This is a genomic window from Streptomyces sp. ISL-43 (assembly GCF_018614195.1).
GTDB lineage: Bacteria > Actinomycetota > Actinomycetes > Streptomycetales > Streptomycetaceae > Streptomyces.
This window is the reverse complement of record NZ_JAGGOT010000101.1, coordinates 1-51765: the sequence shown is the minus strand read 5'-3', so window position 1 is coordinate 51765 and position 51765 is coordinate 1. Positions and strand designations below refer to the sequence as shown.

The 51765-nt window shown below is 71.5% G+C and carries 56 protein-coding genes and 1 riboswitch; of the genes, 34 read left to right on the top strand and 22 right to left on the bottom strand.

Translation table 11 applies throughout. The features are described from left to right. The first annotated feature begins 125 nt into the window (after positions 1-125). The 10 genes from J7F03_RS38875 (at position 126) to J7F03_RS38830 (ending at position 10534) form a co-directional block, all read left to right on the top strand. On the top strand, positions 126-716 hold the full coding sequence (locus J7F03_RS38875) for a CDP-alcohol phosphatidyltransferase family protein (RefSeq protein ID WP_214957928.1): 591 nt from the start codon (positions 126-128) through the stop codon (positions 714-716). 100 nt (positions 717-816) lie between these two features. Next, a complete protein-coding gene (locus tag J7F03_RS38870; protein ID WP_214957927.1) occupies positions 817-3312 on the top strand; it encodes a mannose-1-phosphate guanyltransferase in 2496 nt (831 codons plus the stop codon). A 114-nt stretch (positions 3313-3426) separates the two neighbouring features. After that, entirely contained in the window at positions 3427-4359 is a 933-nt protein-coding gene (locus J7F03_RS38865; RefSeq protein WP_214957926.1) for a DUF881 domain-containing protein, read from the top strand. Continuing rightward, the gene (locus J7F03_RS38860) at positions 4356-4688 is read left to right on the top strand and encodes a small basic family protein (protein WP_030010496.1); all 333 of its coding nucleotides are present in this window, start codon (positions 4356-4358) and stop codon (positions 4686-4688) included. Before J7F03_RS38865 ends, J7F03_RS38860 begins: the two co-directional genes overlap by 4 nt. Next, the gene (locus J7F03_RS38855; RefSeq protein WP_374104452.1) at positions 4685-5599 is read left to right on the top strand and encodes a DUF881 domain-containing protein; all 915 of its coding nucleotides are present in this window, start codon (positions 4685-4687) and stop codon (positions 5597-5599) included. The genes J7F03_RS38860 and J7F03_RS38855 overlap by 4 nt, the downstream gene beginning before the upstream one ends. A 483-nt stretch (positions 5600-6082) precedes the next feature. After that, positions 6083-6625, top strand: a complete 543-nt coding sequence (locus J7F03_RS42200; protein ID WP_285440554.1) for an FHA domain-containing protein — start codon at positions 6083-6085, stop codon at positions 6623-6625. A gap of 19 nt (positions 6626-6644) precedes the next feature. Further along, positions 6645-7418 carry a MerR family transcriptional regulator gene (locus J7F03_RS38845; protein ID WP_214957925.1) on the top strand — a complete coding sequence of 258 codons (774 nt, stop codon included), beginning with the start codon at positions 6645-6647 and terminating at the stop codon, positions 7416-7418. A gap of 85 nt (positions 7419-7503) precedes the next feature. After that, the gene (locus J7F03_RS38840) at positions 7504-7977 is read left to right on the top strand and encodes a bifunctional nuclease family protein (RefSeq protein WP_030009777.1); all 474 of its coding nucleotides are present in this window, start codon (positions 7504-7506) and stop codon (positions 7975-7977) included. Positions 7978-8157: 180 nt separating this feature from the next. After that, positions 8158-8829: a MerR family transcriptional regulator gene (locus J7F03_RS38835; protein ID WP_214957924.1), complete on the top strand. Its 672-nt coding sequence runs from the start codon at positions 8158-8160 to the stop codon at positions 8827-8829. A 160-nt stretch (positions 8830-8989) separates the two neighbouring features. Continuing rightward, positions 8990-10534, top strand: a complete 1545-nt coding sequence (locus tag J7F03_RS38830) for a DNA polymerase IV (RefSeq protein ID WP_214957923.1) — start codon at positions 8990-8992, stop codon at positions 10532-10534. Between the two features lie 16 nt (positions 10535-10550). Here the strand turns inward: J7F03_RS38830 and J7F03_RS38825 are convergent, their stop codons facing one another. Continuing rightward, complete coding sequence (locus tag J7F03_RS38825; protein WP_214957922.1) at positions 10551-10916, bottom strand: PRC-barrel domain-containing protein; 366 nt, start codon at positions 10914-10916, stop codon at positions 10551-10553. A 118-nt stretch (positions 10917-11034) separates the two neighbouring features. Then, a riboswitch (glycine riboswitch) is annotated at positions 11035-11133 on the top strand. Positions 11134-11331: 198 nt separating this feature from the next. Here J7F03_RS38825 and gcvP point away from each other — a divergent pair. Then, positions 11332-14217, top strand: a complete 2886-nt coding sequence (gene gcvP, locus J7F03_RS38820) for an aminomethyl-transferring glycine dehydrogenase (protein ID WP_214957921.1) — start codon at positions 11332-11334, stop codon at positions 14215-14217. 83 nt (positions 14218-14300) lie between these two features. Here gcvP and J7F03_RS38815 read toward each other — a convergent pair whose 3' ends face one another. After that, positions 14301-14507, bottom strand: a complete 207-nt coding sequence (locus J7F03_RS38815) for a DUF5999 family protein (RefSeq protein ID WP_285440552.1) — start codon at positions 14505-14507, stop codon at positions 14301-14303. Between the two features lie 270 nt (positions 14508-14777). Continuing rightward, a complete protein-coding gene (locus J7F03_RS38810; RefSeq protein ID WP_214957919.1) occupies positions 14778-15398 on the bottom strand; it encodes a hypothetical protein in 621 nt (206 codons plus the stop codon). A gap of 516 nt (positions 15399-15914) precedes the next feature. Between J7F03_RS38810 and J7F03_RS38805 the strand changes: the two genes are divergently transcribed. Further along, on the top strand, positions 15915-17450 hold the full coding sequence (locus J7F03_RS38805) for a glutamate-cysteine ligase family protein (RefSeq protein WP_214957918.1): 1536 nt from the start codon (positions 15915-15917) through the stop codon (positions 17448-17450). A 229-nt stretch (positions 17451-17679) separates the two neighbouring features. After that, positions 17680-18483, top strand: coding sequence for a CPBP family intramembrane glutamic endopeptidase (locus J7F03_RS38800; RefSeq protein WP_214957917.1), 804 nt, complete (start codon positions 17680-17682; stop codon positions 18481-18483). A gap of 37 nt (positions 18484-18520) precedes the next feature. Here J7F03_RS38800 and J7F03_RS38795 read toward each other — a convergent pair whose 3' ends face one another. Next, positions 18521-19339: a PhzF family phenazine biosynthesis protein gene (locus J7F03_RS38795; RefSeq protein WP_214957916.1), complete on the bottom strand. Its 819-nt coding sequence runs from the start codon at positions 19337-19339 to the stop codon at positions 18521-18523. Positions 19340-19546: 207 nt separating this feature from the next. On the opposite strand from J7F03_RS38795, the gene J7F03_RS38790 reads away from it, so the two are divergent. After that, positions 19547-19870, top strand: a complete 324-nt coding sequence (locus tag J7F03_RS38790) for a nuclear transport factor 2 family protein (RefSeq protein WP_214957915.1) — start codon at positions 19547-19549, stop codon at positions 19868-19870. Positions 19871-20028: 158 nt separating this feature from the next. Next, a complete protein-coding gene (locus J7F03_RS38785; RefSeq protein ID WP_214957914.1) occupies positions 20029-20649 on the top strand; it encodes a PadR family transcriptional regulator in 621 nt (206 codons plus the stop codon). Positions 20650-20739: 90 nt separating this feature from the next. Here J7F03_RS38785 and J7F03_RS38780 read toward each other — a convergent pair whose 3' ends face one another. Next, entirely contained in the window at positions 20740-21168 is a 429-nt protein-coding gene (locus J7F03_RS38780; protein ID WP_214957913.1) for an SRPBCC family protein, read from the bottom strand. A gap of 181 nt (positions 21169-21349) precedes the next feature. On the opposite strand from J7F03_RS38780, the gene J7F03_RS38775 reads away from it, so the two are divergent. Both J7F03_RS38775 and J7F03_RS38770 read left to right on the top strand, forming a co-directional pair. Further along, positions 21350-22309: a DMT family transporter gene (locus tag J7F03_RS38775; protein WP_214957912.1), complete on the top strand. Its 960-nt coding sequence runs from the start codon at positions 21350-21352 to the stop codon at positions 22307-22309. 163 nt (positions 22310-22472) lie between these two features. Continuing rightward, entirely contained in the window at positions 22473-23501 is a 1029-nt protein-coding gene (locus J7F03_RS38770) for a DMT family transporter (RefSeq protein ID WP_308380142.1), read from the top strand. Here the strand turns inward: J7F03_RS38770 and J7F03_RS38765 are convergent. Next, positions 23483-24202 carry a pyridoxamine 5'-phosphate oxidase family protein gene (locus J7F03_RS38765; protein WP_214957910.1) on the bottom strand — a complete coding sequence of 240 codons (720 nt, stop codon included), beginning with the start codon at positions 24200-24202 and terminating at the stop codon, positions 23483-23485. The two genes, J7F03_RS38770 and J7F03_RS38765, sit on opposite strands and share 19 nt — an antisense overlap. Positions 24203-24239: 37 nt before the next feature. Between J7F03_RS38765 and J7F03_RS38760 the strand changes: the two genes are divergently transcribed. Next, complete coding sequence (locus tag J7F03_RS38760; RefSeq protein ID WP_214957909.1) at positions 24240-25571, top strand: aminotransferase class I/II-fold pyridoxal phosphate-dependent enzyme; 1332 nt, start codon at positions 24240-24242, stop codon at positions 25569-25571. 31 nt (positions 25572-25602) lie between these two features. On the opposite strand, the gene J7F03_RS38755 is transcribed toward J7F03_RS38760, so the two are convergent. Continuing rightward, the gene (locus J7F03_RS38755) at positions 25603-26547 is read right to left on the bottom strand and encodes a DMT family transporter (protein WP_214957908.1); all 945 of its coding nucleotides are present in this window, start codon (positions 26545-26547) and stop codon (positions 25603-25605) included. A gap of 74 nt (positions 26548-26621) precedes the next feature. Here J7F03_RS38755 and J7F03_RS38750 point away from each other — a divergent pair, with 74 nt between their 5' ends. After that, positions 26622-27545, top strand: coding sequence for a LysR family transcriptional regulator (locus J7F03_RS38750; RefSeq protein WP_214957907.1), 924 nt, complete (start codon positions 26622-26624; stop codon positions 27543-27545). Here J7F03_RS38750 and J7F03_RS38745 read toward each other — a convergent pair. Beyond that, a complete protein-coding gene (locus J7F03_RS38745) occupies positions 27542-28000 on the bottom strand; it encodes a pyridoxamine 5'-phosphate oxidase family protein (RefSeq protein ID WP_214957933.1) in 459 nt (152 codons plus the stop codon). The two genes, J7F03_RS38750 and J7F03_RS38745, sit on opposite strands and share 4 nt — an antisense overlap. Positions 28001-28091: 91 nt before the next feature. On the opposite strand from J7F03_RS38745, the gene J7F03_RS38740 reads away from it, so the two are divergent. The 8 genes from J7F03_RS38740 to J7F03_RS38705 all read left to right on the top strand — a co-directional run bounded on the left by J7F03_RS38740 (position 28092) and on the right by J7F03_RS38705 (position 34806). Next, complete coding sequence (locus J7F03_RS38740) at positions 28092-28706, top strand: cysteine hydrolase (RefSeq protein ID WP_214957906.1); 615 nt, start codon at positions 28092-28094, stop codon at positions 28704-28706. 18 nt (positions 28707-28724) lie between these two features. Beyond that, positions 28725-29564, top strand: coding sequence for a HipA family kinase (locus tag J7F03_RS38735; RefSeq protein ID WP_214957905.1), 840 nt, complete (start codon positions 28725-28727; stop codon positions 29562-29564). Then, entirely contained in the window at positions 29561-29944 is a 384-nt protein-coding gene (locus J7F03_RS38730) for a DUF3037 domain-containing protein (protein WP_214957904.1), read from the top strand. The genes J7F03_RS38735 and J7F03_RS38730 overlap by 4 nt, the downstream gene beginning before the upstream one ends. Positions 29945-30096: 152 nt before the next feature. Beyond that, positions 30097-30858, top strand: a complete 762-nt coding sequence (gene fabG / locus J7F03_RS38725) for a 3-oxoacyl-ACP reductase FabG (protein WP_214957903.1) — start codon at positions 30097-30099, stop codon at positions 30856-30858. Positions 30859-30879: 21 nt separating this feature from the next. Beyond that, the gene (locus J7F03_RS38720) at positions 30880-31662 is read left to right on the top strand and encodes an SDR family oxidoreductase (protein WP_214957902.1); all 783 of its coding nucleotides are present in this window, start codon (positions 30880-30882) and stop codon (positions 31660-31662) included. A gap of 152 nt (positions 31663-31814) precedes the next feature. Beyond that, entirely contained in the window at positions 31815-33398 is a 1584-nt protein-coding gene (locus tag J7F03_RS38715) for an ABC transporter substrate-binding protein (RefSeq protein ID WP_214957901.1), read from the top strand. A gap of 155 nt (positions 33399-33553) precedes the next feature. Beyond that, a complete protein-coding gene (locus J7F03_RS38710) occupies positions 33554-34222 on the top strand; it encodes a uracil-DNA glycosylase (RefSeq protein WP_214957932.1) in 669 nt (222 codons plus the stop codon). Between the two features lie 95 nt (positions 34223-34317). Then, entirely contained in the window at positions 34318-34806 is a 489-nt protein-coding gene (locus J7F03_RS38705) for a hypothetical protein (RefSeq protein ID WP_214957900.1), read from the top strand. A gap of 99 nt (positions 34807-34905) precedes the next feature. Here the strand turns inward: J7F03_RS38705 and J7F03_RS38700 are convergent, their stop codons facing one another. Both J7F03_RS38700 and J7F03_RS38695 read right to left on the bottom strand, forming a co-directional pair. Next, entirely contained in the window at positions 34906-35481 is a 576-nt protein-coding gene (locus tag J7F03_RS38700; protein ID WP_308380141.1) for a hypothetical protein, read from the bottom strand. A 118-nt stretch (positions 35482-35599) separates the two neighbouring features. Then, positions 35600-36124: a DinB family protein gene (locus J7F03_RS38695; protein WP_214957898.1), complete on the bottom strand. Its 525-nt coding sequence runs from the start codon at positions 36122-36124 to the stop codon at positions 35600-35602. Between the two features lie 101 nt (positions 36125-36225). On the opposite strand from J7F03_RS38695, the gene J7F03_RS38690 reads away from it, so the two are divergent. Beyond that, a complete protein-coding gene (locus J7F03_RS38690; RefSeq protein ID WP_214957897.1) occupies positions 36226-37131 on the top strand; it encodes a Gfo/Idh/MocA family protein in 906 nt (301 codons plus the stop codon). On the opposite strand, the gene lnt is transcribed toward J7F03_RS38690, so the two are convergent. The 5 genes from lnt to J7F03_RS38665 all read right to left on the bottom strand — a co-directional run bounded on the left by lnt (position 37076) and on the right by J7F03_RS38665 (position 41182). After that, complete coding sequence (lnt, locus tag J7F03_RS38685) at positions 37076-38647, bottom strand: apolipoprotein N-acyltransferase (RefSeq protein WP_214957896.1); 1572 nt, start codon at positions 38645-38647, stop codon at positions 37076-37078. The two genes, J7F03_RS38690 and lnt, sit on opposite strands and share 56 nt — an antisense overlap. A 38-nt stretch (positions 38648-38685) precedes the next feature. After that, complete coding sequence (locus tag J7F03_RS38680; RefSeq protein WP_214957895.1) at positions 38686-39156, bottom strand: nuclear transport factor 2 family protein; 471 nt, start codon at positions 39154-39156, stop codon at positions 38686-38688. 69 nt (positions 39157-39225) lie between these two features. Next, positions 39226-39402, bottom strand: a complete 177-nt coding sequence (locus tag J7F03_RS38675; protein WP_214957894.1) for a hypothetical protein — start codon at positions 39400-39402, stop codon at positions 39226-39228. A gap of 124 nt (positions 39403-39526) precedes the next feature. Further along, entirely contained in the window at positions 39527-40405 is an 879-nt protein-coding gene (locus tag J7F03_RS38670; protein ID WP_214957893.1) for an undecaprenyl-diphosphate phosphatase, read from the bottom strand. 48 nt (positions 40406-40453) lie between these two features. Next, a complete protein-coding gene (locus J7F03_RS38665) occupies positions 40454-41182 on the bottom strand; it encodes a TVP38/TMEM64 family protein (RefSeq protein ID WP_214957892.1) in 729 nt (242 codons plus the stop codon). Positions 41183-41231: 49 nt separating this feature from the next. Here J7F03_RS38665 and J7F03_RS38660 point away from each other — a divergent pair, with 49 nt between their 5' ends. From J7F03_RS38660 to J7F03_RS38645, 4 genes are all read left to right on the top strand, one after another. Further along, positions 41232-41948 carry a DNA alkylation repair protein gene (locus tag J7F03_RS38660; RefSeq protein WP_251073131.1) on the top strand — a complete coding sequence of 239 codons (717 nt, stop codon included), beginning with the start codon at positions 41232-41234 and terminating at the stop codon, positions 41946-41948. 271 nt (positions 41949-42219) lie between these two features. Further along, the gene (gene tuf / locus J7F03_RS38655) at positions 42220-43398 is read left to right on the top strand and encodes an elongation factor Tu (RefSeq protein ID WP_214957890.1); all 1179 of its coding nucleotides are present in this window, start codon (positions 42220-42222) and stop codon (positions 43396-43398) included. An 82-nt stretch (positions 43399-43480) separates the two neighbouring features. After that, entirely contained in the window at positions 43481-44353 is an 873-nt protein-coding gene (locus tag J7F03_RS38650) for a patatin-like phospholipase family protein (RefSeq protein ID WP_214957889.1), read from the top strand. A 67-nt stretch (positions 44354-44420) separates the two neighbouring features. Then, positions 44421-45212 (top strand): spermidine synthase, encoded by a 792-nt coding sequence (locus J7F03_RS38645; RefSeq protein WP_214957931.1) that lies wholly within the window; start codon positions 44421-44423, stop codon positions 45210-45212. 99 nt (positions 45213-45311) lie between these two features. Here the strand turns inward: J7F03_RS38645 and J7F03_RS38640 are convergent, their stop codons facing one another. Together J7F03_RS38640 and J7F03_RS38635 are read right to left on the bottom strand one after the other, a co-directional pair. Then, complete coding sequence (locus J7F03_RS38640) at positions 45312-46610, bottom strand: MFS transporter (RefSeq protein WP_214957930.1); 1299 nt, start codon at positions 46608-46610, stop codon at positions 45312-45314. Positions 46611-46728: 118 nt separating this feature from the next. Beyond that, a complete protein-coding gene (locus J7F03_RS38635; protein WP_214957888.1) occupies positions 46729-47817 on the bottom strand; it encodes a hypothetical protein in 1089 nt (362 codons plus the stop codon). 95 nt (positions 47818-47912) lie between these two features. Between J7F03_RS38635 and J7F03_RS38630 the strand changes: the two genes are divergently transcribed. Continuing rightward, positions 47913-48365 (top strand): DUF4442 domain-containing protein, encoded by a 453-nt coding sequence (locus J7F03_RS38630; protein WP_251073130.1) that lies wholly within the window; start codon positions 47913-47915, stop codon positions 48363-48365. 216 nt (positions 48366-48581) lie between these two features. Here J7F03_RS38630 and J7F03_RS38625 read toward each other — a convergent pair whose 3' ends face one another. From J7F03_RS38625 to J7F03_RS38610, 4 genes are all read right to left on the bottom strand, one after another. After that, complete coding sequence (locus J7F03_RS38625) at positions 48582-48884, bottom strand: hypothetical protein (RefSeq protein ID WP_214957887.1); 303 nt, start codon at positions 48882-48884, stop codon at positions 48582-48584. Between the two features lie 107 nt (positions 48885-48991). Continuing rightward, positions 48992-49693 carry a PASTA domain-containing protein gene (locus J7F03_RS38620; RefSeq protein ID WP_214957886.1) on the bottom strand — a complete coding sequence of 234 codons (702 nt, stop codon included), beginning with the start codon at positions 49691-49693 and terminating at the stop codon, positions 48992-48994. A 24-nt stretch (positions 49694-49717) separates the two neighbouring features. Next, on the bottom strand, positions 49718-50275 hold the full coding sequence (locus J7F03_RS38615) for a hypothetical protein (RefSeq protein ID WP_214957885.1): 558 nt from the start codon (positions 50273-50275) through the stop codon (positions 49718-49720). Positions 50276-50399: 124 nt separating this feature from the next. Next, positions 50400-50729, bottom strand: coding sequence for a DUF4352 domain-containing protein (locus J7F03_RS38610; protein WP_214957884.1), 330 nt, complete (start codon positions 50727-50729; stop codon positions 50400-50402). Positions 50730-51088: 359 nt separating this feature from the next. On the opposite strand from J7F03_RS38610, the gene J7F03_RS38605 reads away from it, so the two are divergent. Beyond that, positions 51089-51517, top strand: coding sequence for a hypothetical protein (locus J7F03_RS38605; protein WP_214957883.1), 429 nt, complete (start codon positions 51089-51091; stop codon positions 51515-51517). A 60-nt stretch (positions 51518-51577) separates the two neighbouring features. Here J7F03_RS38605 and J7F03_RS38600 read toward each other — a convergent pair. Further along, on the bottom strand, positions 51578-51765 hold a 188-nt coding region (locus tag J7F03_RS38600; RefSeq protein ID WP_214957882.1), incomplete at its 5' end, for a hypothetical protein.

Genomic DNA, 51765 nt, shown 5'->3' with positions numbered 1-51765 from the left:
TTGTGGGAAAGCCCCGCACCTTATGGTGCGGGGCTTTTCTGCGTTTACGGGCAGGTGTGCGGCCTCCTGTAGGGTCAGGGGGCATCGTTCGACCAGATTTCTACAGTCACAGTGGAGGCCCCCGGGTGGAGGTCCAGGAGACTCGGGTTCAGACCGACCGAATTTTCACCTTTCCGAACATCCTGAGCATGGCGCGCCTGGCAGGCGTGCCCCTGTTCCTGTGGCTGATCCTGGCGAAGCATGACGGCTGGGCGCTGGCCGTCCTCATGCTCAGCGGGATCAGCGACTACCTCGACGGGAAGCTCGCGCGGCGCTGGAATCAGATCAGCAGCCTCGGCCGGCTGCTGGATCCGGCGGCGGACCGGCTCTACATCCTGTCCACCCTGTTCGGTCTCACGTACCGCGGGATTCTGCCGATCTGGCTCACCGCGGCACTGCTCGCGCGCGAGCTGATGCTGCTGGTCATGGTCTGGATCCTGCGCCGGCACGGCTATCCGCCGCCGCAGGTCAACTTCCTGGGCAAGGCCGCGACCTTCAACCTGATGTACGCGTTCCCCTTGCTGCTGGTGAGCGACGGGTCGGGCTGGTTGGCCTGGACGGGGTCAGTTTTGGGATGGGCGTTCGCCGGATGGGGTACAACCCTCTATTGGTGGGCAGGAATCCTTTACGTGGTGCAGGTCCGTCGTCTCGTGAAGGCGGACGCCACGGCCGATTGAGCTCGCTCGGCGCCTGGCAGACGCGGAGGAGTCGCCCGGCCACCGTCCGGGGCGGGTGAGGTCGGCGATGACGTCGTCTCTCAAGGAGGACTCTCCCGACATGAAGGCCGTCGTAATGGCCGGTGGCGAAGGCACTCGTCTCCGCCCTATGACCTCGAGTATGCCGAAGCCGCTCCTGCCGGTGGCGAACCGGCCGATCATGGAGCACGTGCTCAGGCTCCTCAAGCGGCATGGGCTCAATGAGACCGTGGTCACCGTGCAATTCCTGGCATCGCTCGTCAGGAACTACTTCGGTGACGGCGAGGAGCTCGGGATGGAGCTCACCTACGCCAATGAGGAGAAGCCGCTCGGTACCGCCGGCAGCGTGAAGAACGCCGAGGAGGCCTTGAAGGACGATACGTTCCTCGTCATCTCCGGCGACGCACTCACCGACTTCGACCTGACCGACCTCATCCGCTTCCACAAAGCGAAGGGCGGACTCGTCACGGTGTGTCTCACACGCGTGCCGAACCCGCTCGAATTCGGCATCACCATCGTGGACGAGGAAGGCAAGGTAGAGCGCTTCCTGGAGAAGCCGACCTGGGGCCAGGTGTTCTCGGACACCATCAACACCGGCATCTACGTCATGGAGCCGGAGATCTTCGACTACGTCGACGCGGACACCTCCGTGGACTGGTCCGGTGACGTCTTCCCCCAGCTGATGAAGGAAGGCCGGCCGATCTACGGCTACGTGGCCGAGGGCTACTGGGAGGACGTGGGCACCCACGAGAGCTACGTCAAGGCGCAGGCCGACGTGCTCGAGGGCAAAGTCCAGGTCGAGATGGACGGCTTCGAGATCTCGCCCGGGGTGTGGATCGCCGAGGGGGCCGAGGTGAGCCCCGAGGCGGTGCTGCGCGGGCCGCTGTACATCGGGGACTACGCCAAGATCGAGGCCGGCGTGGAGATCCGCGAGCACACGGTCATCGGGTCGAACGTCGTCGTGAAGAGCGGGGCGTTCCTGCACAAGGCCGTGGTGCACGACAACGTGTACATCGGGCCGCACAGCAACCTGCGCGGCTGTGTCATCGGCAAGAACACCGACATCATGCGGGCCGCCAGGATCGAGGACGGCGCCGTCATCGGCGACGAATGCCTCGTCGGCGAAGAATCGATCATCCAGGGGAACGTACGCGTCTACCCCTTCAAGACGATCGAGGCCGGCGCCTTCGTCAACACGTCGGTGATCTGGGAGTCCCGGGGGCAGGCGCACCTGTTCGGTGCCCGTGGCGTCACCGGCATCCTGAACGTGGAGATCACCCCCGAACTGGTGGTCCGGCTGGCCGGTGCCTACGCGACGACCCTGAAGAAGGGCGCGACGGTCACCACGGCCCGTGACCACTCCCGAGGCGCGCGAGCGCTCAAGCGGGCCGTGATCTCGGCGCTGCAGGCGAGCGCGATCAACGTGAGGGACCTGGAGAACGTCCCGCTGCCCGTGGCGCGGCAGCAGACCGCGCGCGGCAGTGCCGGCGGGATAGTGCTTCGGACCTCGCCGGGAGTACCGGACTCGGTGGACATCATGTTCCTCGACGAGCGGGGTGCGGACCTCTCCCTCCAGCAGCAGCGCAAGCTCGACCGGGTGTACGCGCGCCAGGAGTACCGCCGGGCCTTCCCCGGCGAGATCGGCGACCTGCAGTTCCCGGGCAGCGTCTTCGACTCCTACACGGGTTCACTGCTGCGGCGGGTGGACACCACCGGGGTCGCCGACTCGGGCCTCAAGGTGGTCGTGGACGCCTCCAACGGCAGCGCCGGGCTCGTGCTCCCCAGCCTGCTGGGCCGGCTCGGGGTGGACGCCCTCACGGTCAACCCCGGGCTGGACGAGTCCCGGCCTACGGAGAGCGCGGAATCCCGGCGGGCCGGGCTGGTGCGGCTCGGCGAGATCGTGGCGTCTTCGCGGGCCGCCTTCGGAGTCCGGTTCGACCCGGTGGGGGAGCGGATCTCCCTGGTGGACGAGCGCGGGCGGATCATCGAGGACGACCGGGCGCTGCTGGTGATGCTCGATCTGGTGGCGGCCGAGAAGCGCAGCGGCAAGGTCGCGCTGACGGTGACGACGACCCGGATCGCGGAGCAGGTGGCGGCGTACCACGGCACCCAGGTGGAGTGGACGACGACCTCGCCCGACGACCTGACCCGGGTGAGCCGGGCGGAGAACACCATCTTCGGCGGCGACGGCCGGGGCGGTTTCATCGTCCCGGAGTTCAGCAGTGTCTTCGACGGGTCGGCGGCCTTCGTGCAGCTGATCGGGCTGGTGGCGCGGACGCAGCTCACGCTGAGCCAGATCGATGCCCGGATCCCGCGGGCGCACGTGCTCAAGCGGGACGTGCCGACCCCGTGGGCCGTGAAGGGGCTCGTCATGCGGCGGGTCGTGGAGGCGGCCGGGGACCGGCAGGTGGACACCACCGACGGGGTACGGGTCGTAGAGGCCGACGGGCGGTGGGCGCTCGTGCTGCCGGATCCGGCGGAGGCGGTCACCCACCTGTGGGCGGAAGGGCCCGACGACGCGTCCGCGCAGGCACTGCTGGACGACTGGGCCGCGGTGGTGGACGGCGCCGGGCACTGAGGCCCGTACGGATGGTGACGTAGGTCCACGCGTCCGGTGGGCCGGGTGGGGGCGAACGTCCCTCCCGGCCTGCCGGGTGGACGCATTGGGTGTGTGCGGCGGCGACATGCGACGATGTGCGGCATGTCGCAGCCGCCCCGCAACCGGAGTTCGTTGCCTCCCCCCGACGGTGCCCAGGGGGAACCCCGGCCCGCGCGGCCGGACGCTTCCATGTCGCTGCTGACGCACGTGATGGACCACAGCCTCGACGAGGGCTACGCGGAGGCCTCGGCCCGGCGCGAGTCGGACGGCACGGCAGGCCTGCCGCGCACCCTCAAGGCCAAACTGGGTCTGGCCGCCGGGCTCGTGCTCGCCGCCATGGTCGTCACGCTGGGCGCCGCGCAGGCGCGGGTGACCGCGCCGGTGCTGGCCAAGGAGCGTCAGGAACTGATCGACCGGGTCGAACGGGCCGACGCGCACGCGGACGGCCTGGAGCGGGACATCGAGCGGTTGCGGGGCGCCGTCGCCGACCGCCAGCGCGAGGCGCTCAAGCAGCACGGCGGGGACCAGGGCCAGCTCGTGGCGCTGCTGTCCGGCGCCACCGAGGTGCGCGGGCCCGGGATCAAGCTCACGGTGGACGACGCGAAGGGTTCGTCGACGGGCAACGGATCCAAGCCGCGCGAGAACACCGGGTTCGCGGACACCGGGCGGCTGCGCGACCGCGATATGCAGAAGATCGTCAACGGGCTGTGGCAGTCCGGGGCGGAGGCGATCTCGATCAACGGGCAGCGACTGACGGCGCTCTCGGCGATCCGGGCCGCCGGTGACGCGATACTGGTCGACAACAGGCCGCTGGTGCCCCCGTACGAAGTGCTGGCGATCGGCGACAAGAAACGTCTCGGGACGGCTTTCCAGGACTCCGCGGACGGCCAGTACCTGCACGTGCTGCAGGAGAGCTACGGGATCCGCTACACGTTGTCGGCCGAGGCCGAGGTGCGGCTTCCGGCCGCGTCGAGCCTGACCGTACGTACGGCTACAGCAGCAGAGCAGCAGAAGGGTGCATCGTGATCGCGGTACTGGGCCTCTTGGCCGGAGTGGTGGCCGGACTTCTGGTCCGGCCCGAAGTGCCGGCCGTGGTGGAGCCTTATCTGCCGATCGCCGTGGTGGCGGCGCTGGACGCGGTGTTCGGAGGCCTGCGCGCGATGCTGGACGGCATCTTCGTGGACAAGGTCTTCGTGGTGTCGTTCCTGTCGAACGTGGTCGTGGCCGCGCTGATCGTCTTCCTCGGCGACAAGCTGGGCGTCGGCTCGCAGCTGTCCACGGGTGTGGTCGTCGTCCTGGGCATCCGCATCTTCTCCAACGCCGCGGCCATCCGCCGGCACGTGTTCCGGGCGTGAGGCCGATGAGTACGAACGACACTCCGCCCGAGGAGCCGACGGGCTCGGAGCAGCCGCCGAAGGGCATCTGGTCCAAGGACCAGCAGCCCGAGGACCAGCAGCCCTCCGGGCCTGCCGGGCCGGTTGGCGAGCCCGTGGCCGACGCGCGCGCTCGGGCCGAGGCGGACGCCGGGCCCGGGCCCGTACCCGAGCAGACGGGCCGGCAGCGGCTGGCCGCCGGGTTGTGGCCGCCGCGGGTGAGCCGTGCCCAACTGATCGTCGCGGTGCTGCTGTTCGTCCTGGGGCTCGGTCTGGCCATTCAGGTACGGTCGAACAGCGATTCCAGCGCGCTGCGCGGCGCCCGCCAGGAGGACCTCGTACGGATCCTCGACGAGCTGGACGGGCGGACCAAGCGGCTGGAGGACGAGAAGCAGAAGCTCCAGGAGCAGCGCAGGGAGCTGGAGAGCAGTTCCAACCAGGCCGAGGAGGCCCGGAAGCAGACCGTCGAGAAGGAACGCCAACTCGGGATCCTGGCCGGTACGGTGGCGGCGCAGGGGCCGGGGATCATGTTGAAGATCGCGGATCCCAAGGGCCAGGTGCTGTCGGACAAGCTGCTGGACACGCTCCAGGAGCTGCGTGCGGCCGGGGCCGAGGCGATCCAGATCAATGGCGTGCGCGTGGTGGCGGGCTCGTACTTCTCGGACGAGGGCGGCGGGGTCGCGATCGACGGTAAGAAGATCACACAGCCTTACGAGTTCAAGGTGATCGGCAAGCCGCAGGATCTGGAGCCGGCGCTCAACATTCCTGGTGGTGTCGTCCAGTCGCTGGAGAAGGAACAGGCGGTCGTCACCGTCACACGACCGGCGAAGATCGTCGTGGATGCCTTGCGGGCTGCGAAGCAGCCTGACTACGCTCGGTCGTCATCGTCGTGAGGCGGGACGAGGCGCGGACGGGCTCACGCGGGCGAATGCCTGCGGGGGGTCGGCGCACCGAAGTCGCGGTGCGTGGTGGAAACTGTCTGATGGTTACGGACGTTGTGAGTATGTCCGGGTCGGAAGGTGTTGCATTCGGAGTTCGTCCTGCCCCACGGGCGGGTCTGTTTCGGTCAAGGGGAATCGCCCGTGAAGTTGTTTGAGAAGTTGTTCGGCAAGAAGAGCCGCGAGGAAAGCGGTGCGGCCAGGCACCGCGCGGGGCGCGGCGACGTGGAAGGGCAGGGCGACCGGCCGCTCTTCCGGGACGAGGTCGCGGGTACGGGGGATATTTCGGGCGCGCAGGGCGCGTCGGCTGTTGACCCTGCCGGTACCGGACGCATAGGTTTCGGTGAACCATCAACCTCAAGTACGGGTGGAGGGTTTGCCCCCGATCCGTATGCCACCAATGCCTCCGCGGGGCAGCCGCGGCGCGAGGAGCCGTCCATGCCGGCCGAGCAGATTTGCAGCAGGTGCGGGCACCGCAGCGACGCGGCGAGCCGATTCTGCTCCAACTGCGGGGCGCCGTTGCGGGCGGGTCTGACGCCGGAGCGTGCCTCGGAGACCACGTCCACCATCTCGATCTCGGGCCTCGAGGCCTACGAGGCCGAGGTGTCGGGACAACAGCACGTGTCGTCCTCGCTGTCCCCCGAGGCCCAGGCCGCGGTGGAAGCACTGCCTCCGGGTTCCGCTCTGCTCATCGTGCGGCGCGGCCCGAACTCCGGCAGCCGCTTCCTCTTGGACGGCGAGCTGACGACGGCCGGCCGGCACCCGCAGAGCGACATCTTCCTGGACGACGTCACCGTCTCCCGGCGCCATGTCGAGTTCCGCCGGAGCCACGAAGGCGGCTTCACCGTCTCCGATGTCGGCAGCCTCAACGGCACGTACGTCAACCGTGAACCGATCGACTCCGTCTCCCTCCACAACGGCGACGAAGTGCAGATCGGCAAGTACCGGCTGGTCTTCTACGCGAGCCTGCGGGGGCACTGACCCTTCAAGGGAAGGTCCCATGCTGCGTATCCCGGCAGGCGGTGCCGCCAAGAACGGCACCGCCGGCACCGCCGCCTCGGCGGGGCGGCTGGTGAGTATCGGAACGGTGCTCACGATGCTGCGTGACGAGTTCCCCGAAGTCACCATCTCCAAGATCCGATTCCTGGAGGCGGAGGGGCTCGTCGAGCCCAGGCGCACACCTTCCGGATACCGCAAGTTCAGCACCGACGACGTCGAGCGCCTGGCCCATATCCTGCGGCTCCAGCGGGACCACTACCTTCCATTGAAGGTCATCCGCGACCAGCTCGACGCACTGGCCCGGGGCGAGCAGATCCGTATCCCGGCGCCCACGGCGCACGGGGAGTCCGTCGACCCCGCCAGCCCGGTCGCCCTCTACGGCGAGGTGGGCCGGGAGCGGCCGACCGTGGCCAGGGTGGGCCGGGCCGAGCTGATCGCCGCCGCCGAGGTGGACGAGGTACAGCTCGTCGAGTGGGAGTCGTACGGGCTCCTCGCGGAGGCGCCGGGTGGCGGATTCGACGCGGAGGCGGTCACCGTGGCCCGCCTGGTGGCCGATCTCGGGCGATTCGGTCTGGAACCGCGCCACCTGCGCGCCATGAAGGCCGCAGCCGACCGCGAGGCCGGTCTGGTGGAGCAGGTCGTCGCGCCGCTCCGCCGCCACCGCAATCCCCAGACCAGGGCACATGCGGAAGCCACCATGAAGGAGCTCGCGGGGCTCTCCGTACGGCTGCACGAGGCCCTCGTACAGACGGCTCTAGGGGTGCGGCTGGACTGATCGCGGGGTTCCAGGGGGGTGTCCTCGCAGAGCCCGGGGGGAGCCCGACTACCCAAACCGGCCGGGCAGGTCCTAGGGTTGCTGTGTGAACGAGCTCGACGTTGTGGGTGTCCGGGTGGAAATGCCCTCGAACCAACCGATCGTGCTCCTGCGTGAAGTGGGAGGCGATCGGTACCTCCCCATCTGGATCGGACCAGGGGAGGCGACCGCCATTGCCTTCGCGCAGCAGGGGATGGCCCCTGCCCGGCCGCTGACGCACGACCTTTTCAAGGACGTGCTGGAGGCGATCGGCGAGGAGCTCACCGAAGTCCGGATCACGGATCTGCGGGAGGGCGTCTTCTACGCGGAGCTCGTCTTCGCCAGCGGGGTCGAGGTGAGCGCGCGGCCGTCCGACGCCATAGCGCTCGCCCTGCGGACCGGGACGCCGATCTACGGCAGCGACGGCGTGCTGGACGACGCCGGAATCGCGATCCCGGACGAGCAGGAGGACGAGGTGGAGAAGTTCCGCGAGTTCCTCGACCAGATCTCGCCAGAGGACTTCGGCACGGGCCCGCAGTGAGGCGCGGGTCGCCTTGGCCTCCCAGGAATTTCAGCCCATTCGAGTAGCCTTTCCCCGCAATGGGGCACGGGAAACCACTCTCAGGGTGATTATCACTCGGCGTGCCGAGTGTGGCGATCGTTGACGCACCCCTGGTGACTGCCTACCTTCGAGGTGGCAGGTCAAGGACGGAGGGTCGGCGTGAGAGTCACGGGCGACGGTACGACCGGGGGCATCCCCGCACGGAGTGACGGTGGGCCGTACCCGCTGCACGGTGGTGCGGGTGCGGTGAGCTCCGCGCGCCGTCAGCAGGACCCCGCGCCGGTCGGTTCGGTGGGACCGGTGGGGTCCCAGGGCGGTGTGGGTGACGAGTCGGCACCCGAGCAGGTCGGATACCGGGGGCCGACGGCGTGCGCCGCGGCGGGCATCACCTACCGGCAGCTCGACTACTGGGCGCGGACCGGGCTGGTGGAGCCGAGCGTGCGCCCCGCGTACGGGTCGGGCACGCAGCGCCTGTACAGCTTCCGGGACGTGGTCGTCCTCAAGATCGTCAAGCGCTTCCTGGACACCGGGGTGGCGCTGCAGAACATCCGCACCGCCGTGCAGCACCTGCGCGACCGGGGCTTCTCGGACCTCGAGCGCATGACGCTGATGAGCGACGGCGCGACCGTGTACGAGTGCACCTCCCCGGACCAGGTCGTGAGCCTGCTCCAGGGCGGTCAGGGAGTCTTCGGCATCGCCGTGGGCGTCGTCTGGCGCGATGTCGAGAACGCGCTGTCGCAGCTGCACGGGGAGCGCGTGGACACCGGTGAGACGGTGGTCGGGCACAACCCCGCCGACGAGCTGGCCGCGCGGCGCAACCGGGCTGTCTAATCCGGGCCGGTGGTCCGGGCCCTGCGGGCCGCTCACGTGCGCCCGGAGGGCCGGCGGGAGAATCCCGTCGGCCGCCGGCGCCGGCGGCCGACGGAGAGCCCGTGGCGCCCCGTGCGGGGGCTCGGGGCGATTGTCAGTGGCATGGGGCAGCATCGGGGCTGTGAGAGCCGCGCCGACCATCCTGCATCTGGACATGGACGCCTTCTACGCCTCGGTGGAGCAGGCGTCGAAGCCGAGCCTGCGCGGCAAGGCGGTCATCGTCGGCGGGCTGGGACCGCGCGGGGTCGTCGCCACCGCCTCGTACGAGGCCAGGCGCTTCGGGGTGCACTCGGCGATGCCGATGGCCCAGGCGCGGCGGCTCTGCCCGAACGGCGCGTGTCTGATCCCGCGCTTCAGCCTGTACCGCGAGGTCAGCGACACCGTCATGGCCCTGCTGCGGGAGCTGTCGCCGCTCGTGGAGCCGCTCAGCCTCGACGAGGCCTTCGTGGACCTCGAGGCGGGCGGTGTCGCCTTCGACGCGGAAACCGCGCGGGCCACCGGGAAGCGGCTGAGGGCGGACATCACGGCCGCGACGGGCCTCAGCGGGTCGGTGGGGCTGGCCGGGTCCAAGATGCTGGCCAAGGTGGCCTCCGAGGAGGCCAAGCCGGCCGGGCTGCTGCTGATCGAGGTCGGCACGGAGCGGGCGCACCTCGCGCCGATGTCGGTACGGACCCTGCCCGGGGTGGGACCGGCCACCGGGGAGCACCTGCGGCGGGCCGGGATCACCACGGTGGGGGAGCTGGCGGAGGCCGGCGAGGACGAGCTGGTCCGGATGGTGGGGCGCTCGCACGGGGTCGGGCTGTACCGGATGGCCTTGGGGCTGGACGAGCGGCCGGTGGTCGCCGAGCGTGACGCGAAGTCCGTGTCGGTCGAGGACACCTTCGACGTGGACCTGCACGACCGGGTGCGGATCCGGGGCGAGGTGCAACGGCTCGCGGACCGGTGCGTGGAGCGGCTGCGGGCCTCGGGGCACTCGGGGCGGACCATCGTGCTCAAGGTGCGGCGCTACGACTTCTCCACGCTCACCCGCTCCGAGACCCTGCGGGGGCCGACGGACGACCCGGCGGTGGTGCGGGAGGCGGCATCGCGGCTGCTGGAGGCGGTGGACACCACGGGCGGGGTACGGCTGCTGGGGGTGGGCGTGACGGGGCTGGCGGACTACACGCAGGAAGACCTCTTCGCTTTTGCGCTGGCCGCTCGGGGGGACGCGGAGGCCGGGGGCGCTGGGCCGGACGGGGTCGGGGCCACCTCCGAGGCGGGTTCGGCCGCCGGGGCAGCAGAGACCGCGGGGGCGGGGGCTGCTGGGACCGCCGGCGCGGAGGGGGCTGCGCCGTCCGGTGGGGAACCGGGGCAGGGGACGGCCGGAGCGACCGTGGGGGCGGGCGAGGCCGAGGCCGCTCCCGAGCGGCGCTGGGTGGCCGGCCGCGACGTCCGGCACGCGGTGTACGGCCCGGGCTGGGTACAGGGCAGCGGGGTCGGGCGGGTGACCGTGCGGTTCGAGCAGCCGGGGTCGGAGCCGGGCCGGGTGCGGACGTTCCTGGTGGACGACCCCGAGCTGGAGCCGTCCGATCCGCTGCCGCTGGTGGGGGACAAGGGTGTGGGGGCAGCGGACATCGCCGCCCCCTCCCGGCGGGCTCCGGAAGGGGCGCCCCCGGACGAGGCCTAAGGGCTGTCCCGCACCCTTAGCCTTCCTCGCCCGCCAGGCGGCCGAAGTCGCGGTGGAACTCGCTGGGGAGGGTCACGTCCAGGCCGTAGTGGTGGTACAGCTGCAGCTCCTGTTCGGGGGAGAGGTGACGGCCGACGCCGAAGTCCGGGGCGTCCTTGATGAGGGAGCGCTCGAAGGGCACGCGCAGGGTGTCGCCCACCATCTCGCTTGGCTCCAGGGGGACGAAGGCGTCCCGGCTGAAGAGGCCGGTCCTTACGGCGGCCCACTCGGGGACGCCCGTGGCATCGTCGAGATAGACCTCGTCGACGGTGCCGATCTTGTTGCCATTGCGGTCGAACGCCTTGCGGCCGATCAGGCTCCGCGGATCGATGTCGGTCTGCACGGTCCGGTCCCTCCATTTGGTCGCAACTCCTCCGTAATGACTACAAAAGTGCATTTCCGGAGAGGGGGCCACTCGAGGGAGGGCCCAGATCCTCGCTGGTAGGCTGGGTGACGGCTGTTGACCCTGTGCGGGAGAGTCCTCCGAGTGAGTTCGACGGAGGCGCCGAAGGAGCAAATCCTCCCCGGAATCTCTCAGGCATACGTACCGCACGTTGGTGAGGCCACTCTGGAAAGCAGGGCGGGTACCGGGCGCGCAGTGCCGGTTCCCCTCCTCACCGACGGTGAAAGCCGGACCTCGCGAGCGATCCTCGAGCGGCCCGGTGAAACTCTCAGGTTGTGATGACAGAGGGGGAGGCCGTCCGGGTGCCCACGCCGAGGCACCCCTCGCAGGTCGTACGACCAGGAGGCCTCCGTACATGACCGCCAACCGCATTCCGCTCTCCCAGCTGGAGCGAGGCATCCCCTTCGAGCAGCGCCACATCGGCCCGGATGCCGAGGCGCAGGCGAAGATGCTCGCCCAGGTGGGCTACGGCTCCCTGGACGAACTGACCGCCGCCGCGGTACCGGATGTGATCAAGACCACTGCCGCGCTGAACCTGCCCGAGGCGCGGACCGAGGCCGAGGTGTTGGCCGAGCTGCGCCAGCTCGCCGACCGCAACCAGGTCCTCTCCTCCATGATCGGCCTGGGTTACTACGGCACCTTCACGCCGCCGGTGATCCTGCGCAACGTCATGGAGAACCCGGCCTGGTACACGGCGTACACGCCGTACCAGCCGGAGATCTCCCAGGGCCGGCTCGAGGCCCTGCTCAACTTCCAGACCGTCGTCGCCGAGCTGACCGGCCTGCCGACCTCCGGTGCCTCCCTGCTCGACGAGGGCACCGCGGCCGCCGAGGCCATGACGCTGGCCCGCCGCGTGGGCAAGGCCAAGGGCAACGTCTTCCTGGTGGACGCCGACGCGCTGCCGCAGACCATCGCCGTGATCGAGACCCGCGCCGAGCCGATCGGCATCGAGATCGTCGTCGCCGACCTGTCCGAGGGCATCCCGGCCGAGATCGCCGAGCGCGGCGTCTACGGCGTGCTCCTGCAGTACCCGGGCGCCTCCGGCGCGGTCCGCGCGATCAAGCCGGTCATCGACCAGGCCCACGAGCTCGGCGCCATCGTCGCCGTCTCCGCCGACCTGCTCGCCCTGACCCTGCTGACCTCGCCGGGCGAGCTGGGCGCGGACATCGCGGTCGGCACCACCCAGCGCTTCGGCGTCCCGATGGGCTTCGGCGGACCGCACGCCGGCTACATGGCCGTCCAGGCCAAGCACGCCCGCTCGCTGCCCGGCCGCCTCGTCGGCGTCTCCGTGGACGCGGACGGCAACAAGGCCTACCGCCTGGCGCTGCAGACCCGTGAGCAGCACATCCGCCGTGAGAAGGCCACCAGCAACATCTGCACCGCGCAGGTGCTGCTCGCCGTCATGGCCGGCATGTACGCCGTCTACCACGGCCCGGACGGCCTGCGGACGATCGCCCGCCGCACCCACCGCTACGCCGCCCTGCTCGCCGCCGGTCTGACGGCCGGCGGGGTCGAGGTCGTGCACGGCGCCTACTTCGACACCGTCACCGCCCGGGTCCCGGGCCGCGCCGCCGAGGTCGTGGCCGCGGCCCGCCAGGGTGGGGTCAACCTGTTCCAGGTGGACGCCGACCTGGTCTCCGTCTCCTGTGACGAGACCACCCTGCGCGCCGACATCGAGGCCGTTTGGACCGCCTTCGGAGTCACCGCCGACATCGAGGCCCTGGACGAGGCCACCGCCGACGCGCTTCCCGAGGCGCTGCTGCGCGAGGACGCGTACCTGACCCACCCGGTCTTCCACCAGCACCGCTCCGAGACCGCGATGCTGCGCTACCTGCGCAAGCTCTCGGACAAGGACTACGCGCTGGACCGCGGCATGATCCCGCTGGGCTCCTGCACCATGAAGCTCAACGCGACCACCGAGATGGAGCCGGTCACCTGGCCCGAATTCGGCCAGCTGCACCCGTTCGCCCCGATCGAGCAGGCCGAGGGGTACGTCACGCTGATCACCGAGCTGGAGGAACGTCTCTGCGAGGTCACCGGCTACGACAAGGTCTCCATTCAGCCCAACGCCGGGTCCCAGGGTGAGCTCGCCGGCCTGCTGGCCGTCCGCGCCTACCACCGGGCGAACGGCGACGAGCAGCGCACCGTCTGCCTGATCCCGTCCTCCGCGCACGGCACCAATGCCGCGAGCGCCGTGATGGCCGGCATGAAGGTCGTCGTCGTCAAGACCGCCGACGACGGCGAGGTGGACGCGGACGACCTGCGCGCCAAGATCGAGCAGTACCGCGACGAGCTCGCCGTGCTGATGATCACCTACCCCTCCACGCACGGTGTGTTCGAGGAGCACGTCGCCGACATCTGCGCCCAGGTGCACGACGCCGGCGGCCAGGTCTACGTGGACGGCGCCAACCTCAACGCCCTGGTGGGCCTGGCCAAGCCGGGTCACTTCGGCGGCGACGTCTCGCACCTGAACCTGCACAAGACCTTCTGCATCCCGCACGGCGGCGGCGGCCCCGGCGTCGGCCCGGTCGGTGTCCGGGCGCACCTGGCCCCGTACCTGCCCAACCACCCCCTGCAGCCGACCGCCGGTCCCGAGACGGGCGTCGGCCCGATCTCGGCCGCGCCGTGGGGCTCGGCCGGCATCCTGCCGATCTCCTGGTCGTACGTGCGCCTGATGGGCGGCGAGGGCCTCAAGCGCGCCACCCAGGTGGCGGTGCTCGGCGCGAACTACATCGCCAAGCGCCTCGAGCCGCACTACCCGGTGCTCTACACCGGCCCGGCCAACCTGGTCGCGCACGAGTGCATCATCGACATGCGCCCCCTGTCGAAGGCGACGGGCGTCAGCATCGACGACATCGCCAAGCGTCTGATCGACTACGGGTTCCACGCGCCGACGATGTCCTTCCCGGTCGCCGGCACGCTGATGATCGAGCCGACGGAGTCCGAGGACCTCGCCGAGATCGACCGCTTCTGCGACGCGATGATCGCCATCCGCGCCGAGATCGAGCGGGTCGCGGGCGGCGAGTGGCCGGTGGACGACAACCCGCTGGCCAACTCCCCGCACACGGCGGCGGCGCTGGGCGGCGAGTGGAACCACCCGTACTCCCGTGACGAGGCCGTCTTCCCGGGTGGTGTGTCGGCCGCGGAGAAGTACTGGCCGCCGGTGCGCCGCATCGACGGTGCCTTCGGCGACCGGAACCTGGTCTGTTCCTGCCCGCCGCTGGACGAGTACGACAACTGATCCGTCGTCCGTCCTCGTGACATGACGAAGGGGCCGGTCCGGGAGGTTGCCTCCTGGGCCGGCCCCTTTCGTATCTGTCTCGGCTAGGCCGCCTTCATCACCCGCGTCGACGCGAGCGCGCGGTGCGGAGCGATGACCCGGCCGTCCGGCAGCAGCTCACCGGTGTCCTCGAAGAGCAGGACGCCGTTGCACAGCAGGCTCCAGCCCTGTTCCGGGTGCACGGCCACGGGGTGCGCGGCCTCCCGGTCGGCGGAGTCGGCTGACGGGCATGCTGGCTTGTGCTGGCACATGGATGCGTTCTTTCGCTGCGGTGTGGTCTGTGTGCTGCGGCTCGATGCGTTGTTCATGGCCGCCCCCCGGTTTCGACGACTTGGCTCGGTCAGGGTCCCAGTGTTCCCCTACGGCACGGTGTCCGCAGGGATTTCCCGGCAGCTGTCCTCATAGATTGATGACGCATCACTCGTGCGGGCGGTTCAGGTCAACTCCCCTGTCATTTCGGATGGTTCGCAGGGGGTCCGAGTGGGCTAGGCCGAATGGGCACTATCGGCCACCGGGTCCGTTCAGGCGGCCGGAGCCGCCATCGAGGGCGGGACCGGAGGCGCCGAGGGCTTGAGCCGGTGGGTCATCACGGGCAGCAGTTCGGACACCGGGTGCGGGCGGTAGGCGGCGATGCCCGGCGGGGCGGGTGCCAGCGGGACGAGCAGGTCGGCGGCGGCCGGCAGCCCGGCGGAAGCGTCGGCGCCCACCGAACCGTGCAGCCACAGCGTCAGCATGTACAGCTCCGGTACGGACAGCAGTCGCGGTTGGTAGTTCTTGCCGAGGGACTCGGCCTGGCGCAGCGCGCGTTCGGTGGCGGCGACGTAGGGGCCCTCGAAGAAGTGGGAGAAGGCCCACCCGTCCGGGGTGAGTCGGGTATCGGCCGCCGCGACGTAGCGGTCCCCGCTGCGGATCAGGAACCGCCAGCCGGTCAGCCGTGTGCGCGGGGGCCTGCCGCCGGAGGTCAGGCCGGTGATGTTCAGCCGGTCCAGGACGTGGACGGGCAGCGGCAGTTCGGCTGTCATCGGACCCTGGAGGGCACGCAGGGCCGGGGTGTGCGCCTCATTGACGGCCGTGGGGGATCCGAGGGCCGCGAGGACGCTGCGCAGGGCGGGCGCGGGAGCCGGGGGGACATGCAGCGGCATGGTGGGTCGCCTCTCACTTGGGAGACCGGTGGAACGGGGGCGGGGGTGCGGGTGTGGACGTGCGCTGTCGCATTCTGGGGCTAGAGGGGGGCTGAGGGGCAATGGCCGCGCGCCAACTCTCTGCCTCGTTTGCGGAGTTTATACGACATGTGTTCACGCAGTGTTTCGGCTAGCCGTCCCGCCTATTGCCGACAAGACGCTTACCGGCCCCTCTGACGTGGCATTCATGCCGGGTGCGCGCAAACGTGCCGCGCTGACCTCGGAGGTTACCGGACGGGGGCTCGGCTGGAAAGCGTCGGTTATCTGGAACCGGCAAAGTCGGTGCGGTAATTGCATACAGCGACTTGCCAGGTGAATGTGCCAAAGCGCCTGTCGGCCAAACCGGCGCGCGCTCCTCGCCAGTCACGCCCCTTCCGCGTTATCGATCACGCCGCCGGGGCATCATCGACCGTAACGCGCGCCTGGGGTGACGGATCTTTCCACGCCGGCCAGGCCCAATCGAGGAGGGACGCTTCGATGGGGGAGAAGGTCGTGGCGGGCGGATTCGACCTGTCCGATCGGCAACGGTACCGGAGGAAGCTTCACGAGTGCCTGGAGGTACTGGAGCGACTTCTGGCGGAGAAGAGGTTCGATCGGCCCAAGAACATGATGGGGCTGGAGATCGAGCTGAATCTCGCGGGAGCCGACGGGTTGCCGAGAATGGTGAATGCCCAGGTGCTGGAACGCATTGCGAGCCCTGATTTCCAGACGGAACTCGGAATGTTCAACCTGGAGGTGAACGTACTCCCGCACCGGCTCGGCGGCAGGGTATTCGACCAGCTCGCCGAGGAGCTGAGCGCGGGTCTCGGCTATGCCCACCGGCAGGCCGTGGAGATCGACGCCGGGGTGGTGATGATCGGCATTCTGCCGACGATCTCCCGCGCCGACCTGGTCACCGCCAACCTCTCGGCGGTGGACCGCTACTCGCTGCTGAACGAGCAGATCCTGACGATGCGCGGGGAGGACTTCACGCTCGACATCGACGGTGTCGAGCGGCTGACCTGGACCTCCGGGTCGATCGTGCCGGAGGCCGCCTGTACTTCCGTACAACTGCACCTGCAGGTGACTCCGGCCCGGTTCGCGGACGTGTGGAACGCGGCGCAGGCGGTGGCCGCCGTACAGATAGCCGTCGGCGCCAACTCGCCGTTCCTGTTCGGGCGGGAGCTGTGGCGGGAGTCGCGGCCGCCGCTCTTCCAGCAGGCCACCGACACCCGGCCGCCCGAGCTCCAGGCGCAGGGGGTGCGGCCGCGCACGTGGTTCGGCGAGCGGTGGGTGGACTCGGCGTACGAACTCTTCGCGGAGAACGTCCGCTACTTCCCGGCCCTGCTGCCGATCTGCGACGAGGAGGAGCCGCTGCGCGTGCTCGCCGAGGGCGGGGTGCCGAGCCTGCAGGAGCTAGTGCTGCACAACGGCACCGTCTACCGGTGGAACCGGCCCGTGTACGGGGTCGCCGACGGGGTGCCGCACCTGCGGGTGGAGAACCGGGTGCTGCCCGCCGGGCCGACCGTGGCCGACGTCGTCGCCAACGCCGCCTTCTACTACGGGCTCGTACGGACCCTCGCGGACGAGCCGCGTCCGGTGTGGAGCCGCCTGCCCTTCGCGGAAGCGGAGGCCAACTTCGACGCGGCCTGCCGCTACGGCATCGAAGCCCGGCTGCGCTGGCCGCGCCGCGGCCGGGGCGGGGGACTGGCGAGCGTGCCGGCGGTACGGCTGGTGCTGGACGAACTGCTGCCGATGGCCGCCGCCGGGCTGGACGCGTGGGGCATCGAGCCCGCCGACCGGGACTACTACCTCGGGATCATCGAGGAGCGGTGCCGGCGCCGGGTGAACGGGGCCACCTGGCAGGTGGAGACGTACCACCGGGCGCTCGCGGCCGGGCTGGAGCGGGACGCGGCGCTCGCGGCGACCACGCGCCGCTACAGCGAGCTGATGCACAAGGGCGACCCCGTGCACACCTGGCCGGTCGGCATCGCGGAGGCGGAGGTGAGCGCCGCGACGGCGGCCGAGGGCTGACCGGGCCGGCTGCGGCGCGTGCCGGTACGCGGCGGTGTCGGCCGTCCCGAGGTGTGCGGGCACGCGCCGGCATGTGCCGATGGCCGTCGGCATCGGCCGGGGCGTGCCCGGTCCCCGGCCGGTGGTCCCGTTCCCCCGCCGACGAGGCAGTATGGGGTGATCGCAACGGGACGCCCCCGGCGACGTGCCGAGGTGACACGTCACGGCGGCGGCGGGACGGGAGGCGCGCGTGCGGACGGAGCCGGAAGCGGTGACCGGGGAGCTCGGCGAGGGCCGGGACGGGCGCGGGATCCTGCGCACCGAGACGCTCCTCGTGCTCGCGCTGTCCCTGGGCGCGAGCGGCGTCTCGGCGCTGATCAGCTTCATCGGCTCGCTGACCAAGCCGGGCGGGCTCAAGGACCAGGCCGCCACGCTCAACGGCTCGTACGCGCCCGGCCGGCCCTGGCTGGACCTGGCCTGGCAGCTGTTCGGCATCGCGACCGCGCTCGTCCCCGTACTGCTCGTCGCGCACCTGCTGACCCGCGAGGGCGCGCCGGGGCTGCGGGTACTGGGCTTCGACCGCACCCGGCCCTGGTGGGACCTGGGCCGGGGCGCGCTCGTCGCGGCCTGCATCGGGAGCGCCGGCCTGGCCTTCTACCTGGCGGCACGGGCCACCGGCTTCAACCTGACGGTCGTGCCGGAGGCCCTGCCCGACGTGTGGTGGAAGTTCCCCGTGCTGATCCTCTCCGCCGTGCAGAACTCCGTGGTGGAGGAGGTCATCGTGCTGGCCTACCTGCTGCGCAGGCTCGGCCGGCTGGGGTGGTCGCCGATGGCCGCGCTGCTGGCCAGCTCGGTGCTGCGCGGCTCGTACCACCTCTACCAGGGCATCGGCGGCTTCATCGGCAACATGGTGATGGGCGTCGTCTTCGTCCTCGCCTACCGGCGCTGGGGCCGGGTCGGGCCGCTCGTCGTCGCGCACGCGCTGCTCGACATCGTGGCCTTCGGCGGGTACGCCCTGCTGGCGGGCAAGGTGGGCTGGCTGCCCACCCCGTAGGGCCTACCCGGCCCGCCCGGCCGCAGGACATGGGGGCTCAGGGCGCGGTGAGCAGTTCGCCGTCGATGACGGTGACCGCGCTGCCCGTCAGCAGCGTACGGTCGCCCGCGAGCCGGACCGCGACCAGGCCGGTGCGCGCTCCGCCCTGGAAGCCGACGAGCTCGGTGCGGCCCAGGCGCGCGGCCCAGAAGGGGGCCAGCGCGGTGTGGGCGCTGCCCGTGACCGGGTCCTCGTCGATGCCGAAGGCCGGGAAGAAACCGCGGGAGACGAAGTCGTAGCCGCGGGAGGGGTCCTCGGCGGCGGCGGTGACGATGATCCCCCGGCGGCCGTAGCCGCGCAGGGCGGGCAGGTCGGGCGTGAGCTCGCGTACGGTCCGCTCGTCCGCCAGCTCCACGACCAGGTCGCCGATGTGGTCGGAGGTGTCGTGGACCGACTTGATCCCGGCGCCCAGGGCGCGCTCGACCTCGGCGACGGGCTCGACCTCCGTCAGGGAGGACGTCGGGAAGTCCATGGTGATCGTCCCGTCCTGCGCGGCCTCGGCCGTGAGGATGCCGCAGCGCGCGGTGAAGCGGATCAGCCCGCTCGCGAGGCCGCTCGTGGCGAGGACGTGCGCGGTGGCGAGGGTCGCGTGGCCGCACATGTCGACCTCGCTGGTCGGCGTGAACCAGCGCAGCGCCCAGTCGGCGTCCCCGCCGGGCGGCAGGGGGTGGGCGAAGGCGGTCTCGGAGAGGTTGACCTCGGTGGCGACCTGCTGCAGCCAGGCGTCCGGGGGGAAGCCGCCGTCGAGGAGCAGGACTCCGGCGGGGTTGCCCGCGAAGGGGCGGTCGGTGAAGGCGTCCACGATTCTGATGCGCATGCCCCCGACCGTATGGAGGCGGCGGAAGCGGCCGCAAAGGCCAATCCGGGACGACTGGCCTGGTCGGGGCGACTCGCTCGCGCCGCGGGGTCATCGGGCCGTCGCGGCGGAGCGTGATCGCTAACTTGCTGTCAGCGCCACCCCGGCCGCGGTCCGCCTGAGGGCGGCGGCTCACCCACCCACCGCCGAGCGACTTCGGAGTCAGCCGTGACCGTTGAGATCGACGATTTGACCGACCCCGCCGTGCGCGCCTTCGTCGGCGCCCTGAACGCGGGCGCGCGGCAGGAGTTCACCGCGGCCCTCACCCCGGACGCCACCATGTCGGACGACGGCACCGACCGCGACCTCGCGCAATGGACCGAGAAGGAGATCTTCGGCTCCGGCGGGCACATGGAGGTCGAAACCCAGACGCCGGACGGGCTCGGCCTGGTCGCGCGCTTCCGCAACGACACCTGGGGCGAGATGCGGACGTCGTGGCGGTTCACCGTGGCCGGCGGAAAGGTGAGCCGCTTCGAGACCGGGCAGGCCTGAGCCGCGCCGGCAGTCCGGACAGGTGTCGTCGGGCAGTGGTCGAGACTGTTCGCTGGAAGAGTTTCCGATATATCGTTGACGCATCGCGATGGGTCAGTGATAGTAGAAGCATCGCAACAGCGACAACGAGATCACCGAATGGCGAAAGGAGCGCAGCCATGCGTTCACACGGACAGCACGGACACGACCGCGACCATGAGCACGGACGGGGCCACGGCCACTGCGGGCCGGACCGTCGGGAGGAGTTCAAGGGGCGGCGTGCCGCCTTCGGGCCGTTCGGGCCGCCGTTCGGCGGCGGGCCCTTCGGCGGGCGGGGCGGGCGCGGCGGACCGCGCGGCCGGGCCCGGCGGGGCGACGTGCGCGCCTCCATCCTGGCGCTGCTCGCCGACCGGCCGATGCACGGCTACGAGATGATCCAGGAGATCGTCGAGCGCAGCGGCGGGGCCTGGAAGCCCAGCCCGGGGTCGGTCTACCCGACCCTGCAGATGCTCGAGGACGAGGGGCTCATCGCCAGCGAGAGCGAGGGCGGCAAGAAGCTGTTCACGCTCACCGAAGCCGGCCGCACCGAGGCCGAGTCCGGCCCGGACGCCCCCTGGGCGGAAGTCGGGCGCGGTTTCGACTTCGAGGCGATGAACGAGGTCCGGACGGCCGGTTTCGGCCTGATGGAAGCCTTCGGCCAGGTCTTCAAGACCGGCACCCCCGCGCAGCGGGAGAAGGCCCTCGCGGTCATCAACGACACGCGCAAGAAGCTCTACCTGATCCTGGCCGACGAGCACTGAACCCGGTCCGGCGGGACCTCCCGCGCGAAGCGACGCGCCCCACGAGTCCTCTCGCGGGGCGCGCCGTCGTACGTACGGAGGGGCCGGCGGTCAGGCGACCAGGCCGGCGAGCTTGCGCAGCGACTCGTTCAGCGCGGCGGTGGCCGAGTCCTTGAGCTTGCCCGCCATCAGGGAGACCGCGGCGCCCGTGAACTCGCCGTCGATGCGGACCGTGGTGGCCTCGCCGTCGGGGGCCAGGGTGTAGCGGGTCAGGACGGCCACGCCCATCGGGCCCTTGCCGGTGATGGCGATGACGCGCTCCTCCTCCAGCTCCGAGATCGTCCAGAGGACCTCGGCGGGGAAGCCCATCATCTTCATGTTCTCGGCGAAGGTGGACCCGATCGCGAGGGTCTCGGGACCGCCCTTCGGGAAGTTGGTGTGGGTCATGCTCCACTGGCCGTAAGCGTCCCAGTCGGTCAGCTGGGACCAGAGCTTGGCGGCGGACGCCTCGATGCGTGATTCCGCGGTGACTTCAGCCATGCGACCACCCCTTCTCGTCAGGTACGTGCGGCGGAAGGTAGTCCCGGTGGACGCAACATTCAAGACTGACGACCTGTCAGATATCAAAGGGCGGGCCGTGCGCCGCCGTGTCCGGTATCGGGTGTGTCTCAACAGGTGTCACCTCGGTGACGCTCCTGACCGGCCCTGTCATGATGTCCGAATGCAAGCGTCAGGGAGACATGCCGGACTGGGCCTCGCCCTCGGTTCGGCGATCGCGTTCGGTGGTTCGGGAGTCGCGGCGAAGCCGCTGATCGAGGCGGGTCTGGACCCGCTCCACATGGTCTGGCTCAGGGTCGCCGGGGCGGCACTCGTGCTGTCCCCGCTGGCTTGGCGCCATCGCGATCTCGTACGCCGCAAACCCCTGCTGCTCGCGGGCTTCGGACTCATCGCCGTGGCCGGCGTCCAGGCCTTCTACTTCGCCTCGCTGTCCCGGATCCCGGTCGGGGTGGCCCTGCTGCTGGAGTACCTGGGCCCGGCGCTGCTGCTCGGCTGGATCCGCTTCGTGCAGCGCAAGCCGGTGACCCGGGCCGCCGCGGCCGGCGCCGCCGTGGCCGTCGTCGGGCTCGCCTGCGTGGTCCAGATCTGGGCCGGGCTGAGCCTCGACCCGCTCGGGGTGCTGCTCGGCCTCGCGGCGGCCTGCTGCCAGGCCTTCTACTTCGTCTTCGCCGACCAGGGCACCGACGGGGAGGACGTGCCCGACCCGATGGGCGTGATCGCGTATGGCATGATCATCGGCACTGTCGTGATGACCGTCATCGCCCGGCCGTGGCAGCTCGACTGGCGGGTACTGGGCGGCGACGCGGCGGTCGGCGACCTGATGGTCCCCGCGCCGGTGCTGCTGGGCTGGGTCGTGCTGATCGCGACCGTCCTGGCGTACCTGACCGGCGTGGTCTCCGTGCGCAAGCTGTCGCCGCAGGTCGCGGGTGTGGTGGCCTGCCTGGAGGCGGTCGTGGCGACCGTACTGGCCTGGGTGCTGCTCGGCGAGCACCTGGCGACCTGGCAGATCGTCGGCGGCGCGCTGGTGCTGAGCGGTGCCTTCATCGCGCAGACCTCCCGGCCGGCCGCGCCCGGGGTGGCGGAGCCCCTCTCCGCGCTGGACCGGGATCCGAGCAAGGTCTAGGCTGCCGATCATGCCTTCGACCGTGCTTCCGCCTCCCGCCGCCTAGCGCGGGCGGCTGCCACTGCGTACGAGACCCCGGCCCGGGCGGTGCCCCGGGCGGGTTCGCGCTGCCCGCGAAGCGATGACCTGCTCCTTTCATCCTTCACGCACGCGGAGACCTCTCGTGTCGAACCATTCGCCCGCCATCGGGCGCAGTCTGCTGTACCTCGTCGTCGCCGGAGCCGCCTGGGGAACCGCCGGGGCAGCTGCCTCGCTGCTCTTCCTCGCCAGTGATCTCGGCCCGCTCGCCCTGTCGTTCTGGAGGTGTGCGGGCGGGCTGGCGGTACTGCTCGCGGTACTCGCCGTACGCCGCCTGCGGGCCGGCGGGGCCAGGGCGGAGAAGGCCCGGGCGGGCGGGGTCCGGGCCAAGCCCTCGGTGGGGTCGCTCATCGGGACGGGGCTGCTCTTCACCCTCTTCCAGTCCGCGTACTTCGCCGCCGTGCGCGAGACCGGCCTCGCCGTCGGCACCGTGGTCACCCTGGGAGCCGGGCCCGTGCTCATCGCGCTCGGGGCCCGGCACTGGATGGGGGAGCGGCTCGGGCGGGGCGGGGCCGTCGCCGTCGGCGGGGCGCTGGCCGGGCTGGCCGTACTCGTCCTCGGCAGCGGGGGCGGCGAGGTGCGGCCGCTCGGTGTCGGCTGGGCGCTGCTGTCCGCCGCCGGATACGGGGCGATGACCCTGCGGGCCAGGCTGCTGGGGCAGCGCGGGGCCGGCGGGGACCCGCTGGTCACCACCGTCTGGTCGGTCGCGGTGGGCACGGTGTGCCTGCTGCCGGCCGCCGTGCTGGAGGGGCTGCTTCCGCACACCGCGGAGCCCGTGCGGGTGCTCTGGCTGCTCGCGTACATGGCCACCGTGCCGACCGCGCTGGCGTACGCGCTCTACTTCAGCGGAGCCGCCGCGGTGCGGGCCGCGACGGTGTCCGTGATCATGCTGATCGAGCCGGTCGGCGCGGCGGCGATCGCCGTCCTGGTGCTCGGGGAGCGGCTGACCGGCGCGGTGGTGCTGGGCACCGCACTGCTGCTGGCGGCGGTGGGGGCGCTGATCGCCGCCGAGTCGCGGCGCCCGGCGGACGGGCCGGTGGAAGGGCCGGCGGAAGGCCCGGAGGACGGGCCGCTGGAGCGGCCCGCCGACCGGGTTCAGAGTGCGGTGACGTAGTCCGGGGTGGTCGTGCCGGGGGTCAGGTCGGCGGCCGGGATCGGGGTCCCGTACGCCGGCGCGACCGGGACCACGCCCGACCAGAACGGCAGTCCGAGGTCCTCGGGGTCGTCGTTCGGCCCGCCCGTGCGGATCTTGGCGGACACCTCGTTCAGGTCGAGGCGGATCACGGCGGTGGCCGCGAGCTCCTTGCTGTTCGCCGGCCGCGAGTCGGCGGAGCGGCCCGGTACGACGTGGTCGACGAGCGCGTCCAGCGCCATCCGGCACTCGTCCGGGTCGGTCACCTCGTAGGCCGTGCCGTGTACGACCACCGAGCGGTAGTTGATCGAGTGGTGGAAGGCCGAGCGGGCCAGGACCAGGCCGTCCACGTGCGTCACGGTCAGGCAGACCGGCAGCCCCGGGTCGGCCTTGCCGGCCGCGAGGAGGGGGCGGGAGCCGGTGGAACCGTGGATGTAGAGGGTCTCGCCGACCCGGCCGAAGAGGGTCGGCAGGACCACCGGCGCGCCGTCGCGGACGAAGCCGAGGTGACAGACGTAGGCCTGGTCGAGTATCGAGTGCACGGTCTCGCGGTCGTAGCGTGCCCGGTCGCGGGACCGGGTCGGGACGGTGCGGCCCGTGGGTGCGTACCCGGCGGCCGCTCCTTCCGTGGCCGCCGTGGTGGCCGTCTCCGTGGTGGTCTCCGGGGCAGGCGTGGCGCTCATCGTGCGGACTCCGTTGTATTAGTGCATACTGGGCTTTGTGCTAGGAGACTATCTGATCAGCGGGCGGCGCGCATCGGAAATCGCGGCCAGTGTCGAGGCGGGCGTCGGGTCGGGCGCGCTCGCGCCGGGAGCCCTGTTGCCGCCGATGCGGGAGCTCGCCGGTGTGCTGGGGGTGAACCCCAACACCGTGGCCGCGGCGTACCGCACGCTGCGTGAACGCGGCGTCATCGAAACCGACGGGCGGCGCGGCAGCCGGGTGCGGTCCCGGCCGGCGACCGCGCCGCGCGACGCGCGGGGGATGTCCGTACCGGCGGGGACGCGCGACGTCACCTCCGGCAACCCGGACGTACGGCTGCTGCCCGCGCTCGACGCCGCGCTGGCGGGCGCGGCGCGCCGCTACGCCCAGGAGCCGACGCTCTACGGGATGGACCCCGTCGTTCCGGAGCTGGCGCGGCTCGCCAGGGCGGGCCTCGACGCCGACGGGGTGCCCGCCGGGGCGGTGGCGGTGACCTCGGGCGCGCTGGACGGCATCGAACGGGTGCTGGCCGCGCACCTGCGGCCCGGGGACGCGGTGGCGGTCGAGGATCCGGGGTGGGGGAGCGTGCTGGACCTGGTCCCGGGGCTCGGACTGCGGGTGCTCCCGGTGGCCGTGGACGACGACGGGCCGGTGCCCGGGTCGGTGGCGCGCGCCCTGGCCGAGGGCGCGCGGGCGATGCTCGTGACGGCCCGCGCGCAGAACCCGACCGGGGCCGCGGTGAGCGCGGAGCGCGCGCAGGAGCTGCGGGCGGTGCTGTCCGGGCATCCGGAGGTGCTGGTCATCGACGACGACCACGGGCACGGCATCGTGGACCTGCCGCTGAATGTGCTGGGCGGGGTGACACGGCACTGGGCGCTGATCCGCTCCACGGCGAAGGCGTACGGGCCGGACCTGCGGCTCGCCGTGCTGACCGGCGACGACGTGACGCTCGACCGCGTACGGGGCCGCCAGCGGCTGGGCCCGGGATGGGTGAGCCGGCTGCTGCAGTACGCGGTGGTGGAGCTGTGGAACGCCGGGGCGGTCGACCACGCGGCCGTCGCGCGCTCCTACGGGGAGCGGCGGGACGGGCTGGTCGCGGCCCTGGCGGAACGGGGGGTACGGGCCCACGGGCGGAGCGGGATGAACGTGTGGGTGCCCGTCGCCGATGAGACGGCGGTGGTGACGAGTCTGCTGGGCGCCGGCTGGGCGGTCGCTCCGGGGGCCCGGTTCCGGGTGGAATCGGGGCCTGCGGTGCGGATGACGATGTCGGGGCTGTCCCTGTCGGAGGTGCCGGGACTGGCCGCGGCGGTCGCCGCGGCCGTCCGCCCGGCGGCCGGCGGCCGCTTCGACTGACCCCGGGCGCCCCGGCGTTCACGGGACAGCCTCAGTGGCGGCGTGGCTGGCTCAGGGCCGCGCCCGCGAGGACGATGACCGCGCCGACCGGGGTGTTCCAGTGGAGCTGCTCGTTCAGCAGGAGGACGCCCGCCGTCGTGGCGATGACCGGGATGAAGTACGTGACCATCTGCGCGGTGGTCGGGCCGACTTCCGTGACCAGGCCGTACTGCATCCGCAGCGCCATGCCCGTGCCCAGCGTGCCGAGCGCGATCACGGACAGGGTCGGCCAGAGCGGGAAGGACGTCGGCGCGGAGGTGAACAGTGCGCTGACCCCGGCCAGTTGGAGCGTGGCGATCAGGAGCTGAGCGCTCGTCAGGGCGAGCGGGGAGCCCGGGGTGGAGGCCATCGTGCGGCGGATGTAGATCCAGCCGATCGGGTAGCTGAGCGCGGCCAGCAGGGCGAGCAGGGTGCCCTTGGCGTCGATGCCCGAGAAGCCCTGCCAGGCGCCGAGCACGGTGAGCACGCCGAGGAAGCCGAGGCCCAGGCCCGCGAAGCGGCGGCGCGTCGGGCGGTCCTCGGAGAGAGCGACCAGCGAGAGCGCCATGCCCCACAGCGGCGAGGTGGCGTTGCAGATGCCGGCCAGGCTGGAGGGGATGCTCAGCTCCGCGTACGCGAACAGCGAGAACGGCAGGGCGTTGAGCAGCAGCGCGGCCACCGTCAGGTGGGCCCAGGTGCGTCTGCCCCGGGGGAGCGCTTCGCGGCGGATCACGAGCACGGCGAGCAGGGCGAGAGCGCCGAAGAAGACCCGGCCGAGGGCGACTTGGAAGGGGGCGTACGCCTCGGTGCCCACCTTGATCAGCAGGAAGCTGAAGCCCCAGATCGCGGAGAGGACCGCGAAGCGCAGGCGCCAGTCCAGCCGCCCGGCGGCGGGGGTCCTCGGGGTGAGGGTGGGGGAGGGGGAGGATGCCGGGTGGGGAGTGGTGGGTGCGCTCATGACAGTTACTCTCGCGTGCCCGACCTCGTAGGACAAGCGAGAGTTGTTGGGCGCGACGCCGTAGCATTGCTTACATGTTGAACCTGGAGCGCCTGCGCACCCTCGACGCCCTCGCCCGCCACGGCTCCGTCAGCGGCGCCGCCGACGGCCTCCACGTCACCACGTCCGCCGTGTCCCAGCAGATGGCGAAACTGGAGCGCGAGGTCGGCCAGCCGCTGCTCGCCAAGAACGGGCGCGGGGTCAGGCTCACCGACGCGGGCCGACTCCTGGCCGATCACGCGGCCCGGATCATCTCCCAGGTCGAGCTCGCCCAAGCCGACGTCGAGGCCCGGCGCGGCTGCGTGGTCGGCGAGCTGCGCATCGGCGCCTTCCCGACCGCCATGCGGGGCCTGCTGCCCCGGACCCTGGCCGCGCTGCGCGCGGATCACCCCGAACTGCGTCCCCACGTACGGGAACAGGAGCCGGAGGAGGGCTTGGCCGCGGTCGTGCGGGGCGACCTCGATCTGGCGCTGGCCATCGACTGGCACAACAAGCGGATGCCGGTGCCGGCGGAGCTCACTCGGCTGCACCTCCTGGACGACTCGGTGGACATCGCGGTGCCGGCCGGCCACCGGCTGGCGGGCCGCACCGGGATCTCCCTCTCCGAGTTCGGCGACGACGACTGGATCTCGTGGAACGAGGGGCAGTTCTGCCACGAGTGGCTCGTCTACACCCTGCGCGGCACCGGCATCGAGCCCCGGATCGCCCACATCGCCGAAGAGCACCACACCCAACTGGCCTTCGTCGAGGCCGGACTCGGCGTCTGCGTGGCTCCGCGGCTGGGGCGCGGGCCCGTGCCGCCGGGGGTCCGGCTGCTGCCGGTGTGCGACAGCGTCCGCCGGCACGTGTACGTCGTCTGGCGGGCGGACGCCGGGCGGCGGCCCTCGATCCGGGCCGCCGTCGAGGCCTTGCGGCGGGCGGCGTCCGCCGGCATCCAGGATCAGGGCTCGGGGGACTAGAGCTTCCGGAAGTCCCACGACACGATCGACTCCGGTGTCAGCCGGATCCAGGCGTGCCGCCCGTCGTGCGGCATCTCCGGGATGCCGAAGTTCTTGACGGGGAAGATCCGCTCCGCCTCCGCCAGCTCCTCGCACGGCTCGCCCGTACGCGGGGCCTCGCCGACGAAGACGGCGTTGCCGGACAGCTCCACCCCACGCAGTTCGTCGTAGGCCTCGCCCGCGTCCACGACCACCGAGATCCGGGGGTCCTCGCGCAGGTCGGACCACCGTCGGCTGCGGGTGATCGAGTACAGCCACAGCGAGGTGCCGTCCCAGGCGAACCAGAGGGCGCCCACATGCGGGCGCCCGTCGGGGGAGACCGTGGCCACCCGGCAGGTGCGCTGCTCGCGCAGGAAGAGGTCCACTTCCCCGTCGGTCATCATGATGCGGCGGCCCCGCCGCTGCGCCTTGTCCACGCGTGTCTCGTCCATCCGTTCCGCGCCCCTTCACATCTGACTGTGTGTCAGGAATCATGCGTGCTCTTCCGTCGCCACGCCAGGGGGAGCCATGGCCGAACTCGATCCCGCCACCACCGCACTGCTCACCGTCGAGTGCCAGAGCGGTGTCGTCGGCGAGGAGAGCGCCCTGCCGGAACTCGCCAAGGAGGCCCGGGACTCCGGAATGCTGGACCGGGTCGCCGCGCTCGTCGAGGCCGCGCGCGGGGCCGGGGTACAGGTGCTGCACGCGGTCGCCGAGCGGCGGCCGGACGGGCTCGGGGCCAACACCAACGCGCGGCTGTTCCGGGCCGCGGGGAAGCTTCCGGTGCGCCAGCTGACCGGCAGCCCGGCCGTCGAGGTCGCCGCCCCCATCACCGTCGCCGAACAGGACCTGGTGGTGCGCCGGCTGCACGGGCTCTCCCCGATGGCCGGAACCGACCTGGACGCCCTCCTGCGCAACCTCGGCATCCGCACGCTCGTCGTCACCGGGGTCTCCTCGAACATCGCGATCCCGAACACCGTCTTCGACGCCGTGAACCTCGGCTACCGGGTCGTGGTCCCCGCCGACGCCATCGCCGGGGTGCCCGCCGCGTGCACCGCCGAGGTGATCCGCAACTCCCTCTCCCTGGTCGCGGCCATCACCACGGCCGAAGCGCTCATTACTCAGTGGGCTCCCGCGCACTGACCCCCGTAACCTGTGCGAATGCTGTCCGAAGTGATCGCGACCCGCTACGTCACGCCCCTGCGTGAGGGCGGCTCGCTCCCGGGGATCGTCGAGGCCGACGACCTCGGGACCTACGTCATGAAATTCACCGGAGCCGGCCAGGGCCGCAAGACCCTGGTCGCCGAAGTCATCTGCGGCCTCCTGGCCCAGCGGCTGGGACTGCGCGTCCCGCGGCTGGTGCAGATGCAGCTCGACCCCGTCATCGGGCTCGGCGAGCCCGACCAGGAGGTCCAGGAGCTGCTCAAGGCCAGCGGCGGGCTGAACCTCGGGATGGACTACCTCCCCGGCTCGATCGGCTTCGACCCGCTCGCGTACCAGGTGGATCCCGTGGAGGCGGGGCGCGTGGTCTGGTTCGACGCCCTGATCAACAACGTCGACCGGTCCTGGCGCAATCCCAACATGCTGGTCTGGCACGGGGACGCCTGGCTCATCGACCACGGCGCCACCATGATCTGGCACCACAACTGGCCCACCGCCGAGAGTGCCGCCGCCAAGCCCTACAACGCCTCGGACCACGTCCTGGCCCCGGTCGGCCCGGACATCGCCCGGGCGGCCGCCGAGCTGGCACCGCTGGTCACCGAGGAGCTGCTCACCGAGGTCGCGGCCGACGTGCCCGACGAGTGGCTGGTCGACGAGCCCGGCTTCGACTCCACCGACGCGCTGCGCCGCGCCTACGTGGAGGCCCTGCTGCCGCGCGCGGCCACGATCCACGAGAGGATCACGATGGAGGCCGAGGTGAAGGCCCGGTCGGGTCCGCCCGGCTGGCTCGCCGACCGCCTCGACCCCCGGCCCCGGAAGATGAAGAGCGACAGCGAGTGACCAAGCGGGACGTGTTCGAGTACGCGCTGGTGCGTGTGGTGCCCCGGATGGAGCGCGGCGAGTGTTTCAACGCCGGCGTGATCGTCTACTGCCGGGCGCATTCCTACGTGGCCGCGCGCACCCACCTCGACGAGGCCAAGCTCCTGGCCCTGGACCCGAAGGCCGACGTGGCCGGGGTACGGGCCGCCCTGCGCGGTGTCGAGGGCGTGTGCAGCGGCGGCGAGCGGGCGGGCCAGGCGGCCGGCGACGACGCGGGCCGGCGCTTCCGGTGGCTGATCGCGCCGCGCAGCACGGTGGTGCAGCCCGGTCCGGTGCACACCGGACTGACGGCCGACCCGGCCGCCGAAGTGGAACGGCTGCTCGACCTGCTGGTCCGCTGAGCCGCTGATCGGCGGTGCCTTGGGAGCCCTGGAACCTGGTGGCGTTGACACCGGGTGCCAGGGCTCCTAGCGTCTCCTCAGCCGAAGCTACTAAGCGGTTGCTCACCTATGGGAACCGTTTTCGGCCACCACAAGGGCGAAGGAGATCCAGCATGTCCACCACCGAGCAGCGCGTCGCGATCGTCACCGGGGCGGCCCGGGGCATCGGCGCGGCCACCGCCGTACGCCTGGCCGCCGAGGGCCGGGCGGTCGCCGTACTCGACCTGGACGAGGCGGCCTGCAAGGACACCGTGGAGACGATCACGGCGGCCGGCGGCAAGGCCGTGGCGATCGGCTGCGACGTCTCCGACGCCGCACAGGTGGAGGCGGCCGTCGAGCGCGTCGCGAGCCTGCTCGGCGCCCCGACCGTCCTGGTCAACAACGCGGGTGTGCTCCGGGACAACCTCCTCTTCAAGATGAGCGAGAACGACTGGGACACCGTCATGAACGTGCACCTGCGCGGTGCGTTCCTGATGTCGAAGGCCTGCCAGAAGTACATGGTGGAGGCCAAGTTCGGCCGCATCGTGAACCTCTCCAGCAGCTCCGCGCTGGGCAACCGCGGCCAGGCCAACTACTCGGCGGCCAAGGCCGGCCTGCAGGGCCTCACCAAGACGCTGGCCATCGAGCTCGGCAAGTTCGGCGTCACCGCGAACGCCGTCGCCCCCGGCTTCATCGCCACCGAGATGACCGCCCAGACGGCCGCCCGCGTGGGCATGGGCTTCGAGGACTTCCAGGCCGCGGCCGCCACTCAGATCCCGGTGGCGCGCGTCGGCCGCCCGGACGACGTCGCCAACGCCATCGCGTTCTTCACGGGCGAGGCCGCCGGCTTCGTCTCGGGCCAGGTCATGTACGTGGCCGGCGGCCCGCTCAACTGACGAGAGGCAGGGTGCACGATCATGAGTGACGAGGCGTACGAGGCCGCACGCGGCGGCGCGGACAGCGGCAAGGTCGCGCTGATCACCGGCGCGAGCCGGGGGATCGGCTACGGGATCGCCGAGGCGCTGGTGGCGCGCGGCGACCGGCTCTGTATCACCGGGCGCAACGAGGAGGCCCTCAAGGAGGCCGTCGAGCGGCTCGGCGCGGACCGGGTGATCGGGGTCGCGGGCAAGGCGCACGACGAGGCCCACCAGGCCGTCGCCGTGGAGCGGACGATGGAGGCCTTCGGCCGCGTCGACTTCCTGATCAACAACGCGGGGACCAATCCGGTCTTCGGGCCGATCGCGGATCTGGACCTCGGGGTCGCCCGCAAGGTATTCGAGACCAACGTGATCTCCGCGCTCGGCTTCGCCCAGCGCACCTGGCACGCCTGGCAGAAGGAGAACGGCGGGGCCATCGTCAACATCGCCTCGATCGCCGGCGTCTCGGCCTCGCCCTTCATCGGGGCGTACGGGATGAGCAAGGCGGCCATGGTCAACCTGACCCTCCAGCTCGCCCACGAGATGGCGCCGGGCGTGCGGGTCAACGCGATCGCGCCCGCCGTGGTGAAGACCAAGTTCGCGCAGGCCCTCTACGAGGGCCGGGAGCAGGAGGCCGCGGCGGCGTATCCGCTGGGCCGCCTCGGAGTCCCGGAGGACATCGGCGGGGCTGCGGCATTCCTCACATCTGCACAAGCGGAATGGATCACCGGACAAACTCTCGTCGTCGACGGGGGAATGTTCCTCAATGCCGGGGTGCACTGACCGATAATCGGACGCATTTGCCTCCTGAGAGGGGGCAAATGCGTACCGAATATGCACGTATTCGGTCAAGTGCCACACGAAACCTACCCATTGGATTTGTGAGGCACTGCGGTAGGGTCTGCCGCACCCCTGGCTGATCGAGGAGCGTGCACGTGTTCAACCGGACCAGATGCCTGCAGATCACTGCGGCCCTTGCGTCCATATCCCTGCTCTCCGGATGCGGCCTGTTCTCGGACGACGGCGGCGACGGCTCACAGCGGATTGTCGTCGGAACGACGAGCGCACCCACCACCCTCGATCCAGCCGCGGCCTGGGACGGTTCCTGGGAGCTGTACCGGAACGTCTACCAGACCCTTCTGGCCTTCCCCACGGGCGCCACCAAGCCCCAGCCGGACGCCGCCCACAGCTGCGAGTTCACGGATTCCGGGAACGAGTCGTACCGCTGCATCCTGAAGAAGGGCCTGAAGTTCTCCAACGGCGAGACGCTCGACGCGAAGGCCGTCAAGCACTCCCTCGACCGGATCAAGACCATCGACGCCCCGGCCGGCCCCAAGGCCCTCTTCGGCAGCCTGGACAAGATCGAGACGCCGGACGCGCAGACGGTGGTCTTCCACCTGAACACCCCGGACGCCACGTTCCCCTTCGTGCTCGGCTCGCCGGCCGCCTCCCTGGTCGCACCGAAGGAGTACCCGGCCGACAAGCTGCGCGAGGGCTCCGGGATCACCGGCTCCGGCCCGTACACCCTCGAGTCCTACAAAGAGGGCGGCGAAGCGGTCCTGGACCGCAACGGCAGCTACACCGGCTTCGCCAACCGCCGCAACAGCGGCGTGACGATCCGGTACTACGCGGACTCCAAGAAGATGATCGCGGCGCTCAAGGCCAAGGAGATCGACGCGACGTACCGAGGCCTGTCGGCCCCGGAGATCAAGGACCTGCAGACCCCCGAGTCGACCAACGCGGGCGTCCAGGTCGTCGAGAACGTCGGCGCGGAGATCCGCTACCTGGTCTTCAACCCCAAGGACCCGCAGGCCGCCAAGACCCCCGTGCGCCAGGCGATCGCCCAGATCGTCGACCGCGGGGCGCTCGTCTCCAAGGTCTACCAGGGCACCGCCGAGCCGCTGTACTCGATGGTCCCCAAGGGGGTCGTCGGCCACAAGACGCCCTTCTACGACACGTACGGCCAGGTCGACGTCGCCAAGGCCAGGAAGATCCTGAAGGACGGCGGGATCACCCAGCCGGTGGAGCTGACCTTCTGGTACACCACCGACCGGTACGGCGCCTCGACCGCGGACGAGTTCACCGAGCTCAAGCGCCAGCTGGACGAGAGCGGCCTCTTCAAGATCACCCTGCGCGGCCAGCCCTGGAAGACCTTCCAGGAGGGCTACAAGAAGGGCGAGTACCCGGTCTTCGGCCGCGGCTGGTTCCCCGACTTCCCGGACCCCGACAACTTCATCGCCCCGTTCGTCGGCAAGGACAACGCGGTCGGCACCCCGTACGAGTCCAACGAGATCCTCAACGTCATCCTGCCCAAGTCCCGCCGCGAGGGCGACCGGTCGGCCGGCATCCACGAGTTCGAGAAGGCCCAGCAGATCTTCGCCGACGACGTCCGGCTGCTGCCCTTGTGGCAGGGCAAGCTGTACGTCGCCGCGCGCGACGACATCGCGGGCGCCGAGCGGGCGCTCGACCCGCAGACCGTCATGCAGCTGTGGGAGATGTACCGCAAGACCAGCTGGTAGCGGACGCCGTGACCGGCCGGGTCCGTCCGCGGACTCGGCCGCCGCGTTGTCAGTGGCGCCGGGTAGGTTCTGGAGCAGTCGCGCGAAGCAGTTGCGCGAGCGCGAAGGCGCGAAGTCTCGAAGAACGTGTACCGGAGGTTGTCGCCGTGACCCAGATGCTGCCCGAGTCCTGGCTCCCCGTCCTCGGCGGGGAGCTGGAGCAGCCCTACTTCAAGGAACTCACCGAGTTCGTCGAGAAGGAGCGGGCGAACGGGCCGGTCTACCCGCCCCGCGAGCAGGTCTTCGCCGCGCTCGAGGCCACGGCCTTCGACGAGGTGAAGGTACTGGTCCTCGGCCAGGACCCGTACCACGGCGCCGGCCAGGGCCACGGCCTGTGCTTCTCCGTGCAGCCGGGTGTCAAGACCCCGCCCTCGCTGCGCAACATCTACAAGGAGATGCAGGCCGAGCTGGGCACCCCCATCCCGGACAACGGCTATCTGATGCCGTGGGCCCGGCAGGGCGTCCTGCTGCTCAACGCGGTGCTCACCGTCCGGGAGGCCGAGCCCAACTCGCACAAGGGCAAGGGCTGGGAGAGGTTCACGGACGCGGTGATCCGCGCGGTCGCCGAGCGTCCCGACCCGGCCGTCTTCGTCCTCTGGGGGGCGTACGCGCAGAAGAAGCTCCCGCTGATCGACGAGGAGCGGCACGCGGTCGTCAGGGGCGCACACCCCTCCCCGCTGTCGGCCAAGAAGTTCTTCGGCTCCCGGCCCTTCACGCAGATCAACGAGGCCGTCGCCGCCCAGGGCCATGCGCCGATCGACTGGCGCATCCCGGACCTGGGCTGATGCCCGACCGCGCCTAGGCGGCAATGCCGGTGGCTGCGGCTAGCGTCGTGACGATCAGACCGGAGCAGGTCTGGCAGAGCTAGACGGAGGCCGCGTTGACCGAGCAGCAGGAGGCGTCGGAGGACGCCGTCATGACCAGGATCGGCCAGGCGGTCATCCTGCTGCACGCCGGAGACCGCGAAGAGGCCCGCAACCGGCTCGGCGAGATCTGGTCCGAGATCGGCGAAGGGGGTGACTCCCTGCACCGCTGCACGCTCGCGCACTACATGGCCGACGCGCAGGACGATCCCGCCGAGGAGCTGGCCTGGGACCTGCGCGCCCTGACGGCCGCCGACGGGCCGGGCCCGCCGCCGGCCGTCCGGGTCTTCTACCCCTCGCTGCACCTGAGCCTGGCCGCCGACTACGTGAAGCTACGCCGCCCCGAGGCGGCCCGGATCCACCTGGCCCGGGCCCGCGCCGCCACGGGGGCGCTCGGCGACGACGGGTACGGAAACGGCGTACGGGCCGCCATCGCCCGGCTGGAGCGGCGGCTCACGGCGGAACCGGGCGAGGCGCACCGGCCGTTCCCGGAGCAGCATCCGTAGCCGTACGCGGGGCAGGGCTCCGTAGCGGGCTGAGGCGGGCTGAGGCGGGCCGCACGGGTCTGCCTGGGGGTTCCGGGCCGGACCGGTCCGCTCCGGGCGTCAGCCGCCGTGGACGCCCGCGCAGATCCGGGCTTCGGGGCTGTCCGCGTGCCAGCGCCCGTGCCGGCGGCCCAGGGCGCACACGTCGGCCGGCCGCACCGGCAGCTCCCGCACCAGCTCGCGGGGCACCGTCGCCTCCTCGGAGCGGGGGTGGCGCGGCCGGTGGCCGCCGGGACGCCCGTCGGAGTGGCCCCGGGCCTCGCCGGGCTTGTGGGGCTCCGGGATGTCCGGGACCGGAGGGGCGCCCTGCGCGCCGCCGCCGGCGCCGCGGTCCGCCGTACCGCGCTGCGCGGCCGGGGTCGCGGCCTCCGCGGCGACCCGCCGCCCGGTGGCCGAGGGCGCGGGCCCGGCAGGCCGGCCCGGCACCGCCTTGAGCGCCTCCAGGGCGGGCGCCTGGACGATCACCGGCGTGGCTCCCGGCCCGCCGCGGGGCTCGTACCGGGGCGGCTCCCCCGGGGTGCCGGGAGCGGCCGTCGGCCGCATGGGGGCCGGGGTCACATTCACGCAGCCGGAGACGGCCGAGACCGCACAGGCGACTCCGAGCAGCAGCTTCGTCGTGGTTCGGGTTGGATGCACTCGCGCAACTCTGCTGTGCGAGGACCCCGTTGCGAAAACCCGGAGCCGATATTCACCCCGCACGGGTGACGGCTACTCGCCCGCTGACAGGGCTCCGGGCTCCGGGCCCTCCCGGGGGCTACTCGCCCGTGGAACCGTCGAGGTGCTCCCGCAGCAGGTCGGCGTGGCCGTTGTGGCGCGCGTACTCCTCGATCATGTGCGTGTAGACCCAGCGCAGGCTGAACACCTCGCCGCGGCGGTGGCTTTCGGCATTGGAGGCGAGGTCCAGGGAACGGCCGGCGGCGGCCTGCCGGGCCAGCTCGACCTCGGTCTGCCACACCTGCTCGGCCTCGGCCCAGGTGTCCTTGCCGTCGAAGTGGAAGTCCCCGTCCGGGTCGTCGTCCGTGCAGTAGAGCTCGGGGAGCTCCTCGCCCAGCATGATCTCCCGGAACCAGTACCGCTCGACCTCCGCCATGTGCCGGACCAGCCCCAGCAGGCTCAGTTCGGACGGCAGCAGAGGCGTCGCGCGAAGGTGCTCGTCCGGAAGTCCCTCGCACTTCCAGGCAAGAGTGGAACGGTGGTAATCGAGCCAGCCGTCGAGCATGTCGCGCTCGTTCGCCGTGGTGGAGGGTTCGGTGCGGTGGGATCCGCTGGTGAGGGTCATGACCCCATCCTTGTCGAACGCGCCGGTGCCCACCAGCGATTAGGCTGCGTACATCCCACGAGGCTGCGTACATCCCTCGAGCAACAACCTGGAGGCTCCCGGTGAAGGTCGGCTGTATCGGACTCGGCGACATCGCGCAGAAGGCGTACCTGCCCGTCCTCGCCACCCGCCCAGGACTCGAACTGCACCTGCAGACCCGGACCCCGGCCACTCTCGAGCGGGTCGGCGCCCACCACCACATTCCGGCCGAACGCCTGCACGCCGACCTCGACTCGCTGCTGGCCCAGAAGCTCGACGCGGCCTTCGTGCACGCCCCGACCGCCGTCCACCCCGAGATCGTGGAACGGCTGCTGGAGGCGGGCGTGCCCACGTACGTCGACAAGCCGATCGCCTACGAGCTCGCGGACTCGCGGCGCCTGGTCGAACTCGCCGAGGAGCGCGGGGTCTCGCTCGCCGTCGGCTTCAACCGCCGCCACGCGCCCGGCTACGCGCAGTGCGCCGACCACCCGCGCGAGCTGATCGTCATGCAGAAGAACCGGGTCGGCCTGCCCGAGGACGTACGGACCTTCGTCCTGGACGACTTCATCCACGTCGTCGACACCCTGCGGTTCCTGCTGCCCGGTGCGACCGACCACATCGACGTACGGGCCGTGGTGCGCGACGGACTGATGAGCCAGGTGGTGCTCCAGATGTCGGGTGCCGGATTCACCGCGCTCGGCATCATGAACCGCCTCTCCGGTTCCACCGAGGAGGTCCTGGAGGTCTCGGGCCAGGACACCAAGCGCCAGGTCGTCAACCTCGCGGAGATCATCGACCACAAGGGCCAGCCGACGGTCCGGCGGCGCGGGGACTGGGTGCCGGTCGCCCGCCAGCGCGGCATCGAACAGGTCGTGGACACCTTCCTGACGGCTGTCGAGACGGGCCGTACCCTCAGCGCCCGCGACGCGCTGCTCACCCACGAGCTCTGCGAGCGGGTGGTGGAGTCGGCTCTGGAGCAGGCGCGCTGACCGGCTTGCCGAGCCGCGCGGAGCGGGCGCCCGAGACCGCGCAGTAGGCCGCCAGGGCCGCCAGCGCGGCGCCCACCGCCCAGTCCCCGAAGCGGACGTACACGGTCGTGCCCCGGGCGAGCGGGACCTCGTACACCCGCGCCGTGCTCGCCGACGTGGACAGCGGCCGCCCGATCCGCTCGCCGGACGGGCCGCGCACCTCGCTGATGCCGGTCAGGGTGGCATGCACCACGGGCCGGCCGGTCTCGGCGGCGCGTAGCGCGGACAACGAGGCGTGCTGGGCCGGGGCCCAGCCGTTCTGGAAGGTGGACGTGGCCGACTGGTCGACGAGCAGGGCGGCCCCGTCGCGGACGAGGTGCCGGCTCATGTCGGGGAACGCCGACTCGAAGCAGACCAGCGGGCCGAGGCGGACGTCCTCCCGGCCGGGCAGGTCCATCAGGACGGGGGCGCTGCCGGGGACGCGGTTCTCGCCGGCCGCCTTGCCGACCGAGGTGGCCCAGCCCAGCAGCGCGCGGGCCGGTACGTACTCCCCGAAGGGCACCAGGCGCATCTTGTCGTACTTGTCGCCGGTGGGGCCCAGTGGCCCGACGAGGACCGCCGATTTGCGGATCCCGGGCCGGTCGGCGGCCCGGGCGTCCACATTGACCAGCAGCGGAGCCCCGACCTCGGCCGACAGGGCGGCGAGCCGCCGGGCCAGGTCCGGGCGGGCCGTCAGGTCCTCGCCGACACTGCTCTCGCCCCACACGACCAGGTCCGGACGCTGTCCCGCCAGGGTCCGGGTCAGCTGCTCCCCGAGGGCGAACCGCCGCTCCGGGGCGGTCGTGCCGTCCGCTGTCAGGCCCGGCTGTACGACGGCCACGCGCAGCCCGCCCGACGCCTCCGGGCGGGGCGCCCACAGCCACACCGCCCCCGTCAGCACCACGCACCCCGTCACCCCGGCGACCGCGGGGGACCGTGCCCCGGGCACCGCGATCAGCAGCGCCACCGCGCAGTTCACCGCCACCACCAGCAGGCCGACCAGCCAGACCCCGCCCACCGAAGCCAGCCGCAGCGCGGGCGGCACCTGCCACTGACTGGCCCCGAGCAGGCCCCACGGCCCGCCCAGCCCCTGCCAGGACCGGGCCAGCTCGGACAGCAGCCACCCCGCCGGTACGAGGACCAGCGCGGCCGTCGCACGCCACGGGCCCGGTCTCCCGCCGAGCAGCTCCCGCACCAGCAGTGCCCAGGGGATCCAGAGCAGGCCCAGCAGCGCCGCCAGGGCGAAGAGGAACACGTGCAGGCTGGGCAGCAGCCAGTGGTGCACGGCGAAGACGAACCCGGCTCCGCCGAGCCAGCCCTCCAGGGCGGCGCGCCGGCCGGTGGGGGCCGACCTCAGCAGCAGGATCCAGGGCACGAGGGCGACGTAGGCGAACCACCAGAGCGCGGGGGCGGGGAAGGCGAGGCAGGGCAGCGCTCCGGCGGCGGGCGCGGCCGCCGCACGCCACCACAGCCGCGGCTTCGGGACGGTGAACACCATGACGTGCCTCCGCATCCAGTGTGGGACAGCCATGCGCGTCAGGCGGACATGTGGCGCCACTTCTCGTGGACGGTGACCCGGGAGAGCCGCCAGCCGGCGCGGGGGGTGCGGGCGAGGACGAAGGTGTACCGGCCGGCGGCGACGAAGTTGGGCGCGGTGACAGTGCCGTCGAACTCCTCGCCCGCCAGCCGCATCGGGTTGAGGAAGTCCGCCCGCACCTCCGCCGTGTCGCCGGGGGAGCCGTCCTGGTCCGCCACCTTGATCAGCCGGTTGACGATGAGGTGCTGGCGCACGGGGAACAGCTTCATCGTCTCCTCGAGCCAGCCCGCGACCTCCCCGGCCGGGCCCTCGATCCCGCCGGCCGAGCTGTAGTCGGCCCGCCCGCCCGGGGCGAACAGGGCGCGGTACGCGGCCCAGTCTCCGTCGTCGACGGCCACCGCGTACCCCGTGACCACCTCGTCGATCGCCAGCCGGTCCATCACGGTCGCAAGGTCCACACGCTGCGTCATCGGGACAGTGTGGGGGCGCGGGGCGCGGAGGCCAAGGGGCATGCGGGAACCGGATCATCCGGTGTCCGGTCAGCGGCCGGAGCGCGCCTCCCGGGGACGGATCACGACGAGGAACGCGTCGCTGGCCAGGTCCATCACCACCTCCGCCGGCACGCCCTCGCGCAACCGCTGCGCCGCGTACTCCTCGGCCGGCCAGCTCCCCCTCGGACTTCCGGCCGGAAACCGCTCCAACACCACTCGACCCATGGGACACCCCCTGTCGCTCGTCTTCAGGTCGCTTCAGGTCTCTCCAGGGACAACGACGCGCAGGCCGCCCGGGAACGTTCCCGAACGGCCTGCGATTCACGCGAAGCAGTGAGCCGCGGTGGCGCTAGCCGGCCGACTCGCCGGCGTGGGGACTGAGCACACCCATGCCGATCAGGGCGAACAGCACGATGCCCAGCAGGATCCGGTAGATCACGAAGGGCATGAAGCTCCTGCTGGAGATGAACTTCATGAACCAGGCGATGACCGCGTAACCGACCAGGAAGGCGATGACCGTCGCGAAGATCGTCGGGCCCCAGGAGATGTGGCCCGGGTCCTCGATCACGTCCTTGATCTCGAACAGGCCCGAGGCCAGCACGGCCGGGATGGCGAGGAGGAAGGAGTAGCGGGCCGCCGCCTCGCGGGTGAAGCCCAGCAGCAGACCGCCGGAGAGCGTGGCGCCGGAGCGCGAGACACCCGGGATCAGGGCCATCGCCTGGCAGAGACCGAAGATCAGGCCGTCCTTGACGCCCAGCTCCTTGAGCGTCTTGCGCTCGCGGATGGCGCGGTGCCGGCCGCCCTCCTCGTCGCGCGCGGCCAGCCGGTCCGCGGCGCCGAGCACGATGCCCATCACGATGAGGGTGGTGGCGATCAGCCGCAGATCGCGGAACGGGCCCTCGATCTGCTCCTTGAAGGCGAGGCCGAGGACACCGATCGGAATCGAGCCGACGATCACCAGCCAGCCCATTTTGGCGTCCTGCTCGGAGCGCAGCTCGCTGGTGTACAACGAGCGGAACCAGGTGGAGATGATCCGCGCGATGTCCTTGCGGAAGTAGATCAGCACGGCGGCCTCGGTGCCGATCTGGGTGATCGCGGTGAAGGCCGCTCCCGGGTCCTGCCAGCCGGCGAACGCCGCGGTCAGCCGCAGGTGGGCGCTGGAGGAGATCGGGAGGAACTCCGTAAGCCCCTGGACGAGACCGAGGATTAGGGATTCGAACCAGCTCATGTCGGGGTGCGCTCGTCCTTGTGATCGTCGGGCAGTTCGGGTCCGATGCTAGGGCCCGTGGGGTGCGGCCGTGACCACAGGGGGGTGTGCGGGCGTCAGTTCGCGGGAGAGCGCGGGCTGTCGGACGGGCACCAGCCGGTGCCGCTTGCGCCAGGCGACGACCGCCGCACCCACCGCGGACAGGGCGATGAAGCCGAACGAGGCGAGGAAGGCGGGGGAGGACGGGGAGGAGGCGCTGGCGCCCGCGACCACGTACGCGGCGGTGTTCGGGATCACGCCGATCGCGGTGGCGAGGAGGAAGGGCAGCCAGCGGCACCGGGACAGCGCGGCGGCGTAGTTGGCCACGGCGAAGGGCAGGCCGGGGAAGATCCGGACCGCCAGCATCGAACGGAAGCCGTGCCGTGCCAGCTGGTCGTCGGCGGCCTGCAGCCAGCGGCCGCGGATCAGCGGGCGCAGGGCGTCACGGCCCATCATCCGGCCGAGGCCGAAGGAGATGCCGGCGCCGACCACCGAGCCGCCGACCGCGGCGAGCAGGCCGAACTGGGACCCGAAGAGGGCCCCGGAGGCCAGGTTCAGCAGGGGGCGCGGCACCAGGGCGGCCGTGCACACCCCGTACGCCGCGGCGAAGAGCAGCACCGCCGTGCCCACCGGGAGCCCCGGGGGCCAGCCCTCCGACAGCAGGCGCTGGGGCTCGTACAGCACGACGCAGACGCCGGCCGCCAGGAGCAGCGCGACGAGCAGCGAGAGCCGGGTCCACGGCGCGAGGAGGAGGGACATCCCGGGAGACTAACCGACCCCCATGTCCGAGCGCCGTAATCTGGGCCTCATGCAGCCGAACGACCAGCGGCGTCCGCCGGTTCCGCACAGCCCCCTCGCGGAGCTGCTGGCAGAGCGCCTCACGCGGACTTTCGGCGCCGCCGCCGACGCGGAGCAGGCCGCGCACATGGCCGCGTACATGAAGGGCGTCGCACCCTTCCTCGGGATCCGCACCCCGCTGCGGCGCGAGCTGTCGAGGGCCGTGACCAAGGACACCCCGAAACCGGACGAGGCGGACTGCGTCGCGCTCGCGCTGCGCTGCTGGGAGCTTCCGGAGCGTGAGTACCACTACTTCGCCGCCGACTACCTGCGCCGGCACGTCGCGCGCTGTTCCTCCGGCGTCCTTCCCCTCGTCCGGCAGCTGATCACCGCCGTCCCCTGGTGGGACACCGTCGACACGCTCGCCGCGCACACGGTGGGCCCGCTGGTGGCGGCCGACCCGGCGCTCGCCGCCGTCATGGACGAGTGGATCGGGGACGACGACCTGTGGGTGGCCCGCACCGCGCTCCTGCACCAGCTCCGGTACAAGTCCGCGACCGACGCCGAGCGGCTCTTCGCCTACTGCCGCCGCCAGTGCGGCCACCCCGACTTCTTCGTCCGCAAGGCCATCGGCTGGTCCCTGCGCGAATACGCCAAGACGGACCCCGGCGCGGTACGCGCCTTCGTCGCCGCCGAGCGGGAGTCGCTGTCGCCGCTCTCGGTGCGCGAGGCACTCAAGAACCTCTAAGGGCCGGGCGGTTCGGCGAATAACCAGTCGACGGGCCGCGGCCCGTCCGGCAGGATCGACCACATGTCCAGGCACGCCTTCCCCGCAGCGCCGTCCGCAGTCGCGGACGCGCCGAAGGCTGCCGTCCTGGCGGAACTCGCCGCGGGCGCACCCGCATTCGGCGGCGCACGAAGCTGACCCTTCCCGGATCGACCGGCGGACCCCGCAGGGGGAGGGTCGGTTCGCTCCGGGGGTCCCGTATTTCCAGCTTCGGATCACACGGGAAGACATCATGGCCAAGACGGCCTTCGTGCGCACCAAGCCGCACCTCAACATCGGCACCATGGGTCACGTCGACCACGGCAAGACGACGCTGACCGCCGCCATCACCAAGGTCCTCGCCGAGCGCGGCGGCGCCTCCTTCGTGCCGTTCGACCGCATCGACCGGGCGCCCGAGGAGGCCCGGCGCGGCATCACCATCAACCTCACGCACGTCGAGTACGAGACCGACACCCGGCACTACGCGCACGTCGACATGCCCGGTCACGCCGACTACGTCAAGAACATGGTCACCGGCGCGGCCCAGCTCGACGGGGCGATCCTCGTCGTCTCCGCGCTCGACGGGGTCATGCCGCAGACCGCCGAGCACGTGCTCCTCGCCCGCCAAGTCGGGGTCGACCACATCGTGGTGGCCCTCAACAAGGCCGACGCGGGGGACCCCGAGCTCACCGACCTCGTCGAGCTGGAGGTGCGCGAGCTGCTCACCGCGAACGGCTACGGCGGGGACACCGCCCCGGTGGTACGGGTCTCCGGGCTCGGGGCGCTGGACGGCGACCCGCGCTGGACCTCGGCGATCCTGGCCCTGCTCGACGCCGTGGACACCTACGTGCCGATGCCCGTGCGGTACACGGACGCGCCCTTCCTGATGCCGGTGGAGAACGTGCTCACCATCACCGGGCGCGGGACCGTCGTCACCGGCGCCGTCGAGCGCGGCACCGTCCGCACGGGCGACCGCGTCAGCCTGCTCGGCGGCGACGGCGAGCCCGTGGAGTCCGTGGTCACCGGACTGGAGACCTTCGGGAAGCCGATGGAGTCCGCCGAGGCCGGCGACAACGTCGCGCTGCTGCTGCGCGGGGTCCCGCGAGACGCGGTGCGCCGGGGGCACGTGGTGGCCGCGCCCGGCAGCCTCGTACCCACCAGGCGTTTCACGGCGCGGGTCTACGTCCTGTCCGCCCGGGAGGGCGGCCGCAGCACGGCGGTGGCCTCCGGCTACCGGCCGCAGTTCTACATCCGCACCGCGGACGTGGTGGGCGACGTGGACCTGGGCGAGGCGGGCGTCGCCCGGCCGGGGGACACGGTCACCATGACCGTCGAACTCGGACGGGACGTCCCGTTGGAGAGCGGGCTCGGTTTCGCGATCCGTGAGGGCGGCCGCACCGTCGGAGCGGGGACGGTGACCGCGGTCGGGTAGCAGGGCGTTACCCCTTGGTGGTGGCGGTGGTCGGGTTGCGCCAGACTGCCGTCACCACTGGCATGCGGGGAGGGAGCGGTTCATGGGCGACGGCAGAGGCGACGGCAAGGGCACGGCGCTGGTGCTCGGCGGCGGCGGGCTGACCGGCGTGGGCTGGGAGGCCGGAATGCTGTACGGGCTCGCCCGCGCGGGCGTCGACCTCTTCGACGCCGACCTGGTCGTCGGGACCTCGGCCGGCTCGGTCGTCGGCGCGCAGCTCACCTCCGGACTCCTCACCCCGCGGGAGCTGTACGAGCGCCAGCTCGGCGACCCCGGCGGCGAGCTCACCGCGAAGCTCGGCGCGCCCCTGATCGCGCGGTACGCCGTCGCGATGGTGCGCTCGCGCGACGCGAAGGCCTACCGCAGGCGGGTCGGCGCCATCGCGCTCGCCGCCGACACGAAGCCGGAAGCGGAGCGCCGCAAGGTGCTGGAGGCCCGGCTGGTCTCGCACGCCTGGCCCGAGCGTCGGCTCGTCGTCGCGGCGGTCGACGCGCTGACCGGCGAGCTCGCCGCCTTCGAGCGGGGGAGCGAGGCCGGACTGGTCGACGCCGTGTCGGCGAGCTGCGCCGTACCCGGGGTGTGGCCGCCCGTGACGGTCGCGGGGCGGAGGTACATCGACGGCGGGATCCGTTCCGCGACCAACGCCGACCTCGCCTCCGGCTACGCGCGGGTGGTGATCCTCGCGCCGATCTCCATGGGGTCCGGGCTCGTCCCCTCGCCGGCGGCCCAGGCCGCGCGGCTGCGGGCGGCCGGGGCGGAGGTCCTGCTGATCACCCCCTCGCCGGAGGCCCGCAAGGTGTTCGGGCGCAACGTGCTGGACCCGGCCCGGCGCGACCCGGCCGCCCGGGCGGGGCTCGCGCAGGCCGCGGGGCACGCGGCGCGAGCGGCGGAGATCTGGGCGGAGCCGGCGGCCTGACAATGGTGCGGTGAGTGACGAACAGATTCCGGTGATCCGGGACGTGGATCAGGGCACCGCCAAGCTGATGCCGGACGTCGACCTGGAGCGGGCCTGGCTGCTGACGGTGGACGGGGCGCCGCAGTCGTACGTGGATCTCGACGACCCGGAGCACCTGGAGTTCGAGTACGTACGCCGCCTCGCACACGTACTGGACTGCCTCCGCGAGCCGGGGGCCGTGCTGGACCTGCTCCACCTCGGGGGCGGCGCGCTGACGCTGCCGAGGTACGCGGCGGCGACCCGGCCCGGGTCGCGGCAGGACGTGGTCGAGTTCGACGGCGGGCTGGTGTCGCTGGTCGCGGAGTTCCTGCCGGTGGCGGCGGGGAGCGGGATCGCCGTGCACGTCGCCGACGCGCGGGCGTGGCTGGGGGCGGCGGCCGCCGCGAGCGCGGACGTGGTGGTGGGGGACGTCTTCGGGGGGTCCCGGGTGCCGGCTTCGCTGACCTCCGTCGAGTACGCGCGGGAGGTGGCGCGCGTGCTGCGGCCCGGCGGCGTGTACGTGGCGAACCTGGCCGACGGGGCGCCCTTCGAGTTCCTGCGGGGGCAGCTGGCGAACTTCGCGGCGGTCTTCGGGGAGCTGGCGCTGGTCGCGGAGCCGGGGGTGCTGCGGGGGCGGAGGTTCGGGAACGCGCTGCTGCTGGCTTCGGACGGGGTGCTGCCGGTCGCGGGGCTCTCGCGGCTGTGTGCGGCCGACGCGTTTCCCGCGCGGGTGGAGACGGGGGCGGGGCTGGCGCGGCTGATGCGGGGGGCTCGGCCCGTGGGCGACGCCGACGCGGTGGCTTCGCCCGAGCCGCCGGCAGGGGCGTTCAGCCTGGGCTGAGGGGTGCGCGTGGGTGCGACCGCGGGCGGCCGCCGCGCGAGGCTTGTCCCCGACCCGCCCTTTCACCGTTTCCCGGGGCACCGCCCCGGACCCCGCGCCTCAAACGCCGGCGGGGCTGGAGTCGGCGGGGATGGAGGGTGCGGTGGGGGAGGAGGGCGTGGCGGGGACGGCTTCCGCGGGGCTGGATTTGGGCGGTTTGCGGGTCATGTGGCGGACGTCCGGGACCAGGAGGACGGCCGCGGTGACCACGATGACCAGGGCCGCGCAGCCCCAGAGGGCCGAGGTGCGGCCGATGGCGGATTCGACCGGGCCGGCGACCGCCGTGGCCAGCGGGAGCATCGAGACCGAGCCGAACCAGTCGTAGGCGGAAACCCGGGAGAACTTCTCCTCCGGGATCTCCTGGTGCATCGTCGTCATCCAGCTCACGCCGAACACCTCGATGGCCGTGCCGCTCACCAACATCACCGCGCACAGGCCCCATACCGGCAGCGGCACGGCCAGCCCCGCCGAGGGGAGCGCCAGCGGGAACACGCACAGGGTTCCGACCAGCAGCAGGCGGCGCGGTTTCCACAGCATCATCAGGACCGCCCCGCCGATGGTGCCGAGGCCGAAGAAGGCCAGGGCCAGGCCCCAGGGAGCCGCCCCGCCCAGTCGGTCCCGGGCGACCAGGGGACCGTAGACCGCCTCGGCGGCGCCGACGACGGCCACGACGACGGAGAACTGGAGCACGATGCTCCACAGCCACGGGCGGGTTTTGACCTCCACCCAGCCCTCGCGGAGATCGGCCAGCAGGCCGCCGCCGGAGGCCCGGTCGGCGACGTGGCTGACGTCGAGGAAGGCCCGTAGGGCTCCGGCGACGGCGAAGGCGGCCGCGTCCACGGCCAGCACCCAGCCGGGGCCCATCGCGGCGATCATCGCTCCGCCGAGGGCCGCTCCGCCGATGCCGGCGCCGTTCATCGCCATCCGGAAGAGGGCGAAGGCGCGGTTGGCGTGCTCGCCGGAGACGCTGGACAGGAGCATGCCCTCGGCGGCCGGGTTGAAGAAGGCCGTACCGGTGCCGCACAGCGCGGTGAGCAGCATCATCTGCCACAGCCGGGGGTCGCCGGCCAGGACGAGGACGGCGAAGGCGGCCTGTGACAGGCAGTTCAGGGCATTGGCCGCGACCATGACGTGGTGGCGGGGTATCCGGTCGGCGATGGCTCCGCCGATGAGCAGGAAGAGGACGAGCGGCAGGGTGCGGGCGGCGGCCACCAGGCCGACGTCGCCGACCGAGCCGCCGGCTTCGAGGACGGCGAAGGAGGACGCGATGAGCGCTCCGTGGCTCCCGAGGTTCGTGACGACCGCCGCACCCGTCAGCAGGGTGTAGTTGCGGCCGGCCCAGGCCAGGCGGCGCCGGATCCCGGTCGGACGGGAGGCTTCGGGGGAGAGGGAGGGGGGAGAGCTCACCCACGGACTATCCCCGTCCCGGGCCGGGAAGCCAAACGGAATACCGGCCCGGGAGGGTTGGCGTGGGAGATCAGCCGGTGTTGAGGCGGACGCTGCTCAGGATCTTCTCGTAGGTCTCCTTGCTCACTTCACCCTCGACGCCCGCGGCGCCGTAGAGGATCCAAGTGGAGAGGTCACCCTTGGCGGTGGTGAAGCTGAAGGCGATGGACTTGCCGTCGGAGGAGCACTTGTTCTCCTTCGGCAGGCCGGACACGGTCGCGGTGGCCATGTGGCCCTTGAGTCCGGAGGCGGTGGTGTACTCCTTCGCCTCGGAGACCTTGGTGGTGCCCTTCGGCGCCTTCTGCGCGTACGCGGCGAAGACCCAGTTGCCGGCCTCGTTGCGCGCGGCCTCGGCGGTGTCCTTGGCGCCCATGCCGCCCTTGGTGGCGGAGCCCGCCAGTGAGGTCGACTCCTCCTTGCCGTCCTTGTTGGAGTCGACCTTGCACCAGTCCTCCTTGAGGAAGGCGGGTGCGGACATCATGACGAGGGGGGATCCGTCGTTCTTGGATTCGTCCTCGAAACCGGTGGACATGCCCGAGGACAGGACGTTCCACTCGGGCGGTACGTCGAAGGCGGTGCCGTACTTCGGGTTGATGACGACCTTCCACCCCGGGATGACCGGCTTGGCGTCGGCGCCGCCGCGCGGATTGGCGCCGGGGCTCGCCGGGGCGGACGCGCCGGAGGAGGCCGCGCCGGAGGAGGCCGGGGCGGAGGGGGAGTTGGTCGGCTTGTCGTCCGCCACGTCGTTGGTCTTGTCGTCCCGGGTCAGGACGAACGCCCCGGTGGCGAGCGCGGTCACGACGACGGCCGAGGCCGCGACGATGGCCACGGCCTTGGTCGAGAACGGGCTCCCGCCGCGCGGCGGCTCGGGCGCGCCGGGCGGCGGCGTGCCTCCCCACTGCGCCACGGGAACGGTCGGGGGCTGCTGGCCCCACTGCTGGGGGGCGGGCTGCTGCTGCGGGTACCCGTAGCCGGGCCCGGGCTGCTGCTCGCCGTACGGCGCCGTCGGCGGCTGCTGCTGGTACGGGTTCGGCGTTCCCGGCTGCTGCTGGTACGGGTTCTGATGCGCGTCCTGGGGGTTCTGTTCTCCCCCGGGCGGCTGCTGCTGTCCTGGCCACATGGCCGGTAACGATAGTGGGAGGCGACGCCGGGAGCCACGGCCGCCCCCGTGCAGGTATGGCCAAGGCCGCTTACTCGCGGGTAACATCGAGTCCCATGAGCGCTGAACAGATGAACGTGGGCGAACTGCTCGCCGCGACCGTGCCGATGGCCAAGACCCTGAACCTCCAGTTCCTGGAGACCACCCCCGAGCGTGCGGTCGTCCGGCTGCCGGACCAGCCCGACTTCCACAACCACCTCGGCGGCCCGCACGCCGGCGCCATGTTCACCCTCGCCGAATCCGCGAGCGGCGCGATCGTCCTGGCCGCTTTCGGCGACCAGCTCTCGCGGGCCGTGCCCCTCGCGGTCAAGGCCGAGATCGGCTACAAGAAGCTCGCCAAGGGCGTCGTGACGGCCACCGCCACCCTCGGCCGCCCGGTCGCCGAGGTCGTCGCCGAACTCGACGCGGGCGGCCGCCCCGAGTTCCCCGTCACCATCGCCATCCAGCGCGAGGACGAGGCCGTGACGGGCGAGATGGTCGTTCTGTGGACCTTGCGGCCGAACTCGTAGTGTGAAGTTGGTCCTGTCCGTCCGGGTTTGGCGTGAAATCGTCGCTGCGCTGCACGACGGAACAGCGAAGCCCCCGCCTGGTCCGGACTGTTGCCGGGGGCGGGGGCGGGGGCCTTCCTCGTGGGTCAGGCGCACTCGGCCTTGAGCAGGCCGACGAACGCGTCCCCGATGGCGTCCTTGTACTCGTAGGCGTCGGAACCGGGCTCGATCCCGGACTCAAACGTGCTCTTGATCAGGTCGGGTCCGAGCGTCCGGTACGCGTCGCTCCGTGTTCGCGGGGAGGGGGACGTCGGTGTAGGCGCTCTTCCGGTCGATGTAATTGAGCTTGTACGGGCTCAGGAGCAGCACCGCCTGGGCGACGTCCTTGCCGGCCATGTCAGGCATCTTCAGGACGACCGGCGAGGGGGAGGAGGAAGGCGTGGGCGCGGCGGTCGTCGAGGCGGACTCCGCGGCCGTGGTGCCAGAGCTTCCGCCGATCCCGATCCCGATCCCGATGGCCAGGATGGCGAAGGCACCCACCGCGATCCCGGCGCCGAGAGCGATGTACTTGCCTTTCCCTGACGGCTTCAGCTGAGGGACCGGGGCGGGCCGCGTACTCCGGCTGCGGGGGCCTCACATGAGGCGGTTCAGTAGCCCCAGCGCTGACCGACGCTGTCGTCGTGGCGGCAGTGGATCCTGCGGCCGTTTCCGGCGATGCCGGAGGTTCCGACGTCGGCCTTGCGGCAGATCTGACCGGCGTTGTAGCAGTTGCCGGCGTTGGACTTCGGGTAGCAGCCGGCGGGCTCCGGATCCGGAGCGGGGGCCGAGGTGCGGGGCGGCTTGGGCGCCGGCGGAGTGTACGCGGGCTTGGTGGGAGCCGGAGGGGCTGCGGCCGGCGGTGGCGTGGTCTCCGGGGCGGGCTTGGGGTGTAGCTCGGTTCCCAGGGCCGTCGGGCAGGTGGTGCGGGGCTCGGTGATGTGCAGGACCACCGTTATGGTCTCCTGCGCCGGGATTTCCCGGCCCTCGTCGATGTTCTGGAAGCAGACCGTCCCGCCGATCGGATCCGGGTGGATGGTGACGTCGGTGTAGGCGCTCTGGAACTCGACGCTCTTGAAGCCGTACGGGTTCAGGAGCAGCTTTGCCTGGTCGGGCGCGCGGCCGACCATGTTCGGCATCTTCTGCACGACAGTCGGCGTGGGCGTCGGCGTGGGGCTCACACTCGCGGTGATGCTGGGGCTGCTGCTCGGAGCGGGCGCGGTGGCGGCCGGGTCGCAGGCGGAGAGCGCCAGGACGGCGGCTATGACAGTGAGGGCGCCTCTGTAGCGCCTCTTGATGTGCGGCATGCTCATGGGGAACTCCTGGGTGCTGAGGGGCTAGTTGATGTGGCCCTGGGTCGCGGGGAATGCCTTGCGGTTCTTTTCGATGAGGATGCCGAGGATGACGGCCGCGGCGATGCAGCCGATGAGGAAGAGGTAGGCGCCTTCGGCGAGGCTGCCGAGGTTGGCGAGGGCGTCGGCGTCGAAGTACTCGTTGTCGGCGGCGGTCTCCTTCATGTGCTCCGCTGCCATGTCGCGGTATGAGGCGAAGTAGCCGAGGGTGAGGACGGTGCAGCCGAGGGACACGACGAAGGAGCCGATGAGGTTGGGGCGCTCGGTGGCGGGGTTCTTCGTGGTGTAGGCCGTGGCGGTGAGGGCGGCGGCTCCGGCGAGGAGGAAGAGGCAGAGGGGGCCGGTGCCGTCTTCCATGTCCATGGCGCTGACGGACATCTCCATGCCGAGGAAGCGGACGGTGACCCAGTCGAGGAAGACGGCGATGGCGGCTATGGCAAGCGCGGCGGCGACTCCGGCGTAGAGGGGCTTGTCCTTGGCCGGCGTGGGGGCTGGCTGGGGCGGGCAGTAGGGGGGCTGGGTCGGGTAGGGCGGGGTGGTCACGGGGATTCCTTCTGCGTGGCCGGGATGGGTTAGTTGACGTGGGCGGTGTAGGTGGGGCCGCCCCGGATGTTCTTCATGGGGACCTTGGCCGGGGTGAAGTCGCCCTCCATGGCGATGGTGCCGGTCACCTTTCGCCTCCGTAGAGGTCCTGGTGCTGGAGGCCGTCTTCCGGTCCGGCGAGCTCGGCGGAGTGCTTGACACCGGTGGAGTCGGTGACGTCGAAGTACATGGGGTTCACGGCCGGCTTCTTGGAGCTGTGGTTGGTCACGGTGACCAGGACGGCCGTGTATGCCTTGCCGTCCTGGTGGAGCACGGTGGGCTTGAACTCGGCCTTCGTCGCGGTGATTTCCACCTGGGGCTTCCACTCCGTCTTCGGTGCGGCCTTCGAAGGCGCCGGGACAGCCGGGGCGGGGCCCTTCTCCTCGTCGCCGCCACCGCCGATCGCGGCCAACACGATGGACAGGATCAGCAGGCTGCCGCAGCCGATGCCGATCTTCTTCCCCGTGGACGGGCCCTTCGGGGCGGCGGGCTACCCGCCCCAGGCCGGCTGCTGGGGCGGGTAGCGAATCCGGGCTGCTGCTGGGGGTAGCCGTAGCCAGGGGGCGGGGTGGTCATGAGGGGCTCTTCCTGGGCGCATGGGTAAGGCCCCCGTCGAAGCGAGGGCCTGAGCGTGAGGATCCGGGGCAGGGGTGCTGTGTGCCACGGCTGCGGCATGATGAAGCTGGGGCGGTCGACATCATGACATAGCCCCGATCAAGTTGCACGCTCGCGTTACATGTGAGCGATCAAGTTTGAGTGAGGGGCGCCAAGCAAGTGAAGGTCACCACCAGCACGAACGGAATCATGGTGGAAGGGGTCGAGGGGTACGAGGGCTATGCCTTCGTCGTCGGCTTCCCCCTGGGCGGATCGAAGCCGAACGGGTTCTACGTCTCCACGCCTGATGACGCGCCGGTCACGCCGACTCTCATCCGCCGTCTTCCGCTCGACAAGCTGCTGAAAGTCGCCGCCGAGGCCCGGGTCGACGAGCTGGGCCAAGCGCTGGCGCCAACCGCCGCCGGCCGCCCGTACGGCGGTGGTCAAGACCACACGCGCAAGGTTGCCGAGGTCTATGACTGGGCCGTCGGGCACGGAGTCCCGCCCCGTCGTGCGATTGCCGCACGTTGGGCGCGGTCCGAGGCCACCGCCGGCCGTTGGATCGCCGAGGCCAGGAGAATGGGCCTCATCCCACCTCACGGCCAGTAGGAACAAGAAGGCCCCCGCCGAATCCGGATCGCTGTCCGGGAGGGGGGCTTCGTGGCGTGGCTACCGGTACTTGGGATCGGTGGCGCGGGTGAAGCCGATGACGGTCTCGCACCCTGCGGTCCAGTCGGGGGCTGTCCGGTGCAGTTCGGAGTTGGCGCAGATGGCTTTCGCGCTTCCGGTGGCCTCGTTGATCGTCAGTTCTATGAGGCCGGCGTTCTTCCCTAGTACTGCTCCGCACAAGTTCATGG

Excerpts from the sequence above, each read along its gene's own strand:
- J7F03_RS38870 (WP_214957927.1), top strand. The coding sequence starts at position 817 with ATGAAGGCCGTCGTAATGGCCGGTGGCGAAGGCACTCGTCTCCGCCCT.
- J7F03_RS38865 (WP_214957926.1), top strand. The coding sequence starts at position 3,427 with ATGTGCGGCATGTCGCAGCCGCCCCGCAACCGGAGTTCGTTGCCTCCC.
- J7F03_RS42200 (WP_285440554.1), top strand. The coding sequence starts at position 6,083 with ATGCCGGCCGAGCAGATTTGCAGCAGGTGCGGGCACCGCAGCGACGCG.
- J7F03_RS38845 (WP_214957925.1), top strand. The coding sequence starts at position 6,645 with ATGCTGCGTATCCCGGCAGGCGGTGCCGCCAAGAACGGCACCGCCGGC.
- gcvP (WP_214957921.1), top strand. The coding sequence starts at position 11,332 with ATGACCGCCAACCGCATTCCGCTCTCCCAGCTGGAGCGAGGCATCCCC.
- J7F03_RS38815 (WP_285440552.1), bottom strand. The coding sequence starts at position 14,507 with ATGTGCCAGCACAAGCCAGCATGCCCGTCAGCCGACTCCGCCGACCGG.
- J7F03_RS38810 (WP_214957919.1), bottom strand. The coding sequence starts at position 15,398 with ATGCCGCTGCATGTCCCCCCGGCTCCCGCGCCCGCCCTGCGCAGCGTC.
- J7F03_RS38805 (WP_214957918.1), top strand. The coding sequence starts at position 15,915 with ATGGGGGAGAAGGTCGTGGCGGGCGGATTCGACCTGTCCGATCGGCAA.
- J7F03_RS38795 (WP_214957916.1), bottom strand. The coding sequence starts at position 19,339 with ATGCGCATCAGAATCGTGGACGCCTTCACCGACCGCCCCTTCGCGGGC.
- J7F03_RS38785 (WP_214957914.1), top strand. The coding sequence starts at position 20,029 with ATGCGTTCACACGGACAGCACGGACACGACCGCGACCATGAGCACGGA.
- J7F03_RS38780 (WP_214957913.1), bottom strand. The coding sequence starts at position 21,168 with ATGGCTGAAGTCACCGCGGAATCACGCATCGAGGCGTCCGCCGCCAAG.
- J7F03_RS38775 (WP_214957912.1), top strand. The coding sequence starts at position 21,350 with ATGCAAGCGTCAGGGAGACATGCCGGACTGGGCCTCGCCCTCGGTTCG.
- J7F03_RS38765 (WP_214957910.1), bottom strand. The coding sequence starts at position 24,202 with ATGAGCGCCACGCCTGCCCCGGAGACCACCACGGAGACGGCCACCACG.
- J7F03_RS38755 (WP_214957908.1), bottom strand. The coding sequence starts at position 26,547 with ATGAGCGCACCCACCACTCCCCACCCGGCATCCTCCCCCTCCCCCACC.
- J7F03_RS38750 (WP_214957907.1), top strand. The coding sequence starts at position 26,622 with ATGTTGAACCTGGAGCGCCTGCGCACCCTCGACGCCCTCGCCCGCCAC.
- J7F03_RS38740 (WP_214957906.1), top strand. The coding sequence starts at position 28,092 with ATGGCCGAACTCGATCCCGCCACCACCGCACTGCTCACCGTCGAGTGC.
- J7F03_RS38735 (WP_214957905.1), top strand. The coding sequence starts at position 28,725 with ATGCTGTCCGAAGTGATCGCGACCCGCTACGTCACGCCCCTGCGTGAG.
- fabG (WP_214957903.1), top strand. The coding sequence starts at position 30,097 with ATGTCCACCACCGAGCAGCGCGTCGCGATCGTCACCGGGGCGGCCCGG.
- J7F03_RS38720 (WP_214957902.1), top strand. The coding sequence starts at position 30,880 with ATGAGTGACGAGGCGTACGAGGCCGCACGCGGCGGCGCGGACAGCGGC.
- J7F03_RS38710 (WP_214957932.1), top strand. The coding sequence starts at position 33,554 with ATGCTGCCCGAGTCCTGGCTCCCCGTCCTCGGCGGGGAGCTGGAGCAG.
- J7F03_RS38695 (WP_214957898.1), bottom strand. The coding sequence starts at position 36,124 with ATGACCCTCACCAGCGGATCCCACCGCACCGAACCCTCCACCACGGCG.
- lnt (WP_214957896.1), bottom strand. The coding sequence starts at position 38,647 with ATGGTGTTCACCGTCCCGAAGCCGCGGCTGTGGTGGCGTGCGGCGGCC.
- J7F03_RS38680 (WP_214957895.1), bottom strand. The coding sequence starts at position 39,156 with ATGACGCAGCGTGTGGACCTTGCGACCGTGATGGACCGGCTGGCGATC.
- J7F03_RS38675 (WP_214957894.1), bottom strand. The coding sequence starts at position 39,402 with ATGGGTCGAGTGGTGTTGGAGCGGTTTCCGGCCGGAAGTCCGAGGGGG.
- J7F03_RS38670 (WP_214957893.1), bottom strand. The coding sequence starts at position 40,405 with ATGAGCTGGTTCGAATCCCTAATCCTCGGTCTCGTCCAGGGGCTTACG.
- J7F03_RS38665 (WP_214957892.1), bottom strand. The coding sequence starts at position 41,182 with ATGTCCCTCCTCCTCGCGCCGTGGACCCGGCTCTCGCTGCTCGTCGCG.
- J7F03_RS38660 (WP_251073131.1), top strand. The coding sequence starts at position 41,232 with ATGCAGCCGAACGACCAGCGGCGTCCGCCGGTTCCGCACAGCCCCCTC.
- tuf (WP_214957890.1), top strand. The coding sequence starts at position 42,220 with ATGGCCAAGACGGCCTTCGTGCGCACCAAGCCGCACCTCAACATCGGC.
- J7F03_RS38650 (WP_214957889.1), top strand. The coding sequence starts at position 43,481 with ATGGGCGACGGCAGAGGCGACGGCAAGGGCACGGCGCTGGTGCTCGGC.
- J7F03_RS38645 (WP_214957931.1), top strand. The coding sequence starts at position 44,421 with ATGCCGGACGTCGACCTGGAGCGGGCCTGGCTGCTGACGGTGGACGGG.
- J7F03_RS38635 (WP_214957888.1), bottom strand. The coding sequence starts at position 47,817 with ATGTGGCCAGGACAGCAGCAGCCGCCCGGGGGAGAACAGAACCCCCAG.
- J7F03_RS38630 (WP_251073130.1), top strand. The coding sequence starts at position 47,913 with ATGAGCGCTGAACAGATGAACGTGGGCGAACTGCTCGCCGCGACCGTG.
- J7F03_RS38620 (WP_214957886.1), bottom strand. The coding sequence starts at position 49,693 with ATGAGCATGCCGCACATCAAGAGGCGCTACAGAGGCGCCCTCACTGTC.